General features: G+C 61.3%; 30 protein-coding genes (1 of these 30 cut by a window edge). 8 read left to right on the top strand and 22 right to left on the bottom strand.

Features of this window, described 5'->3' with window-relative positions:
* Positions 1 to 68 precede the first annotated feature (68 nt).
* The gene (locus tag FGU65_RS10705; protein WP_301664458.1) at positions 69 to 1,160 is read right to left on the bottom strand and encodes an adenosylhomocysteinase; all 1,092 of its coding nucleotides are present in this window, start codon (positions 1,158 to 1,160) and stop codon (positions 69 to 71) included.
* Positions 1,161 to 1,300: 140 nt separating this feature from the next.
* Here FGU65_RS10705 and hisF point away from each other — a divergent pair, with 140 nt between their 5' ends.
* Positions 1,301 to 2,107, top strand: a complete 807-nt coding sequence (hisF, locus tag FGU65_RS10700) for an imidazole glycerol phosphate synthase subunit HisF (RefSeq protein WP_301664457.1) — start codon at positions 1,301 to 1,303, stop codon at positions 2,105 to 2,107.
* On the opposite strand, the gene pheT is transcribed toward hisF, so the two are convergent.
* From pheT to endA, 4 genes are read right to left on the bottom strand one after another with little or no spacing between them, the layout of a single operon-like run.
* Complete coding sequence (gene pheT, locus FGU65_RS10695) at positions 2,049 to 3,710, bottom strand: phenylalanine--tRNA ligase subunit beta (RefSeq protein ID WP_301664456.1); 1,662 nt, start codon at positions 3,708 to 3,710, stop codon at positions 2,049 to 2,051. The two genes, hisF and pheT, sit on opposite strands and share 59 nt — an antisense overlap.
* A gap of 7 nt (positions 3,711 to 3,717) precedes the next feature.
* Positions 3,718 to 5,169 (bottom strand): phenylalanine--tRNA ligase subunit alpha, encoded by a 1,452-nt coding sequence (gene pheS, locus FGU65_RS10690; RefSeq protein ID WP_301664455.1) that lies wholly within the window; start codon positions 5,167 to 5,169, stop codon positions 3,718 to 3,720.
* A 3-nt stretch (positions 5,170 to 5,172) separates the two neighbouring features.
* Complete coding sequence (locus tag FGU65_RS10685; protein ID WP_301664454.1) at positions 5,173 to 6,426, bottom strand: tryptophan--tRNA ligase; 1,254 nt, start codon at positions 6,424 to 6,426, stop codon at positions 5,173 to 5,175.
* 11 nt (positions 6,427 to 6,437) lie between these two features.
* Positions 6,438 to 7,445 carry a tRNA-intron lyase gene (endA, locus tag FGU65_RS10680; protein ID WP_301664453.1) on the bottom strand — a complete coding sequence of 336 codons (1,008 nt, stop codon included), beginning with the start codon at positions 7,443 to 7,445 and terminating at the stop codon, positions 6,438 to 6,440.
* A gap of 169 nt (positions 7,446 to 7,614) precedes the next feature.
* On the opposite strand from endA, the gene FGU65_RS10675 reads away from it, so the two are divergent.
* A complete protein-coding gene (locus FGU65_RS10675; protein WP_301664452.1) occupies positions 7,615 to 8,781 on the top strand; it encodes a hypothetical protein in 1,167 nt (388 codons plus the stop codon).
* Between the two features lie 451 nt (positions 8,782 to 9,232).
* On the opposite strand, the gene FGU65_RS10670 is transcribed toward FGU65_RS10675, so the two are convergent.
* The 17 genes from FGU65_RS10670 to fhcD form a co-directional block, all read right to left on the bottom strand.
* On the bottom strand, positions 9,233 to 11,401 hold the full coding sequence (locus tag FGU65_RS10670) for a PKD domain-containing protein (RefSeq protein WP_301664451.1): 2,169 nt from the start codon (positions 11,399 to 11,401) through the stop codon (positions 9,233 to 9,235).
* A gap of 250 nt (positions 11,402 to 11,651) precedes the next feature.
* Positions 11,652 to 12,572, bottom strand: coding sequence for a hypothetical protein (locus FGU65_RS10665; protein WP_301664450.1), 921 nt, complete (start codon positions 12,570 to 12,572; stop codon positions 11,652 to 11,654).
* Between the two features lie 742 nt (positions 12,573 to 13,314).
* Positions 13,315 to 15,252 (bottom strand): InlB B-repeat-containing protein, encoded by a 1,938-nt coding sequence (locus tag FGU65_RS10660; RefSeq protein WP_301664449.1) that lies wholly within the window; start codon positions 15,250 to 15,252, stop codon positions 13,315 to 13,317.
* Positions 15,253 to 16,062: 810 nt separating this feature from the next.
* Positions 16,063 to 17,598: a hypothetical protein gene (locus FGU65_RS10655; protein ID WP_301664448.1), complete on the bottom strand. Its 1,536-nt coding sequence runs from the start codon at positions 17,596 to 17,598 to the stop codon at positions 16,063 to 16,065.
* 2 nt (positions 17,599 to 17,600) lie between these two features.
* A complete protein-coding gene (locus FGU65_RS10650; RefSeq protein WP_301664447.1) occupies positions 17,601 to 19,448 on the bottom strand; it encodes a PKD domain-containing protein in 1,848 nt (615 codons plus the stop codon).
* Positions 19,449 to 19,768: 320 nt separating this feature from the next.
* Positions 19,769 to 22,975: a PKD domain-containing protein gene (locus FGU65_RS10645; protein ID WP_301664446.1), complete on the bottom strand. Its 3,207-nt coding sequence runs from the start codon at positions 22,973 to 22,975 to the stop codon at positions 19,769 to 19,771.
* A 314-nt stretch (positions 22,976 to 23,289) separates the two neighbouring features.
* Positions 23,290 to 24,138 (bottom strand): deoxyribonuclease IV, encoded by an 849-nt coding sequence (locus FGU65_RS10640; protein ID WP_301664445.1) that lies wholly within the window; start codon positions 24,136 to 24,138, stop codon positions 23,290 to 23,292.
* Positions 24,139 to 24,164: 26 nt separating this feature from the next.
* Positions 24,165 to 25,136, bottom strand: a complete 972-nt coding sequence (locus FGU65_RS10635; RefSeq protein WP_301664444.1) for an isocitrate/isopropylmalate dehydrogenase family protein — start codon at positions 25,134 to 25,136, stop codon at positions 24,165 to 24,167.
* Entirely contained in the window at positions 25,114 to 25,935 is an 822-nt protein-coding gene (locus FGU65_RS10630) for a DUF7714 family protein (RefSeq protein WP_301664443.1), read from the bottom strand. Before FGU65_RS10630 ends, FGU65_RS10635 begins: the two co-directional genes overlap by 23 nt.
* Positions 25,932 to 26,402: a LeuD/DmdB family oxidoreductase small subunit gene (locus tag FGU65_RS10625; protein ID WP_301664442.1), complete on the bottom strand. Its 471-nt coding sequence runs from the start codon at positions 26,400 to 26,402 to the stop codon at positions 25,932 to 25,934. Before FGU65_RS10625 ends, FGU65_RS10630 begins: the two co-directional genes overlap by 4 nt.
* Positions 26,402 to 27,613, bottom strand: a complete 1,212-nt coding sequence (locus tag FGU65_RS10620; protein WP_301664441.1) for a 3-isopropylmalate dehydratase large subunit — start codon at positions 27,611 to 27,613, stop codon at positions 26,402 to 26,404. Before FGU65_RS10620 ends, FGU65_RS10625 begins: the two co-directional genes overlap by 1 nt.
* Positions 27,610 to 28,737: a homocitrate synthase family protein gene (locus FGU65_RS10615; RefSeq protein WP_301664440.1), complete on the bottom strand. Its 1,128-nt coding sequence runs from the start codon at positions 28,735 to 28,737 to the stop codon at positions 27,610 to 27,612. Before FGU65_RS10615 ends, FGU65_RS10620 begins: the two co-directional genes overlap by 4 nt.
* On the bottom strand, positions 28,718 to 29,989 hold the full coding sequence (locus FGU65_RS10610; protein WP_301664439.1) for a thiamine pyrophosphate-dependent enzyme: 1,272 nt from the start codon (positions 29,987 to 29,989) through the stop codon (positions 28,718 to 28,720). The genes FGU65_RS10615 and FGU65_RS10610 overlap by 20 nt, the downstream gene beginning before the upstream one ends.
* Positions 29,986 to 30,957, bottom strand: coding sequence for a radical SAM protein (locus tag FGU65_RS10605; RefSeq protein ID WP_301664438.1), 972 nt, complete (start codon positions 30,955 to 30,957; stop codon positions 29,986 to 29,988). The genes FGU65_RS10610 and FGU65_RS10605 overlap by 4 nt, the downstream gene beginning before the upstream one ends.
* A complete protein-coding gene (gene mmp11, locus FGU65_RS10600) occupies positions 30,939 to 31,832 on the bottom strand; it encodes a methanogenesis marker protein 11 (RefSeq protein WP_301664437.1) in 894 nt (297 codons plus the stop codon). Before mmp11 ends, FGU65_RS10605 begins: the two co-directional genes overlap by 19 nt.
* Positions 31,816 to 32,772 (bottom strand): tRNA(Ile2) 2-agmatinylcytidine synthetase, encoded by a 957-nt coding sequence (locus FGU65_RS10595; RefSeq protein ID WP_301664436.1) that lies wholly within the window; start codon positions 32,770 to 32,772, stop codon positions 31,816 to 31,818. Before FGU65_RS10595 ends, mmp11 begins: the two co-directional genes overlap by 17 nt.
* Positions 32,773 to 33,497: 725 nt before the next feature.
* Positions 33,498 to 34,403, bottom strand: a complete 906-nt coding sequence (gene fhcD / locus FGU65_RS10590) for a formylmethanofuran--tetrahydromethanopterin N-formyltransferase (RefSeq protein WP_301664435.1) — start codon at positions 34,401 to 34,403, stop codon at positions 33,498 to 33,500.
* 792 nt (positions 34,404 to 35,195) lie between these two features.
* On the opposite strand from fhcD, the gene FGU65_RS10585 reads away from it, so the two are divergent.
* The 6 genes in view from FGU65_RS10585 to FGU65_RS10560 are tightly spaced (at most 15 nt apart) and all read left to right on the top strand, a layout consistent with a single transcriptional unit that may run on beyond the window.
* Positions 35,196 to 35,468: a ferredoxin family protein gene (locus FGU65_RS10585; protein WP_301664434.1), complete on the top strand. Its 273-nt coding sequence runs from the start codon at positions 35,196 to 35,198 to the stop codon at positions 35,466 to 35,468.
* 15 nt (positions 35,469 to 35,483) lie between these two features.
* Positions 35,484 to 36,644, top strand: a complete 1,161-nt coding sequence (locus tag FGU65_RS10580; protein WP_301664433.1) for a 4Fe-4S binding protein — start codon at positions 35,484 to 35,486, stop codon at positions 36,642 to 36,644.
* A gap of 9 nt (positions 36,645 to 36,653) precedes the next feature.
* Positions 36,654 to 37,235 carry a CoB--CoM heterodisulfide reductase subunit C gene (hdrC, locus tag FGU65_RS10575; protein ID WP_301664432.1) on the top strand — a complete coding sequence of 194 codons (582 nt, stop codon included), beginning with the start codon at positions 36,654 to 36,656 and terminating at the stop codon, positions 37,233 to 37,235.
* 3 nt (positions 37,236 to 37,238) lie between these two features.
* Complete coding sequence (gene hdrB, locus FGU65_RS10570) at positions 37,239 to 38,144, top strand: CoB--CoM heterodisulfide reductase subunit B (RefSeq protein WP_301664431.1); 906 nt, start codon at positions 37,239 to 37,241, stop codon at positions 38,142 to 38,144.
* 10 nt (positions 38,145 to 38,154) lie between these two features.
* Positions 38,155 to 40,179 carry a CoB--CoM heterodisulfide reductase iron-sulfur subunit A family protein gene (locus tag FGU65_RS10565; RefSeq protein ID WP_301664430.1) on the top strand — a complete coding sequence of 675 codons (2,025 nt, stop codon included), beginning with the start codon at positions 38,155 to 38,157 and terminating at the stop codon, positions 40,177 to 40,179.
* Positions 40,180 to 40,473 carry the 5' portion of a hydrogenase iron-sulfur subunit gene (locus FGU65_RS10560; RefSeq protein ID WP_301664428.1) on the top strand. It continues 132 nt past the right edge of the window, so 294 of the gene's 426 nt are visible here — the first part of the coding sequence; its start codon is at positions 40,180 to 40,182; its stop codon lies beyond the right edge, outside the window.

Genomic DNA, 40,473 nt, shown 5'->3' with positions numbered 1-40,473 from the left:
ATCACCCAGGGCGGCAAGAGAGGCATATTCGTGCCGAATTATGAAGTTGGTAAACGTGCTCATGGAGATCAGGTCGATCCGGGACTATAAAGTACTTTTGAGAAGAGGGCGGTTTTTCGAAATCCTCTTAAGTCCATCACCTCAATCGGGTGCCCCATGCCCTTCGGCACGGCGAGGTTGACGAGCCGTCCCTCTGCGAGGACATGGAGAGTCTTTCCGCCGATCGTGTAGGAGTCGATGCCGTCCCGGCGTTCGATCGCACCGGCATTCTCCTCCAGCCAGTCCACCTCAAGCTCGACGTTGAAGTGGCCGGCGTTCGAGAGGATGGCGCCGTCCTTCATCTTCGGGAAGTGCTGCCGGGTGATGATGCTCGTGTTCCCGGTTGTGGTCACGAAGATATCGCCGCGGGATGCCGCCTCATCCATCGTCATCACGTCGAACCCGTCCATGTGCGCCTGCAGTGCGCGGCGGGGATCGATCTCGGTGACGATGACGCGGGCGCCGAGGCCGCGTGCCTTCGTGGCAAGGCCGCGCCCGCAGTAGCCGTAACCGGCAACAACAACGTGCTTCCCGCCGATCAGGACGTTCGTCGTCGTCATAATGGCGGTGAGCGAACTCTCGCCGGTGCCGTGGACGTTGTCGAAGTAGCGCTTCATCGGGGTATCGTTGACGGCGATGACCGGGAACGCAAGCTTCCCCTCCTGTGCCATCGCACGGAGACGGTGGATCCCGGTCGTCGTCTCCTCGCAGCCGCCGATGATCGTCTTCAGGAGTTCCCGCCGCTCGGTGTGGATGCGGTGGATCAGGTCCATGCCGTCGTCGATGGTGACCGCCGGACGGGCATCGAGCACCTTATCGATGGACGCATAGTATTCCTCCACGCTGCACGCACGCTTCGCATAGCAGTGAATGCGAGGCCGCTCGTTCAGCGCAGCAGCAACGTCGTCCTGCGTGGAGAGCGGATTGCATCCCGTGATGTGGACTTCCGCCCCGCCCGCCGCAAGGGTCTCGACGAGCACCGCCGTCTTTGCTTCCACGTGCAGCGCCATGCCGATCGTCATGCCCGCGAAGGGCTGTTCCCGCTCGAACCGTTCGCGAATTGATGAAAGGACTGGCATGTACTGCCGTGCCCACGATATCTTCAGATCTCCCGATTTCATAAAAGCACCTGTATTCGCAGAGACAGAATTCTCTCGTCTCTTCGTTCTGCCTAACAGGTTCCCCTTCGCAGTACTTAACCCCTGCCAAACGGGACGTGCATCTCGGAAAGCATCAAGGTATCCCTCGCCCATCTACTATCATGGTTCTGACAAAGCGGATCATCCCCTGCCTTGACCTCAAGGACGGACGCGTGGTCAAGGGCACCAACTTCCTGAACCTCCGGGATGCAGGCGATCCCGTCGAGCTGGCGCAGCGCTACAACGAACAGGGGGCGGACGAGGTGGTCTTCCTGGATATCACCGCATCGAAAGAGCAGCGGGGCACGATCATTGAGGTGGTCTCCCGTGCCGCCGACCAGCTCTTCCTCCCCCTCACCGTCGGCGGGGGCATCCGGACGCTCGAGGATATGCAGCAGCTCCTCCGCGCCGGCGCCGACAAGGTGAGCATCAACACGAGCGCCGTGCAGGACCCGACCCTGATCAGCAGGGGAGCGGAACGCTTCGGGACCCAGTGCATCGTCGTCGCCATGGACGTGCGGCGAAACTTCGAGGAGAGATTGGGCACGACCGGAATCGAGCTTCCGGACGGCCGGACGTGCTGGTACGAGGTCGTCATCTACGGCGGCAGCAGACCGACCGGCATCGACGCCGTCACGTGGGCGAAGAACGCAGAAGAGCGGGGTGCAGGGGAGATCCTGCTCACCAGCATGGAGACCGACGGGACGAAGGCCGGGTTTGATATCGCGATCACCTCCGCCATCTCGGAGAGGGTCGGCATCCCGGTCATCGCAAGCGGCGGGGTGGGCACCCTCGACCACTTTTACGACGGATTCGTCGCCGGCAGGGCGGACGCCTGCCTTGCGGCGAGCGTCTTCCACTACGGCGAGTTCACCGTACGCCAGGTGAAGGAGCACCTGGCTGCCCGGGGTATCCCGGTACGGCTCTGAGATCGAGCTCGAGCGCCGCGACCGGGTGTTCGAGCTCGAATGCATTCAGGACGCCGGGGTGGATCTCACCGAAGACCCCGGCTTTTTTCCCGCCCACGATAATGTCGCCGCGGCGTCCGTCGATGAACGCTGGATCGTCCGACTCAACGGCCGAGTAGTCGAGCCCGAGCTCCCGGCAGAGCACGTCCGCCGCCGCATACGCCTCCGAGAAGTCGGCGCCGGGGTGAATGCTGACCGCGGCCGCTGTCTGATAGGTGACCAGATCGGAGACGACGTCGCCGGCCGCAAAGAGCCGTTGCGGCAGCTCGCGGTGCTTGTTCAGCTGCAGCGCCTCCATGAGGAGCGGGAGGATATCTGTGCGGACGACGGTCTGCTCCTCCGAGATGGGGTGCAGGAGCCGAAGTGCGCCCGCGGACTGCTCGCGCTGCATGCGGCCATAGAGGACACGCTCGTTCGTCAGGGTAAACGGCATCGCCTCGAGATACCCGAGCCCGGTCATGACCGTGCGGGCGGCGCCGCTGATTGCGCTGATCGGGTGTTCGCGGCCGATGGTGAATGTCGCGGGGAGGTCGGCGGTTATCTCGCCGTAGCCGTACGCGATCGCAACATCTTCGAAGAGATCCCAGTCATGCAGGATGTCGGCCCGGTAGCACGGCACCTGCACCCGGACGGCGTCGGCGTCGGCATCGAGCGGCCGGGCACCGTAGCGCATCCGGCGCAGGAGCGCTGCCATGCTTTCCGGCGTGAGCGGGAGGCCGAGCAGCCCGCTGCACTCGGCCGTCGAGACGACCCGCTCCACCGGCGCAAGCGACGGCATCTCCACCCCCTCGACGGTGACCGACTCTACGTCTGCACCCGTCTCGGCAAGAGCGGTGCAGATGATGTTGACCGCGGTCATCACCGCTTTTCGGTCGGTGCCGGTCGTATCCAGCAGGATGTTCCTAGTCTCTGTGGTGACCCGGGTCAGCTCGCCGTTGATGATCGGCGGGAACGAGAGGACGCGGTCGTCTGCGTCGACGATCAGCGGGAAGCGCAGGAACTTTTCCACCAGGTGGGCATAGTCGCGCCCCTTCGGGTGCTCTGCGAGCATCTCCTCCAGAGTCATCTCCCGTTCAAAGTCCAGGGGCACAAAGGAGCGATCCCGGGGCGAAGCCAGGTAGCGGAAGGGCGACCTGACCGTGTCGAGGTCATGGACGCCGATCGCCACCTTTCCGCGGCCGCGGCCGACCGCCCAGTGCAGCGACTCCTGCAGCCCCATCAGGCTCTCGATCGACTCTTCGTCGAAGGAGACGTTCCGGATAACCGCCGAGCCGAGATACGGCCGGATGGCCGCAAGCCCGGGGTCGATCGAGAACGTGATCCCCGAAGGCCGGACATCGTAGGTCCGCAGCCCCTCTTCGAGCCCGAAGAACCCCCGCAACGCCCGGGCGACACCCTCGGGAGAGAAGAGGTCCGGCCGGTTCGCGAAGAACTCGACGTCCGCGTGGTCCTCTTCGATACGCTCGATATCGGCGCCGAACATCGGCACGCGATCGAGAATGATCTCCTTATCCACGCCGGTGAGGCGTTCCAGGTAGGCGTATGGCAGGGTAATAATCGGCATCGCTCTCTCACTCCTCCAGCCTTCCGGCAAGCACCGGCGTCTGGCGCAGCCATTCAACGTCGCTCCGGTAGAGGTGCCGCAGGTCGCGAAGCCCCAGTTTCAGCATGGCAAGGCGGCTGACGCCGAGCCCCCAGGCCAGCACCGGGTACTCGATGCCGCACGGGGCGGTTACTTCCTGCCGGAAGATCCCGGCACCGCCGAGCTCCACCCATCCGAGGCCGTCCACGTAGACCTCGGGCTCTACGGAGGGCTCGGTGTAGGGGAAGTAGCCCGGCCGGAACCGGACTTTATCGAACCCCATCTTGGCGTAGAACTCCCGCAGGAAGCCGAGCAGGTGGCGGAAGTTCAGTCCTTCGTCCATCACGATCCCCTCGAGCTGCTCGAACTCCGGCAGGTGGGTCGGGTCGATCGCCTCGCGCCGGTAGACCCGACCGATCCCGAACGCCTTGACCGGAGGCTTCGGATTCTCGGCGAGGTGCCGGATGGAGAGGCAGGTGGTGTGCGTCCGGAGGACACACTGCTCGGCCTTGGCAGTGCTCCATGCCCCTCCCCAGCCGGTCGAGGAGGTCCCGCCCCCGTGCTCGTGCATGTCCCGCACCCGCTCGTAGCCGGGCGGAAGCTGCTGGTTCTCGGAGAGGAAGAAGGTGTCCTGCATCTCGCGTGCCGGATGGTCCTGCGGCTGGAAGAGGGCGTCGAAGTTCCAGAACGAGCTCTGCACGATACCGCCCTGGATCTCGGTAAAGCCCATATCGAGGAGGATCCGGCGCATCTCGTCGAGCAGCCGCTGGTAGGGATGGTTCTTGCCGGGATACACCCTCTTTGGGAGTTTCTCCACGCTGTAGCGCCGGAGGTTCAGGTTCTGCCATTCGCCGGTGATGATCTGCTCACGGGTGAGCGTGCCCACCTCCTCACGGAGATCGAGGCCTTTTGTAACCAGAGCACGGCCTTCCGGCGTTATGGCGACGGTATACCGGACGGTCTCGGTCTCCTCAACGAGGCCGCGCTTCTGGAGGTCCGCGATTCCCGAAAGGCCCGTGTCGACCGATCCTTCAGTGAGCTCTGCAAAGGCCTGTTCGTCTGCACCGGGAGCATCGGTGCCGGTTTTGCTGACGATACCGTCTTTGATGGCGATCCAGCCTTTTTTCCGCATCCAGCCGATGCCGATCCGCGCAAGGGGGTGCTGCTGGAGATCGCGCATCGGGATCTCCTCATCAAAACTCTCCAGGAGCTGGCGTTCGGGCAGCCCCTCTCCGGCATATTTCTGCCCCTCTTCGGTCAGGGAGTAGACCGTTCTGATATTCTTCTCAAGGCTGGCAAGACCCCGGTCACTCGCCAGAAGCGCGTACTGCACGACCGCTTCCTTTCGGGCGCCCATCCGGTCGGCAAGTGTTGCCGCATCGATCGGACCGAGGGGCTCGAGAGCCACCAGCAGTCTCTTCTCGTTTAACGTCAGTTCCACCCGTTACACCTCCACCATATGCTCAACCGCATCCATCTTCTCGCGCAGGTCGCCGACGAACGCCAGCACCCGCTCGAGCGTCTCCTTCTTGCACTGCCCGCACGTCAGCTCGCCTCCCACGCACCGGCGCCGGAGTTCGGCAAGTTCGGCGTCGTCCTCCAGCATGTGGAAGAGATTTAAGAGGAAGATAGAACAGCGGCCCGGCTCGCCGCCCAGGCGTTTCTGCTCCTCGAGCGTCATCCGACCCCCGGTCAGCCCCGCCATGATCTTCTTTCTGATCGCTTTTTCGGACTCGTAGAACCCGAACGAACTCTCGGGGACGCTGCTCGACATCTTGCCGCCCTGCAGGCCGGGCATGAAGATATGGTAGGTCGAAGAGGGGGAGCAGAACCCGAAACCGCCGTGCTCGATCTCGATACCCCGGACGACCTCGCCGACCCGGCCGAGCGATGCGCCGGGGACGTCGACATGCCCTTCGTACTTCTTCGAGCCGGAAAAAGCCTTATGCACGGCCGCAAGTGCCTCCTCCGGAGCGTTCTTCGACCGTACCGAGATGTAAGCGCCGCGGTCTTCCACCGTGAACATCCGGAGTTTGTACGCCACGTCACGGGTGAGCCGGATGTGCGGGTCCTGATCGAGCCCGACCGGGACGATCGTGGGCGCAGGGCCGGCATCCAGCTGCGGGTAGATGATATCGGCCACCTGGGTGATCACGCTCACCGCGTGCGCAAGCGACGTCTCCTGACCAAATCCGTAGATGGCGGCAAGGTCTGAGAAGTTCACCTTCGTGGACGACTCGAATGCGAGGTCTTTGAGGCGGTCGTTGCGGCTCTGGAAGTAGTGCGTCCCCTCAAAGCCGAGGGCGTAGAGGCATTTGAGATACTCTTTCCCGTATTCGCGGCACTTTTCCCACGAAACCCCACGGACTGCGTGCGCTTCCCGGTCCGCAATGGCCACGTAGCCGTTCCCGCCCTGCTGGACGTGCCAGACCATCTCCTTCATCACCATCAGGTGCCCGAGGTGCGGGAGGCCCGACGGCATGAAGCCGCTGAGCACGTGGAACGGGGTTCTGTTCCGGATCGCCTCGGCGATCCGCTGGTAGTCACGGTGACCGATAACGATCCCCCGCCGCATAAATGCCGGGACATCGGGGAGAGTCTCTGCGACCGGCCCGATCGGCTCGATGCCGAATTCGCTGAAGAGTTTCTCGGTATCGACTGCCTCATTATTTGACCACGGGTTCATTCCGGATTGCATGGAAACGACGCTCACAGTTTGATTCGGGTAAATTCGATATATCTGATATCGCTATTCTGTACGCAGCCAAACAGCATCTTCTTTTTGACGCTGTGGGCGAGCCGGACCGAACGGGAGATGGTGCTCATGGGAAGCGCCGTCCCCGTGAGTATGGCGTGCACCAGCATCTCCGAGTGGCTCTTCTTCCCGGAGTAGACCCGGAAATGATGGCCGAACTTATATCCGGTTCGCGGAATGTAGCCTTTGTCCCGGAGATCAGCGAAGACCCGTTCTTTCTCCCGGATCTCCACATCTTCCTCTGCCACTGCAGTAAGGAACGTATCTGCATCGACCGGGGCGGCGTTCGCGTGGAGGGAGAGGCAGCCCTCGCGGATAAGATAGAGCGCCTCGACCGGCTGGAGCATCAGGCGCTCTGCATCCAGCCGTTTCCCATACCAGCACTCTTCGATCCCCGATCCGGGGGGGAGGTGCGCCAGGGCGTACGTGCCGTATACCGCAGCCTGCACCGGTTCGCACCCGGCAGCAGACTCGACTGCCGGAAGGTCGTGAACCCGGACTTCATAGTAGGTCAGCTCGTCCTCGTCGTCCACCACCGCCAGAACGTACTGTTTCCGCATATTGGTTGCAGTAAGGACGTCGCTGCTGACCGTGTCAAAGTCGATGAGATCGCGCTCGGAGAGGACACGTACAAGGTACTGGGACTTTCCCCCTCCCGGTTTGTGCCCTCGCCGGAATACCCGGAAGTCGTGCGGCCCCGGCTGAACGACATACCCTCGCTCACGGATATCACGGTAGACGAGATAACTCCTGATGAAATTCTGCTTTTCGGTAAAATGACCGAGCAATGTGTCGAAATCATAGTTCTGGACTTCGATCTTGCTCCGCTCCATGAGATAGAGCGCCTCCTCCGGTGCCAGACGCAGACCGCCCCCTTCCGGCCTGCCGTACCCGCCCTGCTCGTAGAGTGTGCGCCCCTCGCCGCGGAGCCGCACCCACATGCCGTCAAATGTCGCCTTCACTGGGGTACCTATTGGAGGTGAACGGTCATTAATCAATTGCCGAAGTATTTCCGATTGTCCCCGACCGTCGCCGCCGGGCTACCGACCACTACGTTTTTTCAGCGGCGCCTCAAACCCGGTACGATTTCTCATGAACATTATCACCCGGCTGCATGGAAGATACCTGTTTATGCCGTTCATCGGCCTGCTTGCATGTCTGCTCCTCATCGTGCAGGGGGCTGCCGCGCAGGAGGCACCCGCCATCGAATGGAACGCGACCTTCAGCGCAGATCTGAAAAATAAATTCGAATCAGTCCAGCAGATCGCAGACGGCGGATATATCGCCGCCGGGAGCAGCATCGGCACAAACTTTTCCGAACCTGAAGACCTGCTGCTCGTCAGGACGGACAGCGCCGGAAACGAGGCATGGAACAGAACGTATGACGGGCTGACAGCGAGCAGTGTCATCCAGACAGGCGATGGGGGATACGCGATAGCTGCAAACACCATCGCGGTCACGCCGGGAGAGACGACCGGTGCTATGGGTACGGCGTACCTGATCAAGACCGACGACGCTGGAAATATCGTCTGGAACGCCGCCTTTGAAGGGCAGAAGGCATCGGTCGTACGGCAGACGACGGACGGCGGGTACGCCCTCATCGGATGGACCTGGAATCCTGCGGGGTCGACGGAGGACACCGACGCGATCATCACGAAGACCGACTCTGAGGGGAACCAGACCTGGAATCGGAGTTTTGCAGGGAGAGCAGCCTACGCCGGGCAGCAGACGGACGACGGCGGATATATCCTTGGAGGAACGAAGTCACCGTTCGCGTACGATGCCGGGGACGCGTTCCTGATCCGGCTTGAGGCCGATGGGACCGAACGCTGGAGCAGAAACCTCGATCTTCCGTCGGTCTACGCCCTGGGGGAGACGTTCGACGGCGGTTATATCGTCACGGGAAGCTTCTGGTATGCCAGAGTCGATGCGGAAGGGAACGAGCTCTGGAAGAGCCGGGTGCAGGGGCTGGACGGCTGGGCAGCCCTGCAGGCACCGGGCGGCGGATACCTGATTGCAGGGCAGATCAACGATGATGCGGTCGCCATGAAAACGGACGACCGAGGAACGGTAGAGTGGAATCTAACCTTCCCGCACGGCGGTGCGTATGCCGCCGACCTGACCGATGACGGCGGATACATCCTTGCCGGGATTACATTCCCGGAGATGGGGGCGACGGACGCCTGGATGATGAAACTTCGCGACACAGCAGAGCCCGGCCAGGCGACGCCGGGCTTCGGCACCCTTGTGGCGATGGCAGCGGTCTGTGTGCTGCTGGCTCTGTGGCGACGACGGTGATGGCGCCCCGGACGGGAGAAACCGGATTCTTCCCGCCCGATCTCTTTTTCGCCGGGAAAAACGGCGCACGAACGTCCGCCGCGCCGGTCAGGCAATGTTTAAATATCGCCAATTCCAGCCGGATTCCCAGAAATATCAACCCACACAGAAGCCCGTAGACGGCCGATCTCGGGTCGAGCTATGGTAGACATCCTCCGGGAAATTACCCTGGCTCATATCGCCGATATAGGCCTGCAATTATTCGAGTTTTCCGGAATTCTGGTGCAATTTTCCGCCCGATTTCCCGGAGCGAATTCCAACCCCGGAAACGGTCGGAAACACTGGAAAAGAATGCCGATCCGGCCCCCGTTTCGGCCGGGGGAGTGGCCGATCCCACCTCACCCTCCCGGGAGTGGCCACGGCCGGTTGCCGATCGGCTCCCCACCGGGCTGTCCTCAGGGTCAAAAAAGGATCAGGCGTTGTTATACGCCTTGAGCGCATCGACCCAGGTATTGACAGCAGCCCTCTGGCTCGGGGACGTCCGGAACCAGTCGAATGTGCCGTGGTCAGCGAGGAATGCATCCGCCAGAGCGATGATTCCCGCAATCGGCGCCGGGTCGCACCCTGCATTGATGTTCAGTTTGGCAGCCAGGAGTTCGCCCTGCAGCTCAGGGATGGCATTCCAGCGGTTTCTCTTTCCCATGATAGAGACCGCCTGCACAGGATCGGTCACCAGGACACTGTCCGACCCGCCCGGCGTGCCGAGCCAGACCGGGAGCAGCGGCGCGATCTTGTGCGGCTGTTTCATCCATATGATTTTGCTGTAGGGATCCTTGGACTCTCCCGGGGGAGCTACACAGATGCACCCGACCTTCTCCTCGGTGCAGCTCCCGGCACCGTTGGCAACGGTCAGCGCGACCGTATAGGTGCCTGCCGCACCATAAGTGTGCTGCGGGTTCTGGTCGGTCGATGTCCCGCCGTCACCGAAGTCCCACCGGCACGTGTCGATCACCCCGGTCGATTCATCGGTGAACTGCACCGTCAGCGGAGCGGTGCCGGATGTGGGTGTGGCGCTGAACGCCGCCACCGGCGGGGCAAGCACCTCGTTCACGGTGATGTAGTCCGTTTTCGTCTCGGTGTCGCTGCCGTCAGCGTTCGTCGCCGTCAGCGAGACAGTGTAGGTGCCGGGCGCAGAGTAGGTGTGCGAAGGATTCTGGTCGGTCGACGTCCCGCCGTCGCCGAAGTCCCAGGTCCACGAGGTCGGATCACCGGTCGACTCGTCGGTGAACTGCACGGTCAACTCGGCATCCCCGGAGAGCGGGGTAGCGCTGAACGCCGCCACCGGCGGGGCAAGCGGTTCATCAACTGTGATATAGTTCACCTTCTCTTCGATGTCGCTCCCTCCCGCATTCGTCGCCGTCAGGGTGACGGTGTACGTCCCGGCCGCGGCATAGATATGCGAGGGACTCTGCTCCGTCGATGTGTCGCCGTCACCGAAGTTCCAGAGCCACGAGGTCGGATCGCCGGTGGAGGCGTCGGTGAACGCGACGGTCAGCGGGGCAATCCCCGATGTCGGCGAGGCGGAGAAGCCCGCAACCGGCGGCGCAACGGTCACAGTAATATAATCAGTTTTTGTCTCGGTATCACTCTCGAAGCCGTTCGATACCGTCAGCGGCGCTCCGTGAGGCACCCGGCTCCGGCTGCCGTGGATTCCGGCACTCGCAACACCCTTCGAGACCGTCAGCGAAACCGTGTAGGTGCCGGGCGTGGCGTACGTGTGCTCAGGGTTCTGGTCGGTCGACGTCCCGCCATCGCCGAAGTCCCAAGCCCATGAGGCCGGATCCCCGGTCGACTCGTCGGTGAACTGCACGGCAAGTGGAGCGGTGCCGGATGTGGGCACGGCGCTGAACGCCGCTTCCACTGAAGCAGGCGGCTCGTTCACGGTGATGTAGTCCTTCTCTGTCGCAGTATCAGTACTACCGTCAGCGTTCGCGACCGTCAGGGAAACAGTGTAGGTGCCGGGCGTGGCGTACGTGTGCGAAGGATTCTGGTCGGTCGACGTCCCGCCGTCGCCGAAGTCCCAGGTCCACGAGGTCGGATCACCGGTCGACTCGTCGGTGAACTGCACATCGAGCGGAGCATCACCAGACGTGGGTATGGCGCTGAACGCCGCATCCACCGGAACCGGCGGTGAGTACCGTGCCCGGATTGTCACAGAAGTCTCATCCGCGCTCTTCACCAGAGGTATCGACGAGTCAGTCTTCATATCATACTCCGACCCGGCAGCACGCATAGTGAAATCGATGCCTGCAGGAAGGGTCTCAGAATTCCATGCTAGAAGAGCATCATCGTTCTTTGAGAGAACCCGGAGATCCCAGACCCGTTCCGGGTTGGCAGCATTTATACTCCCCCGGATATCGCCGTAGAGGCGATTGAACACGGCATCGGTGATCGGGAAGTATGCATCAACCGTTGCACCGGGACTCGCCGGGGGAGCGAGCGTATCGAGATTCTGATCATATCCGTCAGTTCCGCTCGCGTCCGTTCCAAACGTCAGATCCTGCTCGAAGCTCCCGGCAGTAACAGTTAAACTCTCACTCCAGGATTCCACCGGCTGAGCCGTTGCTGTTCCTGTGAGCATACAGACAGCAACGACTGCAATACATAACATCAAAATATTTCTCTTAATCATGGTAATACACCTGCTTCATTGGGAAAGAGGCTGCCACCCCCTATATCGATTCCATCGGAAACACCCATTTTACAGCCACGTGCAGGGATACCCCCTCCCTCCGGCGGGAGAGACCCGTTGCCCGGGCAGTTGCCGGGAGTCCGGATCCGGTAGGGGCGGCGACAGTCCAATTCATTGCGCTTCACCTGCCACAGAAGGATCAGGGGAGGGTAATGATACAGTCACGGATCACCGCTCCCCAATAACCTCCGCCCGACTGCAGTTCGGTTGTCATTACATAGCCCTGTGTCGCTGTACTGTAGCCATAGACCGACTGCATCGCCCAAGACCCTGCAGGATCGATTGCGATATCGCTGAAGGCGATCGGGACGGCCGTGCTTCCAATCAGGTTCCAGCCCTGCGCGAGTTCCACCGTGACAGGGCTGACCGGTGTTCCCGTAACGATCACAGTACAATCGTACGCCGACGCAATCCAGTAGGCTTTGCCGGGCACAAGCGATTGAATCTGGGCTGATTCATAGGCTTTCGTTGCCGGGTCATATCCATAGATCGCCAGAATACTGCCTGATGGAACAGTGTACTCAGCATTGCTGAACGGGATGGAGACCAGGTTCCAGCCCGTCTTCAGCGGAAGATCCATCTGCTGGGCACTGTCCACAGTGACGGAACCGCTTACCGATGTCGGGTCGACGACGGCGCCGAAATCATCATCGATCTGCTCGATGGAGACAGCGACAGCACTTACTCCGACGGCATCGCCACGGACGGTTACCGTGCCGAGACTGATACTTGTGGCACCGGGCATCGCCTTGTCATGCAGATCAACACCTTTGATAAAGACAGTATCGCTCGGAAAGGAATTGCTGGCAGAGAGTGTCATCCAGTCCGGATACGTAACGTCGATAAATTCAGCAATGGAAGGATCATCAAGCGATACCGAGACATTGCTGCCTGAAAGGCCGTTTGGGGCCTCATCCAGGATGATCGACAGGGTGGTCGTCTCACCCACATTCGGTATCTGCACGGTACCGGCCGTCACGGTCAGACCCGATACGGCAGAAACCCCAACCAGGAGAAATGCTATCAGAGAATAAAGAGTTGCTCTCAAGAGCGTGGTCATTGGGAAGCCACCTCAGTGTGCCTCACGCACCGGGCGGCACAGGGCTGCACAATTGCTGCAATCAGTCCCTCACCGCCCAGAGCAGAGAAGATCAACAGTTCGATACACAGCGCCGGGCGAGATTTTTGCCGCAAGGGTCGCCGATGAGAGCAAGGAACCCGACCGGGACGAGGATCTTCACGCCGTACGCTCAGCTGATCGGGGTGTTTCATATCCGGTCGTCCGGATACAGATCCTTTCATGCGGATGGCCATTTCACCTCTTGGAGACCTATTCCCACGGCAGACAACTGCCGTGACGGGATCCCTCACTGCATATCACTCATAGGGCGCATTTCTGGTACGGAGCACTCCGGCACATGCCCGTTCTGGAGGCGCTGTGGAGCGAACGATGAAAATAGCGTGTGGCAGCTGATCGGAGATGGCAGATCCCGTCCTGAAAAGGCCGGATGCCCATCATATCGATCGAAACGGATGCTCACTGAAATACTGGTCTTCTGGGTGCTCGTCAGAGCAGAGTAGCAATTCTAGTATATAAAAATTGTGCCGAACGGGGCCCAGTATCATTTGCCAAAAAATATAATTGGAATTTTATATATTTGGAGACACCCAGGCAGCTCCCCCGGTCAGAAACTCCCATGGCCGACACTGCACTGCCCACGTGCCGGGAGATATGTGCCCTCCACGCAGTCATGCGCGGTTCTGCCCGGCTAAAAAGTGAGGATAAAAGATCTCCAGCACCCTCACACCTCCCCAAAGAGCACCACGACGTCGTCCCAGTCGATCCTGCCGTTGCCGTTGTAGTCGAAGCAGTCAACCGGTTCGTTCGCCGCGATCCACTCCATCTGCTCAAAATACACAACCACGTCTGCGAAGTCCAGGCGACCGTTGCCGTTCAGGTCTTCGTAGAGCCCGTCGCCGTCGGGGTCGGTCGGTGGGTCGGTAGAGCCGGGGAGCGGGATCACAACCAGCTCAAGTTCGAAATTTGCAGTCAGGGTCACATCGCGGGCGGGCATGGTGTAGTCATAGACCGCCTGAACGCTAACTTCAGCACCCACCTCATCGGTCCAGCTGGCAAATGTCCAGCCATCTTCCGGTGTGGCGGTGATGGTAACGAGCTCTCCGACCTCGTACATGCCCGCTCCGATGACGGTTCCACTACCCTCGGGCGTAACTTTCAGGTTCAGGCTAAACGTGGGTGTCATAGCGGGATAGATATACTCGATCCCCTCGCGGTCTCCAGGATGTAATGTCCTCTTTACCTCTCCGGGAGCCCCACGACCATACATGACCTTCGTGGTATCAGATGGATAACCAGCAATGTTTCCGTACAGATCGGCGAGCTGAACCCAGTGGCCGAGTTCATGAAGGCATATTGCCTCTATGTCAAATTCGGACGTAGATGGAGATGTTGACCATGAATACTGCGTGTTAAACCTGATATCAGCCTCGTACATTACGCCCGCTGCATCACGCCATGATGCCGCTTGGGCAAGGACACCCGGCTGATCGATATATGCCCAGAGGATCTCGTTTTTACCATTATATCCTATCTCGGTTGCCGTTGTCGTGCCTGCATACTCAAAGGTAAACGAAGAGCCTGGAACCTCGGTCCATGTGCCTGCAGCAGAGATGACAGAGTCAAGCGAACCAGCTACCGGTGGAGGATTGACATAATACAAGATTATCGGAGCCTCTCCACTCCATCGAGAAGGTATTCCCCCCCACCCAGTCAACCGACCAAATGGAACACTCATTTCATAAGGGCCTACCTCCTGCCCCTCTTCCGTCAATACCACGACAGGACCGCTGCCTGCCGAACCAGAATAGTAGTAGCCTCGGTAAGCAGTGCCTGCTGGAACATGTGTGACGATTTCAGTATTTGTCCACGACTGAATAGCATTTGCATTTGCTTCCTGCCAGTTAGAAGCGGGTAACCAGCCGGTGGCGTATATCCAATACAGGGAATCCCCTTCTCGGATGAAGAAGAAACACACATCGGCAAGGCTATCCCGTGATGGCTTCGTTCCGAACCCCGACCCCGTGATGGTCACAGTCGCATCAGTTCCCGCAGAGGCAGTGCCTGGAGATAACTGGAATGGGTCAATTTCATAGCGAGCCTCTCCAATCGGCTCCGGAACCACATATCCAATAGAAGGCTCGATTCCTGCTTCGGCCATCCTGATCATCTCGATGAAGCGTTCGGAGGTCATGCATCCGCTTGGAATCATTCGATAAGCAGGAATCTGATCTGTTGAGACTTCATTGTCCGAAATGGCATAGACGCCCTGAGTGAGCCCATAGGGGACATACAGATCTGGAGAGATCTTTTTAAGTAACACTCCTATCTGCATACTTGGCCAAAAGACAGGTGTATCAGATACCCAGAGGGTGATGTCATCAACTGTTCCGCCATCAACGACAAGCGTGATGGTCTCTTCAACCGATGCTTTTGCCACATGCTGATCGACCTGTATGGTGACATACGTCTGAATCAGTGTTCTATCAGCATTCCATCTGCTCTCGGTGGCGACAACCGTTCCGATCACAACAGAATCCGCTTCGGAAACAAGGTCCGTAAGCGGAACATCCACAGTAATCGCTGTTGCCGGAGCAACAACCAGGGATACAGTTAGAAGAAGAGCAACAGCGAACAGGTTAATTTTCGTCGTATTTTTCATATTCTACCTCCGACAAAGCACGCAGGACCTTACCGCTTCCTGGCATTCCCCGGGGCAATCTGAACTATCCTGCTTTTGCTTTCACGAATACCATTACGCGGTTTCGGTGTTGCTCGACTATATAAAACTTCGCTAAAAATTGAAGAATTGCAAAAAATAATGTTTTTTGCTGGAATCTCATTAAAAAATGTAGAAAACTTGAATACTTGCGACAAAGATTAGATCCGCGATCGATTACTTAGTGATAGGTTAATAAATGATCATGTCGAAGCATGCCATAAACATTATAATATAAATCATATTGAATATTACTTAGTGTATGATACATTATCTACGAAATAGTTCAAATAAAGATGTCTGAAACTCAGTCTCCTGAATTTTATATCATTTGTATAAATATTATATCAATAAACTCGTATGCGCGAATGGCGTGCATTCCTCTAACTACTACAACCACGAGCAGCAGTCCGCCTGCCTGCCGGACGTGCCGCACTCGGAGGAATACATCCTGGCACTCAGAACGCCCTTGCGTAATAAGAGCCAGGCTAGAACGAGAGATAAATACGCATCTCCGTTAAGAGACGGGCAGGTTCATCACCGCCCCTCCTCTGCAAGCGCTTCCGGAGTAGATTATCAGAACACTATTCCTTACTGAGAGAATAGTTCCAGTCCCAGTGTGCATATAAGCAACTGTGCATTGACCCATGGAAGAGGGAAGCAACTGTCGTACAACAGCGAAGTGCGGAACAATCTGACTGCAGCCGCTCATGTTTCCCGGCAAAAGTGAATAGTAAGATATCTCCGGTTCCGTCACACCCCCCCAAACAGAACGACGATATCGTTGAAGTCGATCCGGCCGTTGCCGTTGTAGTCGAAGCAGTCAACCGGTTCGTTGTCAGCGATCCACTCCATCTGCTCAAAATACACAACCACGTCTGCGAAGTCCAGACGGCCGCTGCCGTTCAGGTCTTCGTAGAGCCCGTCGCCGTCAGGGTCGGTCGGCGGGTCGGCATACCCGGGGAGCGCCGCCACCTGCCGGACGGCGACCTTCACCACCCAGAGGTCGCTGCTGGCGTGCTTTCCCGTCACGTCGCCGTCCCGCGACGCCGTGCTGCCTGCTCCGACGTAGCCGCCGTCCGTGTGCTGCAGGATGCCATAACCATAGTCGCCGCCGCTGCCGCCGCAGCACCGCTGCCAGAGGAGGCTCCCGGCCGCATTCAGTTTCACCATCCAGAGATCCGCCCCGCCGTGGCTGCCTGTCGCATCGCCGTCGGCCGACGCCGTCCAGCCGCCGACGAGGTATCCACCGTCGGTCGTCCGGCAGATGCTCCAGCCACGGTCATCCCCGCTGCCGCCGAGGCAGCGCTGCCAGAGAAGGTCTCCGTCGGCGTCCAGCTTCACCACCCAGAGGTCGTCCGAACCATGGTTACCGGTGATGTCACCGTCGCTCGACCCGGTCGTTCCGGTTACGATGTATCCGCCATCGGCAGTCTCTGCCACCGCTGCCGCGTAATCGTCCTCGCTGCCGCCGAGGCACCGCTGCCAGAGGAGCCTGCCCCGCCCATCCATCTTCACCACCCAGGCATCGGCACCGCCGTGGTTCCCGCTCACGTCACCGTTGTTTGAGAAGGTGCCGCCCGCAACAATGTACCCGCCGTCAGCGGTCTCCTGGATGGAGGCGCCCGCGTCAATGCCGCTGCCACCGAGGCAGGACTGCCAGAGAAGGGAACCGCTGCCGTCAAGTTTCACCACCCAGACGTCGCTCAGCCCGTTGTTTCCCCGGACATCACCGTCAAATGAGAGTGCGGCTCCGGCAACGACGTAGCCGCCGTCCGACGTCTGCCGGATTGCAGCGCCCGCATCCCGGAAGCTCCCGCCGAGGCACCGCTGCCAGAGAAGGTCTCCGTCGGCGTCCAGCTTCACCACCCAGAGGTCGTCCGAACCGTGGTTTCCGGAGACGTCCCCGTCGTTTGAAGTGGTGTACCCGGTGAGGACATACCCCCCGTCGTCCGTCTGCCGGATTGAAGCGGCAGTATCGTCGCCGCTGCCGCCGAGGCAGCGCTGCCAGAGAAGCATGCCGCCGGCATCCGTCTTCACCACCCAGGCATCGACACCGCCATGATTACCGCTCACGTCACCGTCGTTCGATCCCGTCGTTCCTGCGGCAATATAGCCGCCGTCACCGATCTCCTGGATGGCATACGCCAGCTCGGCGCCGCTGCCGCCGTATGGTCGCTGGAAGATCACGGCGGACGAATCCGCCGAAACGCCCCCGGCAGCGGGAGATACCATGCAGAGAACCAGGATGAGCGCAACCGCCCAACTAATCCGGAGACGCCGTTCCATTGTTATATCTCCTCGAAGAGGACGACGATATCATTGAAGTCGATCCGGCCGTTGCCGTTGTAGTCGAAGCAGTCGACCGGTTCATTGTCAGCGATCCACTCCATGTTGTCGAAGTAGGCCACCACGTCGGCAAAGTCCAGCCGCCCGTTGCCGTTCAGATCCTCGTAGAGCCCGTCGCCGTCGGGGTCGGTCGGCGGGTCGGCATACCCGGGGAGCGGGAGAACGGCCGGGTCGGTCACGGTGATATAATCGGTCTTTATCTCGGTGTCCCGCCCGAAGAGGCTCGTAACCGTCAGCGAAACTGTGTAGGTGCCTGCAGATGTATAGACATGAACGGGGCTCTGGTCGGCGGAGACCGTCCCGTCACCGAAATCCCAGCGCCACCGGAACGGGCTGCCGGTCGAGAGGTCCGAGAACTGCACCGGCAGCGGTGTGGTGCCTTCGGTCACGTTCGCCGTGAATGCCGCGTGGAAGGCAGACGTGGTCAGGCCGACCATCCAGAGATCGGTATGGCCATGGTTTCCGGATACATCACCGTCGTTCGACCCTGTTGCACCGATGACGGTATATCGCTCACCCTCACCCGGTTGCACGGCATAGCCGACATCATCGCCGCTCCCCCCGCAGCACCGCTGCCAGAGAAGGGTGCCGTCATCGCCAAGCCCGACAACCCAGAGATCGCAGCCGCCATGGTTGCCGTCCGCATCACCGTCTATGGAGTAGGTGTCGCCGACAACAACATACCCGCCACCGGCAACCCGCCGGATACTCCTCGCCGCATCAAGATCGCTGCCGCCGAAGCACCGCTGCCAGAGAAGGTCTCCGTCGGCATCCAGGCGCACAACCCATGCATCCCATGCACCATGATTGCCGGAGACATCACCGTCGCACGAATCGGTCATCCCGGCAACGGCATATCCCCCATCAGCAGTCCGGCAGATATCGTAGCCGTAATCACCCCCGCTCCCCCCAAGCGCGCTTTTCCACCGGAGATTGCCGGCGGCGTCCAGGTTCACCACCCACAGATCGCTGCTCCCGTGGTTTCCGGAGACATCCCCATCGGGCGAAGCGACACTGCCCACCACGACATACCCGCCGTCCGCCGTCTCTGTAATGCCCCAGCCCTCGTCATAACCGCTGCCGCCGAGGCAGGCCTGCCAGAGGAGGGAACCGCCACCGTCAAGTTTCACCACCCAGAGGTCGCTGCTCCCGTGATTGCCGCAGACGTCACCGTCGCTCGAGAGCGTGGAGCCGACAATGACATACCCGCCGTCCGCGGACGGCCGAACCGCAGAACCGGAATCAAGGCCGGTGCCGCCGAGACACCGCTGCCAGAGAAGCGTGCCGCTGTCGTCAAGTTTCACCACCCAGAGATCACAGCCACCATGGTTTCCACAGACGTCACCATCGCATGACCAGGTCGTCCCAACGGCAATATATCCTCCATCGACAGTCTCTGCCACCCCTGCCGCGTAGTCATCACCGCTGCCGCCGAGACAGCGCTGCCAGAGAGGCGTGCCGTCGGCGTCAATTTTCACCACCCAGATATCGGTATGGCCGTGGTTCCCGGAGACCTCGCCGTCGTCCGACCGGCTGCTCCCAACCGCGATCACGCCACCATCTCCGGTAGACCGGAGATCCACCCCGGCATCCCAGCCGCTGCCGCCGCAGGCCGCCTGCCACTCGGGAACCGGCGGCAGAACGGCGGCATCCTCCGGTGAGAAGCGCGAGGAGGGCACGGCGGGATGCCGCTCCGTCCTGCCGACCGAAACCTCTGCAAACGCCGCCTGCACCAGACAGAGCGTGAGCATCACCGCCACGGCAATGGAGTAGGGATCTCGGGTTGTCATCGGGTCACCACCGAAGCGCTGCACACCGGGAGGGATATCCGGAAATTTGTGCGGATAGGCCAATCGCGGCTCCAGAGCGCCGCAATTATCTCCCCGGTGCGAAAGGCCGCTTCGTGCTGAATAATACGGGACCTAGTATATAGAGATTGCGCCGATAGCCCTGCTCTCCCGGTCGCCCCCCAGCGATACTATATTTTTAAAAATATACCTCGAAGATTTGAACAGTTTTTATCGAGCTGCGGGGATTGCTGGCAGCATGCGCATCAGCATCGCGTGCAGCCAGCGGGCGACGGGCTTGTGGAAAAGAGGTGAGGAGGATATCAGGGTCGGTTTTTCTCGACATAGAGATATGCGCCGCCGAGGAGCGCAAGAAGTGCGAAGAGGCCGACGGCGATCTGCGTAAACGGCAGTCCCGATGAGTGCACGCCGGAGATCTGCTCTACGGATCCAGCAAATTCCGCATCGGGCGAGATGGCGGCCTGTGATTCACCGAAGAGCGCATAGGTGCTGAAATGCGAGACCCTGACAGCGATCGTCCGTGCTTCCCCATCCAGATCGGCCGGGAGAACCTCCCATGTCCTGTTGCCCGGGTCATACCAGCGGACGGTAAACCCGCCGTCGCTGCCGGAGTACTCCTCCCATACGTCTTCAGGCACGGCGAATGTCAGCGGCACGGCCGGGTCGAAGACCGCACCTTCAGGACCAAACCGGTAGGCGTAGTCGGCAACCAGCAGCGTAGCCCCGCCGGGCAGCTGTGGCAGATCTTCAGGCGCGATACGGTTCACGGTGATGCTCGAGAGGGGGGCGCCTGCGGCATCGGTCGCGCGGACACCCTCATCAAGCTGCAGCATGGTCACGTTGTCGTCCGAGGAGATCCGCACCGACCGGGTCATCAGACCGGAGGTGTTCACGCCGAGATCGGTCACCGGCTCAGCGGTGGGTGTCGGCGTCGGCGTGGGAACAGGGGTCGTATCGCTCACGAAGGAACGGGAGCTCCCCCCGCCACCTCCTCCGCCGCCTCCGCCTCCACCACCGGAGGATGGAACGACTGTGGCCGGCGGCGGGGCAACTGCTACCAGATCGGCCTTCACGAGAGAGTCCGACCCCGCGGGATTCGTAACGTTGAGAGAGACCGTATAGGTCCCCGACGCCGCATAGGTATGGACGGGGTTCTGGTCGGTCGAGGTCGCACCGTCACCGAAATACCAGAGCCAGCCGGTCGGAATACCGCCGGAGGTATCCGTGAAGGTGACGGTGACCGGTGCTGTGCCGGCCGTAGGGTCGGCCGTGAAGTTTGCGGACGGCGGCGCCACGACACAGATATAATCAACCACCTCTTCGGTGACGCTGCCGAAGTCGTTTGTCACCGTCAGGGCGACCGAGTAGTTGCCGACGGCAGTGTAGGTATGGACGGGATTCTGCTTCATCGATGAACGGCCGTCACCAAAATCCCATTTCCATCTGTCCGGGTTCCCGGTCGACCGATCGGTGAACTGGACGACCAGCGGCGCTGCACCGAGCGTCACGTCCGCATCGAAGGCAGCGACGGGCGGAGCGTCGGCAACGATGTACCCGCTCCTGACCAGAGTATCATCTGCAATATCGTTTGCAACCGTCAGGGAAACGTTGTAGGTGCCCGGCTCAGTGTAGACGTGAACCGGATTTGCCTCCGCCGAGGTCGCGCCGTCGCCGAAGTCCCACGACCATGAGGTCGGGTTTCCGGTCGACGTGTCATTGAACCGGACTGCGAACGGCACAAGCCCTGCTGTCACGTTCGCCGTAAAAGAGGCTGCCGGCGGTTCGAGCACGGCGATGGCGTCGGCCGCATCCGCCGTATCGCTCCCGGCCGCATTGGCTGCGGTCAGGGCGACGGTATAGGTGCCTGCTTCCGCATACACATGAACCGGGTTCTGCTCTTCCGAGGTCGCGCCGTCACCGAAATCCCAGAACCACGATACCGGCGCTCCGGTTGAACGATCGGTGAACTGAACCGCAAGCGGGGCGGCGCCGCCGGTCACGTTCGCAGCGAACGCCGCTTTTGGATACTCTGCGACGGTGATGTAGCCGGTTTTCTCCTCCGTGCTGTTCCCAAGCTCGTTTTCGATCGTCAGCGATACTGTGTAGGTGCCGACGGCAGTGTAGGTGTGTACGGGGTTTGTCTCGTTCGAGACCGATCCGTCACCGAGGTCCCACGACCACACCGTCGGATCCCCTGCCGACCGATCGGCGAACTGCACCGTGAGCGGCGCTGCACCGCCGGTAACGTTCGCATCGAAGGCAGCGGTCGGGAGGGGCGGGGCGGTGACACGGATGTATTTGGTCCGCGTACCCGTGTCGGAGCCGCCGGCGCTCGTTGCCGTCAGGGTAATCGTGTAGTCCCCTGCCGCCGTGTAGGTGTGCTGTGGGTTCTGGTCGGTGCTGTCGATGATACCGTCATTCTCAAAGTCCCAGCTCCACGATGTCGGGCTGCCGCTCGATCTGTCGGTGAACTGAACCGTGAGAGGCGCTTCACCGAACCGCGGCGTAGCACTGAACGATGCCGTCGGGCTGCCGCCGCCGGCGACGGTGAAGAGATAAATGTCCCCAGCTCCGCTGCGGAGGTCTTCCCAGACGACCCGGTTTTTCGAGACCGACGGGAACCACTGGTTCGCGCTCTCGTCCGTGATCATCACTTCGGTATTGGTGGCACTGTTGTAGAGACAGATATCCCAGTTGCCGGCCCGCCGGTCCTCCCAGGCTATCAGGTCACCGTCTATCGCGGGCGAGACCTGCGAGGCGGAATGAGTAGTGATTCGTGTTTCGGTGCCGGTTGCAAGGTCAAACTGGTAGATATCGGCGTTGCCGTTCCGCTCATCTTCCCAGAGAACAATGCCGCCGGAGAGCGCAGGATAGGCCTGCCGGGCTGTGTTCGTGGTGATGCGCTGCTGGGTCTGTGTCGCGGCGTCATACAGATAAATATCCCCGTTGCCGTGCCGGTCGTCCTCCCAGGCCACCAGGTCGCCGGAGACGGCCGGCCACCACTCCGTCACGGGGCTGCAGGGGATACGCGTCTCCGTCTCCGAAGCGATATCGTAGAGATAGAGGTTCAGATCGGCGCCCCTGACATCGTACCAGACGATCCGGTCGCCTTCGATGACCGGGTGCCACTGGCTGGCCGTCTCATCGGTTATCCGTGTTTCCTTCCCGGTAGAACGGTCGTACAGATAAATATCCAGATTGCCGTGCCGGTCGTCCTCCCAGACAATCCTGTTCCCGGAGACCGCCGGAGAGGTCTGGTTGGCGGAATTTGCCGTGACCCGCTTCTCCGTCCCGGTCGACAGGTCGGCAAGATAGACATCCCAGTTGCCGTTGCGATAATCAGCCCAGACAACCAGGTCACCGTCGATCCGGGGCATGACCTGCCACCCGGAGGCCGTGCATACAGGCGTCTCGGTACCGAAGTCCGTCGATGCGGCGAAAACCGGCTGAATCAGGCCGGCTGCCAGAAGAGCTATGCATAATAGAGCCGTTTCTCTGTGTCGTGACATCTTTTGATCACCATGCATGAGAGCGTTCCCCCCTGTGCATCCTCACACGGTGGTGCGGGCGGTTGTACAGCCAGACGTGCCGGGTCACCTCGGGAGAGCAGACAGTACTGTTCGCCCGATACCGCGTACAGAACAACGCATATGGTGATTCCGGTTGCCGCTCCCCGGCTGACACCAGGGTGATGGGGGAGAGCATCACAATCATATAAAAAAGTATCTCTGACGGCACAGTGATGCGGCTGAGTTCCCGGAGAAAAGAATATTATATAAATAATAAAATAATTGCCAGGCACGTTAAATGTGCCCACCGGGATCTACTCTTCTTCCGCGAGCCTGCGCACCGTGGCGATATTCCCGGCATCGTCGCGCCGCTCGTCGACGGGAGTCTCGCAGATCAGGGGGATGTCCCGGATGCCGGGATAGCGGAGGATGTGGCGGAACGCTTCCTCACCGATGGAGCCAAGGCCGATGTGCTCGTGCCGGTCGAGGTGGCTCCCGAGGTCGCCCCTGCAGTCGTTGAAATGGATCACCTTCAGGCGCTCAAGGCCGAGCAGGTCGTCGAACTCTCCGAACATCTCCTCTACGCTCTCTTCGGTCCGCAGCTCGTACCCGCCCGCAAAGGCATGACAGGTATCGAAGCAGATGCCGATGCGTCCGGGCTCCTCGATGCCGTCGATGATCTGCCGGATCTCTGAGAAAGTCGTTCCGACGCTGTTCTTCTCGCCTGCCGTGTTCTCGAGGAGGAGCATCACACCGTCGCCCGCACTCCCGAGCGCCCGGTTGACGGCGTCCGCAACCCGCTGCCGCCCGGACTCAATGCCGCCCACGCCGTGGTGCCCGAGGTGCGTCACCAGATAGGGAACGCCCAGGGCATCGCACCGAACGAGTTCTGCAGTCAGTGCGGCGACGGATTTTTCAGCGATCTCGTCATTCGATGAGGCCAGGTTCGGCAGATAGGGCATGTGATCGACGACGGGGCCAAGCCCGGACGATTGCACCCCGGCGCGGAATGCAGCCACAGCATTCGGATCGAGTTCCTTCGCCCTCCATCCCCGGGGATTTCGTGAAAAGATCTGAAATGTGTCGCAACCCCGCTCCTCCGCTCGCCCGACCGCCCGGTCGATCGACCCGGCGATCGAGACGTGACATCCGACCCGAACCATCACCGTAGATATGCACCGGCGAAGGCTTACGTCTTTGTGCCGTGCGAAAGTTCGCGGAGCACGGCCTCCCCAAACTCCCGTGTCCCGGTCGTGCCGCCGAGGTCGGGTGTCCGGATCCCCTTCGCAAGCGTCTTTCCCACCGCCTCTTCGACCGCCGCCGCATTCCCGGTATCGTCGAAGTGCCTGAGCAGCATCACCCCGCTCCGTATCGCCGCGATGGGATTGGCGATGTTCTGCCCTGCGATATCGGGCGCACTCCCGTGAACGGGCTCGAAGAACGCGTACCGGTCACCGATGTTGGCGCTTGGGAGCATCCCGAGACCTCCGGCCAGATACCCTGCCGTATCGGAGAGAATATCGCCGAAGATATTCGTGGTGACGATGACGTCGTAGCGGTCCGGGTGCATCAGAATGTCCAGGCAGAGGGCATCGATATACCGGGTTTCGTACGGGACGCCCGCCCGTTCGGCCTCCTGGCGGCAGATGTCGACAAAGAGTACATCCGATTTCAGGACGTTCGCCTTGTTGCCGATCGTCAGGTGCCGGCGCTGCCGGGCGAGCGTGCAGGCGCACCGGGCAATCCGCCGGCTTCCCTTCTCCGAGATCACCCGCAGCGTGCAGGCACGGTCAGACTCCCGCCACTCGATCCCCGAATAGAGCCCCTCGGTGTTCTCCCGCACGATGACGATATTGAATCCCTCGCCGCGGACGGGCCGGATATTTGCATAGAGGTCGAGGTCGTGGCGGATCTGCAGGACTACGCTCCGGTACCCGGGGTCGGGCGGCGTCGTCACCGCCCCGAAGAGGATGGCGTCGGCCGACCGGAGATCGGCGATCGTCCCCGAATCACAGGCGCTGCCGGTACGCTCCCATCGCCCGTAGCCGACCTCGACGTCAAAAAACTCAAAATCCGGCCGTACCGCACCGAGAACGCTGCGCGCAACGGGAATGACCTCGTGCCCGATGCCGTCGCCCTCAACAACCGCTATCCGCACCATCGCTCCTCCACCTCCTGGCAACCTCGGTCACCGCCCCGGCGATCGCCGCCGGCGATGCCCCCCAGTGCACCACGGCCCCGAACCTGCCGTCGTACAGCCCGACACCCTCGCGTTCGCTCCGGCAGCAGCGGGCAATGAAGGGCTCGTGCTCCACGGCAGCGAGGGGGCAGGTATTCTCGATTGCAAACTCCTCCCCGTAGCACTCGCGCACCAGCTGCGAGCCGGTCAGGCACCCGGCCACCCGGTCACCCGCCCGTACGGGATCGGCGTCGAGTGTGCGCTCGAACCCCGCCGCCCTGCAGGGATAGATGTCGGCAGCAAGCCTGCTGATATCCCGGACGTGGTGGTCGAAGACCACGGCGAGATCTCCGAAGAGCCCGCACGCTTCGAGCTCCCGGAGCGTGGCGGAGAGATGCGGGCGGGGCGGGGCGATATCGTAGACGTGAACCCGGAGAAACCCGGAGATCTCGGGGTCGAGCACGAATGTGGTATGCTCGTCGTAACCGGTGAAGATGGTGCACCGCCGCCCGGTCTCGAGAGCCTTCGCCACAAGCCCCGCCCGGTCGTGGAGCTGCACCTTCTCCGGGTAGCGGCAGACCTCGTCCCCTGCCGCGAGAACGGCCGCGCCGGTCACCCGCCGCATCAGCCCTTCCCCGGCCGGATCGGGCGTGACCTCCAGCACCTCGTATCCTTCCGGCGTCTCCCGGATGATGTACTTCGTGAGAAAGTAGACGCGCTCGCCGCAGGGCCGGCAGCCGGTGTCGTAGCCGACCACCTTGCAGTGCTCCGGAACGATCACCGCTGCGACCTCCAGTGATCCACAAGGCCGCCGGCCCGGAGGATCTCGATCATCCGCGGTGAGAGGGGACGGACCGGGAAGCGGTCGCCGTCCACCTCGACCCATCCTGCATCGAGGTCGAAGCGGACGGAAGCGCCCTCCCGGCAGGGCACCTCCGCCTCGATGACGGGGAGGCCGACGTTGATGGCGTTCCGAAAGAAGATGCGGGCGAAGGACGGGGCGACGATCCCGGCCACACCCGCCTCTTTGAGGGCGATGACCGCCTGCTCGCGGGACGACCCGCACCCCATGTTCTTGCCGGCCAGAATGACCGCACCGGCAAGGCGGGGAGCAAGTGCGGGATCGAGGTCCTCGAAGATGTGCTCCGCCCAGACGGAGCGGTTTTTCGTTCTGAGGTAGCGGCCGGCGATGATGATGTCGGTATCAATATCGCTGCCGAGGCAGACCGCGTGTCCGGCACCGTGCATTATGCCCCCTCCGGCTCGGTGATGGTGCCCGTAAGAGCGCTTGCAGCGGCGGTGGCGACCGAGGAGAGGTAGATCTCGCCGCCGACACCCATCCGGTTCTTGAAGTTCCGGTTCGCGGTCGAGAGGCAGACCTCCCCCTCGCCGAGAACACCGGAATGTGCGCCGAGGCAGGGCCCGCAGCCGGGGGCCGCGATCATACACCCGGCCTCCACGATATCCGCAAGGACGCCGGTGGCGGCCGCCTGCCGGAGCACGCTGCGGGAAGCGGGCACGACGATCGTCCTCACCGCCACCTGTCGCCCGCGGACGATACGGGCGAACCGCTGCAGGTCCTCGAACCTGCCGTTCGTGCACGTCCCGACGAAGACCTGATCGAGCGGCGTGCCCGCAACCTCGGCGACCGGACGGACGGTATCCACCCGGTGCGGCACCGCCACCAGCGGGGCGACGGCGTCAAGGTCGATCGCGACCGAGGCCGCGGCGCAGCACTCCTCCGGCTCCTGCCGTTCCGCCGCGACACCGTACCCGGCCAGGTACTGCAGCGTGACGTCGTCGGCATAGAACATCCCGGTCTTCGCCCCGGTCTCCACCGCCATGTTGCAGAGCGTGAGCCGTCCCGCCATGGATATGCCCGCCGCACCGTCACCCAGGAATTCGAGGGCGCGGTACGACGCACCGTCCATCCCGAGCTTTCCGACGTAGGCGAGCGCCACGTCCTTCGGCTCTGCAGCCCCGTCCAATCGTCCGGCCAGCGTCACCCGGACGGTCTCCGGAACCCGGAACCAGGTCGACCCCGACGCCCAGATCGCGGCCATATCGGTCGCCCCGACACCGGTAGCAAACGCCCCGAACGCACCGAGCGTGCAGGTATGGGAATCGGCGCCCACCACGATCTGCCCCGGCCGGACGACGCCCTCGCTCATGACCTGGTGGCAGATACCGCCGCCGACGTCGGAGAGCGCAATCCCGGAGGAGCAGGCGTACTCGCGCAGCTCCTTCTGCAGGTCTGCCGTAATCGAGGTGTTGGCGGGGACGATGTGGTCGAAGATCAGGCGCACCCGCTCGGGGTGCGGGATGGTATCGACGCCCATCTCCCGGAGGGTCTCGCGGGTGAGGACGCCGGTTCCGTCGTGGGCGAAGGCGAGATCGACCGGCCGGTCGACGTATTCACCGGCAGGAGCCCCAAGGATCTGCTCGCAGAGGGTGCTCATTTCGCATCTTCCTTCGCCGCCTTCAGGATAGCGCAGAGCACGTCCGGGGTGATGCTGCATTTCCCTTCGCTGCGCATCTTGATCTGCTCCAGCACCCACTGGACCTGGCCGTCAGCGAGCGTATAGCCGTACGCCTGTGCCACGTGCTCGACGGCGCGCCTCCCGGTATGCTTGCCGAGGATGAACCGCCGCTCGCCCCCCACCATCTCCGGCGGGATATACTCGTAGGTCAGCGGATCTTCGAGGATCGCCGCGATGTGGATTCCGCTCTCATGGGCGAAGGCATGCTCGCCGACGATCGCCTTCGTCTTCGCCGGGAAGACGCCCGAGACATCGGCCACATACCGGGAGAGGTCGCAGAGGGGGGTGAGGTCGTAGCGATCGATGCCGCCTTTCAGGCGGAGAGCGACCAGCACCTCTTCGAGCGCAGCATTCCCGGCACGCTCGCCGATGCCGTTGACGGTGGTGTGCAGTTGATACGCCCCCGCCGCCGCTGCCGTGATGGTGTTCGCCGATGCAAACCCGAGATCGTTGTGGCAGTGCACGCAGAGGGGGTGGTCGACCGCCCGGACGATCTCTGCAACGGCGCTCTGCATCTCGAGGGGCGTTAAATATCCAACCGTGTCGGCGAAACTCACGAGGCTGGCGCCGTGCTCGGCGCCCCGCGTATACATCTCCACGAGAAACGCTATATCGGTGCGGGAGGCGTCTTCGGCCGCGAAACGGACCTCGACACCATGATCGGAGGCGTACTCCACCATCTTCAGGGCATTGTCGAGCACCTGCTCCCGGGGTTTGCGGTACTTGAGCCTGACATGGAGCGGCGAGGTCGCGATGAAGATGCTGACCATATCGACGTCGCAGTCAAGGGCGGTATCGACGTCGCCCTGCAGCGCCCGGGCAAGACAGCAGACCCGAGCGGAGAGCCCGCTCCGGGCGATCGACGTGACGCAGTCCTTCTCGGCCGGGGAGACAACCGGAAAACCCGCTTCGATCACATCGACGCCGATGGCGTCGAGACGCCCGGCAATCGTCATCTTCTCTTCACAGCTGAACGATACACCGGGAGTCTGCTCCCCGTCTCGCAGCGTAACGTCACAAATCTCAATATGCCACGGTTTCATGTCGTCCATCCTCCGGGCAGGCGCCCTCGATCACCACGGTTCGGGGCTCGTCGGGCACATGCAGAGCCTCACGGAGCGCCGCCTCGTCATCTGCACGGCAGACGATCGGCTTCGCCCAGGTGAGGTACGTCATACTATCATACGCGGGGTGACCGCCGGTCATCCCCATGCGGTTGTTCTTCAATACGATACAGAGGAGCGGCGTCCGCTTCTCATAGACATCAATGAGGGCATTCATGCCGGAATGGAGCAGGGCGTAGTCGCCCGTGAGTGCTAGCCGGGTGCTCGTCGCAGCGACGCCGATGGAGGAGCCGAGGCCGTAACTCGCCGCCCCGATGCCGTACGGCGGGTTCATTGCGAGCAGCGAGCAGCCCGCATCGCAGATCACCCGAAAGCCCCGCTCCTTCAGGATCGCAAAGACCGGGTGAAACGGGCAGTCGCGGCAGAATGTACGGTGGTAGCCCCGCATCTCCATCCGCTCCGGAACCCCTCCGGTCGCAGGCGGTTCACACCAGCGGTGCTCCCGCAGAAACGGCCGGCCGTACTCGTGCGTATCGGCAAGAAGCGCCGGGTCTGCAGGCGGCGGGTAGACGGTGACGGCACGTGACTGTCCGGGAGCAGCACCGGCGCCGACCGTCCCGCCCCCGATCCGGTTCAGCGGCGATCCGCGTGACCAGGCAAAGACTGCGGCCGTGCGCTGCCCGGCGGCGACCGCCTTCCCGGGAAGGGTCAGTCCCGGGTCTGCGAGCTGCCCGGAGGCGTCTTTGCGCACCGATTCTGTCCAGGGGATCTCCCCCTCAAGAAGCGCGGGCGTGATCCTGAGTAGAGCCGCGCGGGAGAACGCCTCGGATGCCCGGAAAGCCTCCTCCACCGCCGCAGGGCAGGTTCCGGCATCCGGCTCGAGCACCGGGATCTGGGCGATCTCGCCGTAGTACCGGGAGTCCTGTGCGTTCTGCGACGCAACCGCATCGACGTCGTCCCCCGCAACGATCACCACGCCGGAGCAGAGCCCCTGGGTGGTAGCGTTGACCAGCGGGTCGGCGCAGGCGTTCATCCCGACGTGCTTGACGATGACACAGGCCCGGCGCCCGGAGAGCGAGTCGCCGAGGGCGTACTCGAGCGCCGTCTTCTCGTTGATCACAATCTCCGCGTCAAGGAGCGAGGCGAGGTCCGAGACCGGGTAGCCCGGGACGGTGTAGAAACGGTCGGCAGACCGCCGGAGCGCCGCGGCAAGTGCAAGAACTCCCCTCATGGCGAATCCCTCCCCGGCACCAGGTCGCATGCAGTGCAGGCCGAACACATGGTCAGCGCCTCCTCCGGGTGCAGGCCGGCACGCTGCAGGGCCTGCTTGTGCAGATCGAAGATGCCAAGAAGCCGCTCCGCCGAAGGGCGCGGTAGATCTGCGAGATCAGCCGCCGGCGAGAGAGGCCTGATGACCGGGATGACGCCGATCCAGGCGAGTTCGTCGATGCACTGCCCGATCTCCTCGTCAGTCTCGCCGAGGCCGACGATGACGTTGGAGAAGACCCTGCCGCGCCCGAAGAGCGCGACCGACTGCCGGAGCGCCTCCCAGACCGCATCGCGGTCGAGACCCGGACAGATCTCCGCAAAGAGCGCAGGTGTCGCCGTCTCGAGATTGAATTTTACCTCGACGACGCCGAGGTCGTGAAGGCGGCGGGGGGAATCCGGCGTCGGGTAGATGGCGACGCCGATCGGCAGGTCAAACTGTCGGAGCGCCCTGACAACCTCAAGTACATACTCTTCCTCCTCTTCGACGGTCGATGCAACGCCGGAGGTGATCGAGACGGCATCGATGCGGCCTTTCACGCTCTCGACAAGGCGGGCGATCTCCCCGACCGATTTTCGCCTTCCGGCAAGGGACGGCACCGGGCAGTAGCGGCACCCGAAGATGCACGCTCCGGTCACGGTGATGTATGCCTGGCGGGGGCAGTGGAGCGCCGCCTGTTCAAGCCGCCCCCAAACACGTTCGCCGCCGAGGGCGAGGGTCGCGACCCCGCCGCCGTCATGCACCAGCGTCACCGGGCTCGCCGGATCGATGCCGAGCCGTACCCGGCGGTTCCCGACGGCAAAGAAGACCGAACCCGCTGAGCCTGCGGAGGGGCCGGCGGCGGACCGGGAGATATATGCGTCCGCGTCCTCGCCTGCCAGCCGCACCGATCCCTGCTCGAGCAGGGCTGCCTTCAGTCGTCTCCAGTCCATAACCCGAGTGCCTCATCGTATCTGGTCGCAAAAGGTATTGCCGCCACCGCCCCGATGACCCCCCGGCCGTCCAGGACGATGGAGAGCCGCGGGTCGTCCAGTGCCGCCAGATCAGCATGCGCAACCTCGCCGGACTTTACCTTCCGGCCGAACGGTTCGAGCGGGGCGGGGTCAAAGCCCCGGTAGACGGCCATCCCGGTCTTCTCCGAGAGGGTGTACTCCTCAAGATACTCCCGATACCGCCGGACAAGGCCTTCCGGATCGGCGGAGGCGAACTCGCAGGCGATGGCGACGCAGTTTTTGGTCCGGTAGGGAACGGGGTAGAGCTGGACGATGGTGTGGGAGAGATACCGGGAGCGGTCGTCCTGGACCGCCTGAGCAATATTATGTGCCAGCGTCCAGGTCGCTCCCTCCTCGGGGGTGTCCGTGTCGTCGACGCCGATGATCACCCGCTCCCGCCGCGGCAGCCAGATCGTGGAACCGGCAAGCTTTCCGCCGCCGGCAGGATCGCTCCGGTAGCGGAGGACGCCGGGAGCAGAGGCACGGCAGATGGACGCACCGACACCGCCGCCGCCGAGCCCGCGGTAGGTGATCGCGATCTCGTCCGCAGTCACGTCGACACCGGCGATGCCGGCCGGAAACCGGGAGCCTTCAAGGGCAAGATCAGCAGCGCCGGTCGCGAGGACGTAGCGGTTCGTCGCCCCGATCGTCCGGACGGATTCGACGAGCGGGCTCTGTGCATAGTGGCGCTTCACCCACATCGCTCCGCCGATGCACTCGAAGAACTCTACGAGTTCGACGCGTCTCCCCTCGCCATCAGCGACCGCGACGATCTGGGGATACCGGATCGTATAGGGATCAGAGATCTTCTCCATAGAGACCTGCCGCTTCGAGACCCCGGTTTGCCCAGAGCACTGCACCCAGAGCACCGATGCGCCCTTTTCTCCCGGTCGAGTCGATGTACTCGATACCCAATCGCTCTGCCTCTGCCTCGGCCTCGGGGACGGTGAGGATGTCGGTCTTCACCCTCCGGAGGTACTCCGACTCGTCGGCAAAGGCAAGCCCCCGGTAGACCGCAATACCGGTGTCGTCACTGACTGCACGGGATTCTATAAAGTCACGCACGTAGGCGAGCAGCTCGTCGACCCTGCCGGGCCGCACGGCGAAGTTCAGCGCCGAGCCGACGCAGTTCGTCGTCTTCTTCGGCACGGCGGGGTTGAGCTGCACGAGCCGCATATTCAGGTGCTCCACACCAGGGATGGAGCAGGCTTCAGCACACTGCAGGGCGAGCACCCAGGTGGCACCTTCTTCCTTGGTGTCGGTGTCGTCGATGCCGATGGTGATCTTCTCATAGCGCGGTGAGACGATCCGGACACGGTTTTTGCGGGCACCGCCGATCTTCAGGTCCTCTTCGCTCGGATACTCGGCGCGGATCACGCCGGGCGCCTGCGGAAGGCAGGCGGCAACACCGACACCCGCCCCGGCAATCCCTGACCAGATGGTCACCACCTCATCGCCCTGCACCTCCACGCCCTCCAGGGCCTGACCGCCGATCTCGCGGTCGGCGGCACCGAACTGCGCCGGCGACGTGCCGAGAGAGGCGAGCATCGTCATGGTGGTGCCCTCAACACAGGCCGAACGGAGGGCTCCCTTCGCCCGCAGGCGGTTTGCTGCGTCCCACTCGATCGTCCCCCGTGCCCGGCACTGCTCGCGGATCTCTGCAAGGCCAGCCTTTTCGTCGACCATGACCAGAAATTTCTGTGCAAAGAGCTGTCCGTAGCGTTTCCTGACATCGTCCGGAGTAAGTATGATCACGATATCACCGAAAATCTCGTTAACAGGTTTATCGTTGACAAAGATATATAAGCAGATCGATCCACGCCGAAACGAGCAGAAAAACGGCTCTGGCAATCCTTCGCGGGTTGTATCGGTCATTCCCCGCAGCACCTGTCCGGGATATCCCGGAGCGGGAGTGGCGGCCGTATCGAGGAAGGAGAAACCACCCCTTCGCCGGCTTGAACAAAGGCCGTATCACCGCTCTTTTCCGATATTCGCGGAGGTTTTTGACCGCAGATTTCTCCGGAATAATTCCGAAGAAGAATGGCGGCCGGATGAGCGAACGAAGGCAGAATCACAGACCCATGACGGCTATATGAGGGAGAATAATGTTCAGGAGGATGTCTCACCCGGCTCACCCCGAGATCGTCCGTCTGAAGGCATCTGTGCGGATTATAATTCCGGAGTATATTTCACAACATTTCGGACATTTAAACGTTTAAGGAAGGCATTTGGAGAAATTGCGTGCGTTTCATCGGCAGAATCCATCCTGCCTTACTTCCCCCTCCACCTGCAGACGTTCGGATCGGGTTTTCGGGATCAGGGAAGGCAGCCATGCCGGGGAGTCGAGCCCATTCCCCAGAGCCTGCCCTCGTGATGGTGCTTCCCACGGTCAGCGTCCGGGGCGCCGCAACGCATCCGGGCAAAGGTGCGAACGTCCGCACTCACGGTGCAGGCGTGATTCACCGGAACAAAAAAGGTGTTTAGAGTTCGTCCGCAAGGACGTCCTTGAGATCGAACTTGAACGGGCCGAGGTTGCCGCCGAAGTTGCCGGCACTGATGAACGTGACGCCGGGAACCTTGCTTGCAGCCTTGATGCCCTCGGCCATGGCCATCTTGACTGCGTCCTCGTCGACACCGTCGATGACGATCTCGTAGAGGGCGTTGACACCCTCGGGCACCTTGCTCCCCTCAACCTTGTCCTTCAGGGTGGGGCAGTAGGCCTCGTTGGTGCTGGCAACCATGAACTTGTACTTGCTGCCGACCTTCGAGCCGCTCGACACGATACCGCCGGGGAACGGGGTAATGACACCGCAGACGCCGCTGATTGCGTCGACCGCTGCCTGGGCTCCGATGAGAGCGGACATCTGGGTTTCGCCCATGACGAAGAGATTGCCGCCGGCAACACCCTTCACGGCGCCGAACTCCTCCTCACCGATGTACTCGCCGCCCATGATCGGGATTGCCCAGACGGTCCTGCCGCCGACCTCGCGCTGCTCCTCGTATTTGTCACCGAAGAAGTGGAGCTTGACCGGGATCTTCTCCGTGACCTCCGCTACGACATCGGAGAGGCCGTCGAAGACCGCCGTCGTCGGGGCGGTGAGGATACACTCACCGATACGCTCGACGAGCTGCTCTTTCAGTTTCTTCTTGGTAGCACAGATGAGGATTGCATAGCCGGGTCTGCCGTCGGGAGTCTCGTCGGGCGAGACAAAGCAGTCGATCCCTGCCTCGGCAGGGCAGCCGATTGCGGAGGTGGCAAAGCCGGTCGCCTCAACGGCTGCCTTGTATGCCCACTCCTCGGTGACCGCAGTGATGATGACACGCGATACCCAGGTCGGGAAGGCCTCTGCATACGTATCGTCAATTGGTACGCCATTCAGTTCCATAAACGGTATTCACCTCGTTTCTACAATGTCATGATGTTGGTAAAAGAAGGTTTCTTTTTCATCTCCAACCGGGAGTCGCTGGGATGCCGGAGGCGAAAGTCCCCGCCTGCAGGAGCCGTCCCGGCCTTCCGGTCGCAGCGTACCGGCAGATCGCTACCGACAGGCGGAACACCCCGCCTCCCGAAATACCTGCAGTGCGAGATGCCCTCGCCGGCACACCGGCTGCCACGAGCAGGTGCGGTCGCATCTTCGCTCTCGTGCACCCGTATGCATGGATAAAAACGCAGCGATGGCGGGAAGACGGATGCCGCATCCGCATCAGCTGGACGAGAGATGCATATGCACACACCGGCCGGCCGGACCGGCAGGCCGCCGATCTCACATCTGCATTCGCTCCGGAAATAGTACCCGAACAGACCTAAATCCGGGAAAAAGATTGAATAACAGAGCGCATCTGACATTCCGGGCTGCAGAGGATATAGATCTGCAAAATAGTCTGCAGGATACTGCAACGGACGTACCATCCGGAAGGAATCTCTAATTCAGGGGATACGGGGCGAACGTTCATACTTTCCGAATATAAACCTTCCTGTTACGTCCCGGGAACGCATAGACCGACAGACTCGAGAATAAGTTGTTTTAGTTAATTAAGTAAACTATTTAACAGATTGCAATGAATATTTCATTGCGTCATCGGATTTAAAAACTGCTAAAATACAGAAGGTTTATGTATACCACTTGACAACTTTTTTTATATCGATTTTTAATCGATCAGATCTGGTGCGTGATACCATGGCATTTGCATTGCACATCAATATGGAACGATGTACAGGCTGCAACAACTGCGTGGTGGCATGCCCTGTTGACGCCCTTGAGCTCTACACTGAAGACCCGGTGACCAAAGAGAAGATTTACCGGGTGAAGGATGGCAAAGCCATTGTTCTTGACTTCAATTCCGAGCTCTGCGCCGGTTGCGGCGTGTGTGTCCAGGCCTGCCCCTACGACGTTATCAAGCTTGTTGGACCCTGGGAAACGAGAGCTAAGACCCGGAAAGCGGTAGTGTAGGAGTGATTCTAGATTATGACAATGTTTCCGAAATACTCGAAGAAACAGGAAGGTCAGAACGTTATTATGGAGCAGCGGCTCCTCAAAAGCGTCAACAACCTTGTCCTGAACTCCGAGACATGCACGGGATGCGGCATCTGTGTCGATGCGTGTCCTGAGGAGGCCATCGCGCTCGGACCCGTCGGCGCAGCACGGCGCGGTGCGGTTGAATATGCAGCACCCGTCGATGTCGACGCTGAGAAGTGTTCGTACTGTGGTGTCTGCGTGATCATGTGTCCGTTCAACGCGATGACCCTGAAGATCGATGACGAGGAGCGGCTTCCGATCCTCGAACAGGAAGGGTTCCCCCAGTACGACATGGTCACTGCGATCGACGAAGAGAAGTGCAGCAGGTGTACTACCTGTGAGGAAGTCTGTCCGAGAGACGCCATCGTCCGCGATGTGCCCGCATTTGAGGGTGCCTCCGAGGAAGGCAAACCCCGTCAGGCGGCTCTTGAGACCAAGACCACATTCAACGTCGATACCGAGAAATGCAATATCTGCGGCATCTGCGGTGAGCTCTGCCCCGCTATCGACGTAAAACGCAAGCCCGTCAGTGCCGAGAGCGGCAAGATCGAGGGTGAGGTCGTGTGGGACGAGGCGCAGTGCGACGCCTGCGGCATCTGTGTCGAAGCCTGCCCCGAGGACTGCATCACCGTCGAGCGCGAGGTCGTCAGCGACAAGCTCCCCGGCAAGGTCGATATCGCCCAGGACACCTGCTGCACCTGCACCTGGTGTGTCGAGTCCTGCCCTGAAGAAGCGATCACGGTCGAGAAGATCTTCGAGGGCGACATCGAGTTCCACCCCGAGAAGTGCCCCGGCGGCTGCTCCACCTGCGTGGAAGTCTGCCCCTGCAATGCAATCTATCTGCCCAGCCCCTCCCCCGCAAAGGAGATGAAGGGCCAGATCGAGCCGAACATCGCCGTCAACAAGGACTACTGTATCCTCTGCGGTGCATGCGTCAACGCCTGCCCCGGTGAAGATGTCATCGTCCTGCGGCGCACCGGTGTCCGCATGAAAGGCAAGGAGACCGATCTCTTCAAGCGCATCAAGGAGAAACTCCTCACACCGAGGACGTCGAAGGTCAAAGAGACCGTATCCGGTGAGGGCGAGGTCAAAGTTCTGGAAGAAGCGTGAGGGATAGTCATGGCAAGATCGAAGAATTACCAAGACCCAAAACTGGAAGAGAAACTGAAGGATCGGAAGTACTACGCGACCGACAGCAACCCTGATTTCCTCAAGGAAGTCGAGAAGATCGGGCAGACGATCGCCCACATGTGCTACCAGTGCGGTACCTGCACCGGTTCGTGCCCGTCGGCACCCCGGAGTTCCTACCGGATCCGGCTGTTTATGCGCAAGGCCGTCCTCGGGCTCGAAGAGGAAGCGCTCACCGACCCGGACCTCTGGCTCTGCACTACCTGCTACAGCTGCACGGACCGCTGCCCCCGCGACATCGCACCAACGGATGTCATCATGGCAATGAGGAATCTGGCAGCCAAGCGCGACATCGTTCCGCGCAACTTCCTCCAGACCGTCCAGCTCATCTATAAGTCCGGACATGGCGTCCCCAATAACGACGTCAACCGGGCAGCCCGCGTGAAACTCGGCCTTGAGGCAGAGCCTGAGACCACGCACAAGTACCCCGAGTACATCCCCGGCATCCAGAAGATCATCGATCACTACGAGCTGAAAGCGAAAGCAGACAGATTAGTGGCACAGGGTGAGTAAAGAATGAGCGGAAACAACATGCGTCAATATGCATTTTTCCTGGGATGCATTGCCCCGAACCGGTACCCTGGCATCGAGGCGGCGGCCATCAAGACCAGCAAAAAAGTCGGGATCGAGCTCTTACCCCTGAAGGGAGCGAGCTGCTGCCCTGCCCCCGGTGCGTTCGGTTCTATCGACCTGAACATCTGGTATGCGATGGCAGCCCGGAACGTCGTCCTCGCCGAGCAGATGAATATGGACATCGCCCTGATCTGCAACGGCTGCTACAAGTCAATCTACGAGGTCAACCACAAACTGAAACACAACGACGAGCTCCGTGACGGCGTCAACGAGGTGCTCAAGGAGATCGACATGGAGTTCAAGGGAACCGTCGATGTCTGGCACCTTGCCGAGCTCTACTACGACCCCGAGATCGTCGGTATCAAGAAGCTCGCCGACAGCGTCACGCGCCCCCTCACCGGTGCGAAGATTGCCGTCCACTACGGCTGCCACCTGATGAAGCCCAAGAAGGAGCGGCACTTCGGCAACACCGAAAACCCGATGTGGATCGAGGAACTGGTCGCTGCACTCGGCGCCGAGCCCGTCCAGTACCGCAACAAGATGCAGTGCTGCGGTGCAGGCGGCGGTGTCCGTGGATACGACCTTGCCCATGCGCTCGATATCACGAACGAGAAGATGATCAACCTGCAGGAAGTCGGTGCCGACGCACTGACCGAGGTCTGTCCGTTCTGCCAGCTCCAGTATGACAGAGGCCAGATTGAGATCCAGGAGAAGTTCGGCAGCACATACGGCCTCCCGGTACTGCACTACAACGAGCTCCTCGGATTGGCACAGGGCATGAACCCGGACGAACTTGCTCTCGACCTCCACGCTGTCGACGTTGAGCCGTTCCTGAAGAAGATCCTGTGAGGTGCAAAACATGGCAGAAGTAAACAAGAAGGAAGAACAGCCGAGAATTGGCGTTTTTGTGTGCCACTGCGGCACCAATATTGCAGGTTCCGTCAACATTCAGGACGTCATGGATTACGCCAAGACGCTCCCGAATGTTGCCGTCTCCGATGAGTACCAGTACATGTGCTCGACACCCGGACAGGGAAAGATCGCCGACGCCATCAAAGAGCACAACCTGACCGGCATCGTCGTTGCGGCGTGTTCCCCGCGTCTCCACGAACCCACCTTCAGAAATGCAACCAAGGCGGGCGGCTTAAACCCCTTCCGGTTCGAGATGGCAAACATCCGTGAGCAGAACTCCTGGGTGCACATGCACCAGCCCGAAGAGGCAACGGAGAAGGCAAAGGACGCCGTCAGGATTGCCGTCGCAAAGGCCTCCAAGCTCGAGGACCTCTACCCGAAGAGCGTGCCCGTCGAGAAGACGGCCATGGTCGTCGGCGGTGGTGTCGGCGGCATGCAGGCAGCACTCGACCTTGCCGACGCAGGCATCAAGACCTACCTCGTCGAGAAGACCCCGACGATCGGCGGACGGATGTCCCAGCTCGACAAGACGTTCCCGACGCTGGACTGCTCGCAGTGTATCCTGACCCCGAAGATGGTGGACGTCTTCAGGAACGAGAACATCGAGCTCCTCACCTACACCGAGGTCGAGGAAGTGGCCGGATACATCGGCAACTTCGACGTCACCCTCAGAAAGAAGGCCCGCGGTGTCATCACCCCCGACGAGGCCGAGGCAAAGGGCATCGTCGGCGGCGGATGTACCGGCTGCGGTGACTGTGTCGCAGTCTGCCCCGTCATCAAGCCGAACCCCTTCGAGCTCGGCATGGCTCCGAGGAAGGCAATCTACGTCTACCACCCGCAGGTCGTCCCCCTGATCTACACCGTCGACTTCGACTCCTGTGTCAAGTGCGGCCTCTGTGTTGAGGCATGCGGCGATAAGAAGGCAATCGACCTCGAGATGGAAGACGAGCTCATGACCGTCAAGGTCGGAACCGTCGTCCTTGCAACCGGGTACGAGATCTTCCCCATCGAGAAGAAGTTCGAGTGGGGGTACAAGAACTTCGACAACGTCATCACGTCCCTCGAGTTCGAGCGGCTGATCTGTGCGTCCGGCCCGACCGGCGGCAAGCTGATCCGGCCGAGCGACGGCGATAAGCCGAAGAAGGTCGCCTTCGTGCTCTGTGCAGGGTCGCGTGACACCACCGGCATCGGCAAGCCGTACTGCTCGCGGTTCTGCTGTATGTACTCCCTGAAGCACGCCCACCAGATCATCGAGAAGATGCCCGGCGCAATCCCGTATATCTTCTACATGGACATCAGGTCCTTCGGCAAGATGTACGAGGAGTTCTACTACCGTATCCAGGACGAGGGCGCGAAGTTCATCCGCGGCAGGGTCGCAAACATCACCGAAGACCCCGAGACCAAGAACCTCTACGTCCACGCTGAGGACACGCTCCTCGGGCGGCCGGTTGACCTCGAGGTCGACATGGTCGTGCTCGCCGCAGCCATCCAGCCCACCGCCGAGACTGAGAAGACCCGGAGACTCTTCGGTGTTTCCTGCTCGCAGGACGGCTGGCTCCTTGAGGCGCACCCGAAGCTGAACCCGTGCGGAACCACGACTGCCGGTGTCTACCTCGCAGGTGTCTGCCAGGGACCAAAGGACATTCCCGACACGGTCGCACAGGCCGAAGGTGCCGCGTCCGCAGCATCCATCCCGATCCACAAGGGAGAGGTCGAGCTTGAGCCCTACTTCGCCCAGTGTATTGAGGAGAAGTGTGCAGGCTGTGGTCTCTGCGTACCCCAGTGCCCCTACTCCGCACTCGCACTCGTCGAGAAGGACGGCAGGACGGTCATGCAGGTCACGGAAGCAAAGTGTAAGGGCTGCGGTACCTGCGGCGGATTCTGCCCCGGCGGCGCAATCTGGATGCAGCACTTCGCGACCCCGCAGATCGTTGCACAGATTGATGCATTCCTCCTTGGAGGTGAACAGTAAATGGCAGAAGAGAACTGGAAACCGAAGATCATCGCAATCATCTGCAACTGGTGTTCGTACGCAGGGGCAGACCTTGCCGGCGGCGCCCGTATTCAGTACCCGCCCGATGTCCGCGCCATCCGTGTCATGTGCACCGGACGTGTTGACCCCCTCTTCATCCTGAAGGCATTCCAGGATGGAGCAGACGGGGTTCTCGTCTCCGGGTGTCACTTCGGTGACTGCCACTATCTCGAGGGCAACTACAAGTGCGCCAAGAGGATGTTCCTCTTAAAGAGCGTGCTCAAGAACCTCGGT

It is taken from the genome of Methanoculleus frigidifontis (genome assembly GCF_030464345.1).
Classification (GTDB): Archaea; Halobacteriota; Methanomicrobia; order Methanomicrobiales; family Methanoculleaceae; genus Methanoculleus_A; species Methanoculleus_A frigidifontis.
The sequence above is the reverse complement of the archived record's forward strand: the minus strand, read 5'-3'. Positions and strand labels throughout refer to the sequence as shown.

Excerpts from the sequence above, each read along its gene's own strand:
- FGU65_RS10685 (WP_301664454.1), bottom strand. The coding sequence starts at position 6,426 with ATGCAATCCGGAATGAACCCGTGGTCAAATAATGAGGCAGTCGATACC.
- mmp11 (WP_301664437.1), bottom strand. The coding sequence starts at position 31,832 with ATGGAGAAGATCTCTGATCCCTATACGATCCGGTATCCCCAGATCGTC.
- fhcD (WP_301664435.1), bottom strand. The coding sequence starts at position 34,403 with ATGGAACTGAATGGCGTACCAATTGACGATACGTATGCAGAGGCCTTC.
- FGU65_RS10580 (WP_301664433.1), top strand. The coding sequence starts at position 35,484 with ATGACAATGTTTCCGAAATACTCGAAGAAACAGGAAGGTCAGAACGTT.
- hdrC (WP_301664432.1), top strand. The coding sequence starts at position 36,654 with ATGGCAAGATCGAAGAATTACCAAGACCCAAAACTGGAAGAGAAACTG.
- FGU65_RS10615 (WP_301664440.1), bottom strand. The coding sequence starts at position 28,737 with ATGAAACCGTGGCATATTGAGATTTGTGACGTTACGCTGCGAGACGGG.
- FGU65_RS10605 (WP_301664438.1), bottom strand. The coding sequence starts at position 30,957 with ATGGACTGGAGACGACTGAAGGCAGCCCTGCTCGAGCAGGGATCGGTG.
- FGU65_RS10705 (WP_301664458.1), bottom strand. The coding sequence starts at position 1,160 with ATGAAATCGGGAGATCTGAAGATATCGTGGGCACGGCAGTACATGCCA.
- FGU65_RS10640 (WP_301664445.1), bottom strand. The coding sequence starts at position 24,138 with ATGGTTCGGGTCGGATGTCACGTCTCGATCGCCGGGTCGATCGACCGG.
- FGU65_RS10585 (WP_301664434.1), top strand. The coding sequence starts at position 35,196 with ATGGCATTTGCATTGCACATCAATATGGAACGATGTACAGGCTGCAAC.
- FGU65_RS10670 (WP_301664451.1), bottom strand. The coding sequence starts at position 11,401 with ATGCTCACAGGAACAGCAACGGCTCAGCCGGTGGAATCCTGGAGTGAG.
- FGU65_RS10660 (WP_301664449.1), bottom strand. The coding sequence starts at position 15,252 with ATGAAAAATACGACGAAAATTAACCTGTTCGCTGTTGCTCTTCTTCTA.
- FGU65_RS10650 (WP_301664447.1), bottom strand. The coding sequence starts at position 19,448 with ATGACAACCCGAGATCCCTACTCCATTGCCGTGGCGGTGATGCTCACG.
- FGU65_RS10645 (WP_301664446.1), bottom strand. The coding sequence starts at position 22,975 with ATGTCACGACACAGAGAAACGGCTCTATTATGCATAGCTCTTCTGGCA.
- FGU65_RS10620 (WP_301664441.1), bottom strand. The coding sequence starts at position 27,613 with ATGAGCACCCTCTGCGAGCAGATCCTTGGGGCTCCTGCCGGTGAATAC.
- FGU65_RS10675 (WP_301664452.1), top strand. The coding sequence starts at position 7,615 with ATGCCGTTCATCGGCCTGCTTGCATGTCTGCTCCTCATCGTGCAGGGG.
- FGU65_RS10655 (WP_301664448.1), bottom strand. The coding sequence starts at position 17,598 with ATGGAACGGCGTCTCCGGATTAGTTGGGCGGTTGCGCTCATCCTGGTT.
- FGU65_RS10565 (WP_301664430.1), top strand. The coding sequence starts at position 38,155 with ATGGCAGAAGTAAACAAGAAGGAAGAACAGCCGAGAATTGGCGTTTTT.
- hdrB (WP_301664431.1), top strand. The coding sequence starts at position 37,239 with ATGAGCGGAAACAACATGCGTCAATATGCATTTTTCCTGGGATGCATT.
- FGU65_RS10625 (WP_301664442.1), bottom strand. The coding sequence starts at position 26,402 with ATGCACGGTGCCGGACACGCGGTCTGCCTCGGCAGCGATATTGATACC.
- pheT (WP_301664456.1), bottom strand. The coding sequence starts at position 3,710 with ATGCCGATTATTACCCTGCCATACGCCTACCTGGAACGCCTCACCGGC.
- FGU65_RS10610 (WP_301664439.1), bottom strand. The coding sequence starts at position 29,989 with ATGAGGGGAGTTCTTGCACTTGCCGCGGCGCTCCGGCGGTCTGCCGAC.
- FGU65_RS10665 (WP_301664450.1), bottom strand. The coding sequence starts at position 12,572 with ATGACCACGCTCTTGAGAGCAACTCTTTATTCTCTGATAGCATTTCTC.
- FGU65_RS10635 (WP_301664444.1), bottom strand. The coding sequence starts at position 25,136 with ATGGTGCGGATAGCGGTTGTTGAGGGCGACGGCATCGGGCACGAGGTC.
- hisF (WP_301664457.1), top strand. The coding sequence starts at position 1,301 with ATGGTTCTGACAAAGCGGATCATCCCCTGCCTTGACCTCAAGGACGGA.